Origin of the sequence: Pseudonocardia sp. (assembly GCF_050250275.1) — a bacterium.
GTDB lineage: Bacteria > Actinomycetota > Actinomycetes > Mycobacteriales > Pseudonocardiaceae > Pseudonocardia.
Genome location: NZ_JBFWOY010000024.1, coordinates 55,646 through 109,578, shown reverse-complemented (window position 1 = coordinate 109,578; position 53,933 = coordinate 55,646). Strand labels below are relative to the sequence as shown.

50 protein-coding genes, 1 tRNA gene and 1 pseudogene (1 of these 52 cut by a window edge) are annotated in these 53,933 nt (G+C 71.2%); 24 read left to right on the top strand and 28 right to left on the bottom strand.

All coding sequences use genetic code 11. The features are described from left to right. Positions 1-195: 195 nt before the first annotated feature. Both AB7F12_RS21445 and AB7F12_RS21440 read right to left on the bottom strand, forming a co-directional pair. Complete coding sequence (locus AB7F12_RS21445) at positions 196-804, bottom strand: hypothetical protein (protein ID WP_428500642.1); 609 nt, start codon at positions 802-804, stop codon at positions 196-198. Between the two features lie 251 nt (positions 805-1,055). Then, the gene (locus tag AB7F12_RS21440) at positions 1,056-1,589 is read right to left on the bottom strand and encodes a hypothetical protein (protein WP_428500641.1); all 534 of its coding nucleotides are present in this window, start codon (positions 1,587-1,589) and stop codon (positions 1,056-1,058) included. A gap of 246 nt (positions 1,590-1,835) precedes the next feature. Between AB7F12_RS21440 and AB7F12_RS21435 the strand changes: the two genes are divergently transcribed. Next, positions 1,836-2,723: a bifunctional DNA primase/polymerase gene (locus AB7F12_RS21435; protein ID WP_428500640.1), complete on the top strand. Its 888-nt coding sequence runs from the start codon at positions 1,836-1,838 to the stop codon at positions 2,721-2,723. 50 nt (positions 2,724-2,773) lie between these two features. Here the strand turns inward: AB7F12_RS21435 and AB7F12_RS21430 are convergent, their stop codons facing one another. After that, positions 2,774-3,271, bottom strand: a complete 498-nt coding sequence (locus tag AB7F12_RS21430; protein WP_428500639.1) for an XRE family transcriptional regulator — start codon at positions 3,269-3,271, stop codon at positions 2,774-2,776. A gap of 250 nt (positions 3,272-3,521) precedes the next feature. Continuing rightward, positions 3,522-3,719: a hypothetical protein gene (locus AB7F12_RS21425; RefSeq protein ID WP_428500638.1), complete on the bottom strand. Its 198-nt coding sequence runs from the start codon at positions 3,717-3,719 to the stop codon at positions 3,522-3,524. 73 nt (positions 3,720-3,792) lie between these two features. Here AB7F12_RS21425 and AB7F12_RS21420 point away from each other — a divergent pair, with 73 nt between their 5' ends. After that, on the top strand, positions 3,793-4,527 hold the full coding sequence (locus AB7F12_RS21420; RefSeq protein WP_428500637.1) for a DUF2786 domain-containing protein: 735 nt from the start codon (positions 3,793-3,795) through the stop codon (positions 4,525-4,527). Between the two features lie 5 nt (positions 4,528-4,532). After that, positions 4,533-5,048, top strand: a complete 516-nt coding sequence (locus AB7F12_RS21415; protein ID WP_428500636.1) for a hypothetical protein — start codon at positions 4,533-4,535, stop codon at positions 5,046-5,048. Between the two features lie 6 nt (positions 5,049-5,054). Here AB7F12_RS21415 and AB7F12_RS21410 read toward each other — a convergent pair whose 3' ends face one another. Together AB7F12_RS21410 and AB7F12_RS21405 are read right to left on the bottom strand one after the other, a co-directional pair. Continuing rightward, complete coding sequence (locus AB7F12_RS21410; protein WP_428500635.1) at positions 5,055-6,920, bottom strand: UvrD-helicase domain-containing protein; 1,866 nt, start codon at positions 6,918-6,920, stop codon at positions 5,055-5,057. 22 nt (positions 6,921-6,942) lie between these two features. Then, the gene (locus AB7F12_RS21405) at positions 6,943-8,877 is read right to left on the bottom strand and encodes an ATP-dependent nuclease (protein WP_428500634.1); all 1,935 of its coding nucleotides are present in this window, start codon (positions 8,875-8,877) and stop codon (positions 6,943-6,945) included. 1,356 nt (positions 8,878-10,233) lie between these two features. On the opposite strand from AB7F12_RS21405, the gene AB7F12_RS21400 reads away from it, so the two are divergent. Continuing rightward, positions 10,234-10,437 (top strand): helix-turn-helix domain-containing protein, encoded by a 204-nt coding sequence (locus AB7F12_RS21400; protein ID WP_428500633.1) that lies wholly within the window; start codon positions 10,234-10,236, stop codon positions 10,435-10,437. A 23-nt stretch (positions 10,438-10,460) separates the two neighbouring features. Here the strand turns inward: AB7F12_RS21400 and AB7F12_RS21395 are convergent, their stop codons facing one another. The 8 genes from AB7F12_RS21395 to AB7F12_RS21360 all read right to left on the bottom strand — a co-directional run bounded on the left by AB7F12_RS21395 (position 10,461) and on the right by AB7F12_RS21360 (position 19,079). Beyond that, positions 10,461-11,594, bottom strand: a complete 1,134-nt coding sequence (locus tag AB7F12_RS21395; protein ID WP_428500632.1) for a transglycosylase SLT domain-containing protein — start codon at positions 11,592-11,594, stop codon at positions 10,461-10,463. A 4-nt stretch (positions 11,595-11,598) separates the two neighbouring features. After that, positions 11,599-12,129, bottom strand: a complete 531-nt coding sequence (locus tag AB7F12_RS21390) for a DUF4913 domain-containing protein (protein WP_428500631.1) — start codon at positions 12,127-12,129, stop codon at positions 11,599-11,601. A 42-nt stretch (positions 12,130-12,171) separates the two neighbouring features. Next, on the bottom strand, positions 12,172-13,992 hold the full coding sequence (locus tag AB7F12_RS21385) for a type IV secretory system conjugative DNA transfer family protein (RefSeq protein WP_428500630.1): 1,821 nt from the start codon (positions 13,990-13,992) through the stop codon (positions 12,172-12,174). Between the two features lie 73 nt (positions 13,993-14,065). Continuing rightward, positions 14,066-15,496 (bottom strand): hypothetical protein, encoded by a 1,431-nt coding sequence (locus tag AB7F12_RS21380; RefSeq protein WP_428500629.1) that lies wholly within the window; start codon positions 15,494-15,496, stop codon positions 14,066-14,068. 11 nt (positions 15,497-15,507) lie between these two features. Continuing rightward, positions 15,508-17,001, bottom strand: coding sequence for an SCO6880 family protein (locus AB7F12_RS21375; protein ID WP_428500628.1), 1,494 nt, complete (start codon positions 16,999-17,001; stop codon positions 15,508-15,510). After that, a complete protein-coding gene (locus tag AB7F12_RS21370; protein WP_428500627.1) occupies positions 16,998-18,158 on the bottom strand; it encodes a hypothetical protein in 1,161 nt (386 codons plus the stop codon). The genes AB7F12_RS21375 and AB7F12_RS21370 overlap by 4 nt, the downstream gene beginning before the upstream one ends. A gap of 82 nt (positions 18,159-18,240) precedes the next feature. Continuing rightward, positions 18,241-18,510: a hypothetical protein gene (locus tag AB7F12_RS21365; protein ID WP_428500626.1), complete on the bottom strand. Its 270-nt coding sequence runs from the start codon at positions 18,508-18,510 to the stop codon at positions 18,241-18,243. Continuing rightward, on the bottom strand, positions 18,507-19,079 hold the full coding sequence (locus tag AB7F12_RS21360) for a hypothetical protein (RefSeq protein ID WP_428500625.1): 573 nt from the start codon (positions 19,077-19,079) through the stop codon (positions 18,507-18,509). The genes AB7F12_RS21365 and AB7F12_RS21360 overlap by 4 nt, the downstream gene beginning before the upstream one ends. Positions 19,080-19,167: 88 nt before the next feature. Here AB7F12_RS21360 and AB7F12_RS21355 point away from each other — a divergent pair, with 88 nt between their 5' ends. Together AB7F12_RS21355 and AB7F12_RS21350 are read left to right on the top strand one after the other, a co-directional pair. Further along, positions 19,168-19,539: a hypothetical protein gene (locus tag AB7F12_RS21355; RefSeq protein WP_428500624.1), complete on the top strand. Its 372-nt coding sequence runs from the start codon at positions 19,168-19,170 to the stop codon at positions 19,537-19,539. 420 nt (positions 19,540-19,959) lie between these two features. After that, positions 19,960-21,213, top strand: a complete 1,254-nt coding sequence (locus tag AB7F12_RS21350) for a trypsin-like peptidase domain-containing protein (RefSeq protein ID WP_428500623.1) — start codon at positions 19,960-19,962, stop codon at positions 21,211-21,213. A 122-nt stretch (positions 21,214-21,335) separates the two neighbouring features. Here AB7F12_RS21350 and AB7F12_RS21345 read toward each other — a convergent pair whose 3' ends face one another. Together AB7F12_RS21345 and AB7F12_RS21340 are read right to left on the bottom strand one after the other, a co-directional pair. Beyond that, a complete protein-coding gene (locus tag AB7F12_RS21345; protein ID WP_428500622.1) occupies positions 21,336-22,262 on the bottom strand; it encodes a hypothetical protein in 927 nt (308 codons plus the stop codon). A 94-nt stretch (positions 22,263-22,356) separates the two neighbouring features. Further along, the gene (locus tag AB7F12_RS21340; RefSeq protein ID WP_428500621.1) at positions 22,357-23,091 is read right to left on the bottom strand and encodes a hypothetical protein; all 735 of its coding nucleotides are present in this window, start codon (positions 23,089-23,091) and stop codon (positions 22,357-22,359) included. Between the two features lie 195 nt (positions 23,092-23,286). Between AB7F12_RS21340 and AB7F12_RS21335 the strand changes: the two genes are divergently transcribed. Both AB7F12_RS21335 and AB7F12_RS21330 read left to right on the top strand, forming a co-directional pair. Further along, a complete protein-coding gene (locus tag AB7F12_RS21335) occupies positions 23,287-23,730 on the top strand; it encodes a hypothetical protein (RefSeq protein ID WP_428500620.1) in 444 nt (147 codons plus the stop codon). A 408-nt stretch (positions 23,731-24,138) separates the two neighbouring features. Beyond that, positions 24,139-25,239, top strand: a pseudogene (locus AB7F12_RS21330) (recombinase family protein); the annotation flags it as partial. Between the two features lie 532 nt (positions 25,240-25,771). Here AB7F12_RS21330 and AB7F12_RS21325 read toward each other — a convergent pair. Then, positions 25,772-25,856, bottom strand: a tRNA-Leu gene (locus AB7F12_RS21325). A gap of 88 nt (positions 25,857-25,944) precedes the next feature. On the opposite strand from AB7F12_RS21325, the gene AB7F12_RS21320 reads away from it, so the two are divergent. From AB7F12_RS21320 to AB7F12_RS21310, 3 genes are read left to right on the top strand one after another with little or no spacing between them, the layout of a single operon-like run. Then, positions 25,945-27,261, top strand: coding sequence for a M20/M25/M40 family metallo-hydrolase (locus AB7F12_RS21320; RefSeq protein WP_428500618.1), 1,317 nt, complete (start codon positions 25,945-25,947; stop codon positions 27,259-27,261). A gap of 16 nt (positions 27,262-27,277) precedes the next feature. Next, positions 27,278-28,048: an SDR family NAD(P)-dependent oxidoreductase gene (locus AB7F12_RS21315; RefSeq protein ID WP_428516781.1), complete on the top strand. Its 771-nt coding sequence runs from the start codon at positions 27,278-27,280 to the stop codon at positions 28,046-28,048. Beyond that, positions 28,048-29,031 (top strand): NADPH:quinone oxidoreductase family protein, encoded by a 984-nt coding sequence (locus AB7F12_RS21310; protein WP_428497323.1) that lies wholly within the window; start codon positions 28,048-28,050, stop codon positions 29,029-29,031. Before AB7F12_RS21315 ends, AB7F12_RS21310 begins: the two co-directional genes overlap by 1 nt. 54 nt (positions 29,032-29,085) lie before the next feature. Here the strand turns inward: AB7F12_RS21310 and AB7F12_RS21305 are convergent, their stop codons facing one another. From AB7F12_RS21305 to AB7F12_RS21295, 3 genes are all read right to left on the bottom strand, one after another. Then, positions 29,086-30,552: a hypothetical protein gene (locus tag AB7F12_RS21305; protein WP_428497322.1), complete on the bottom strand. Its 1,467-nt coding sequence runs from the start codon at positions 30,550-30,552 to the stop codon at positions 29,086-29,088. A 91-nt stretch (positions 30,553-30,643) separates the two neighbouring features. Further along, positions 30,644-30,880, bottom strand: coding sequence for a DUF5703 family protein (locus AB7F12_RS21300; protein ID WP_428497321.1), 237 nt, complete (start codon positions 30,878-30,880; stop codon positions 30,644-30,646). A gap of 161 nt (positions 30,881-31,041) precedes the next feature. After that, a complete protein-coding gene (locus AB7F12_RS21295) occupies positions 31,042-31,986 on the bottom strand; it encodes an aldo/keto reductase (RefSeq protein WP_428497320.1) in 945 nt (314 codons plus the stop codon). Positions 31,987-32,067: 81 nt separating this feature from the next. On the opposite strand from AB7F12_RS21295, the gene AB7F12_RS21290 reads away from it, so the two are divergent. From AB7F12_RS21290 to AB7F12_RS21275, 4 genes are all read left to right on the top strand, one after another. Beyond that, positions 32,068-32,889: an undecaprenyl-diphosphate phosphatase gene (locus AB7F12_RS21290; protein ID WP_428497319.1), complete on the top strand. Its 822-nt coding sequence runs from the start codon at positions 32,068-32,070 to the stop codon at positions 32,887-32,889. A 28-nt stretch (positions 32,890-32,917) separates the two neighbouring features. Then, the gene (locus tag AB7F12_RS21285) at positions 32,918-33,613 is read left to right on the top strand and encodes a histidine phosphatase family protein (RefSeq protein WP_428497318.1); all 696 of its coding nucleotides are present in this window, start codon (positions 32,918-32,920) and stop codon (positions 33,611-33,613) included. Between the two features lie 70 nt (positions 33,614-33,683). After that, positions 33,684-34,253 (top strand): DUF3090 domain-containing protein, encoded by a 570-nt coding sequence (locus AB7F12_RS21280; protein WP_428497317.1) that lies wholly within the window; start codon positions 33,684-33,686, stop codon positions 34,251-34,253. A 9-nt stretch (positions 34,254-34,262) separates the two neighbouring features. Beyond that, positions 34,263-35,057, top strand: coding sequence for an SCO1664 family protein (locus AB7F12_RS21275; RefSeq protein WP_428497316.1), 795 nt, complete (start codon positions 34,263-34,265; stop codon positions 35,055-35,057). 1 nt (position 35,058) lies between these two features. On the opposite strand, the gene AB7F12_RS21270 is transcribed toward AB7F12_RS21275, so the two are convergent. Next, entirely contained in the window at positions 35,059-35,805 is a 747-nt protein-coding gene (locus AB7F12_RS21270; RefSeq protein ID WP_428497315.1) for a histidine phosphatase family protein, read from the bottom strand. A 114-nt stretch (positions 35,806-35,919) separates the two neighbouring features. Between AB7F12_RS21270 and gndA the strand changes: the two genes are divergently transcribed. After that, positions 35,920-37,353 carry an NADP-dependent phosphogluconate dehydrogenase gene (gene gndA / locus AB7F12_RS21265; RefSeq protein WP_428497314.1) on the top strand — a complete coding sequence of 478 codons (1,434 nt, stop codon included), beginning with the start codon at positions 35,920-35,922 and terminating at the stop codon, positions 37,351-37,353. A gap of 104 nt (positions 37,354-37,457) precedes the next feature. Here gndA and AB7F12_RS21260 read toward each other — a convergent pair whose 3' ends face one another. Then, the gene (locus AB7F12_RS21260; protein WP_428497313.1) at positions 37,458-38,669 is read right to left on the bottom strand and encodes an alpha/beta hydrolase; all 1,212 of its coding nucleotides are present in this window, start codon (positions 38,667-38,669) and stop codon (positions 37,458-37,460) included. A 12-nt stretch (positions 38,670-38,681) separates the two neighbouring features. After that, on the bottom strand, positions 38,682-40,388 hold the full coding sequence (locus tag AB7F12_RS21255) for an MFS transporter (RefSeq protein WP_428497312.1): 1,707 nt from the start codon (positions 40,386-40,388) through the stop codon (positions 38,682-38,684). Positions 40,389-40,523: 135 nt separating this feature from the next. Here AB7F12_RS21255 and AB7F12_RS21250 point away from each other — a divergent pair, with 135 nt between their 5' ends. The 5 genes from AB7F12_RS21250 to kynU all read left to right on the top strand — a co-directional run bounded on the left by AB7F12_RS21250 (position 40,524) and on the right by kynU (position 45,295). Beyond that, complete coding sequence (locus tag AB7F12_RS21250; protein ID WP_428497311.1) at positions 40,524-41,051, top strand: hypothetical protein; 528 nt, start codon at positions 40,524-40,526, stop codon at positions 41,049-41,051. Between the two features lie 142 nt (positions 41,052-41,193). After that, positions 41,194-41,967, top strand: coding sequence for a polysaccharide deacetylase family protein (locus AB7F12_RS21245; RefSeq protein ID WP_428497310.1), 774 nt, complete (start codon positions 41,194-41,196; stop codon positions 41,965-41,967). A 10-nt stretch (positions 41,968-41,977) separates the two neighbouring features. Then, complete coding sequence (locus tag AB7F12_RS21240) at positions 41,978-43,150, top strand: YncE family protein (RefSeq protein WP_428497309.1); 1,173 nt, start codon at positions 41,978-41,980, stop codon at positions 43,148-43,150. Positions 43,151-43,187: 37 nt separating this feature from the next. Further along, the gene (locus tag AB7F12_RS21235; RefSeq protein ID WP_428497308.1) at positions 43,188-44,033 is read left to right on the top strand and encodes a tryptophan 2,3-dioxygenase; all 846 of its coding nucleotides are present in this window, start codon (positions 43,188-43,190) and stop codon (positions 44,031-44,033) included. Between the two features lie 2 nt (positions 44,034-44,035). Further along, a complete protein-coding gene (gene kynU / locus AB7F12_RS21230) occupies positions 44,036-45,295 on the top strand; it encodes a kynureninase (protein ID WP_428497307.1) in 1,260 nt (419 codons plus the stop codon). Between the two features lie 2 nt (positions 45,296-45,297). Here the strand turns inward: kynU and AB7F12_RS21225 are convergent, their stop codons facing one another. The 3 genes from AB7F12_RS21225 to AB7F12_RS21215 are packed head-to-tail and all read right to left on the bottom strand — an operon-like array spanning position 45,298 to position 49,387. Beyond that, complete coding sequence (locus AB7F12_RS21225) at positions 45,298-47,007, bottom strand: glycerol-3-phosphate dehydrogenase/oxidase (RefSeq protein ID WP_428497306.1); 1,710 nt, start codon at positions 47,005-47,007, stop codon at positions 45,298-45,300. A gap of 32 nt (positions 47,008-47,039) precedes the next feature. After that, on the bottom strand, positions 47,040-48,557 hold the full coding sequence (gene glpK / locus AB7F12_RS21220; RefSeq protein ID WP_428497305.1) for a glycerol kinase GlpK: 1,518 nt from the start codon (positions 48,555-48,557) through the stop codon (positions 47,040-47,042). An 11-nt stretch (positions 48,558-48,568) separates the two neighbouring features. Next, complete coding sequence (locus AB7F12_RS21215; RefSeq protein WP_428497304.1) at positions 48,569-49,387, bottom strand: MIP/aquaporin family protein; 819 nt, start codon at positions 49,385-49,387, stop codon at positions 48,569-48,571. Between the two features lie 202 nt (positions 49,388-49,589). Here AB7F12_RS21215 and AB7F12_RS21210 point away from each other — a divergent pair, with 202 nt between their 5' ends. Further along, positions 49,590-50,351: an IclR family transcriptional regulator gene (locus tag AB7F12_RS21210; RefSeq protein WP_428497303.1), complete on the top strand. Its 762-nt coding sequence runs from the start codon at positions 49,590-49,592 to the stop codon at positions 50,349-50,351. A gap of 51 nt (positions 50,352-50,402) precedes the next feature. Beyond that, positions 50,403-51,908: a glycerol kinase GlpK gene (glpK, locus tag AB7F12_RS21205; RefSeq protein ID WP_428497302.1), complete on the top strand. Its 1,506-nt coding sequence runs from the start codon at positions 50,403-50,405 to the stop codon at positions 51,906-51,908. A gap of 4 nt (positions 51,909-51,912) precedes the next feature. Here the strand turns inward: glpK (AB7F12_RS21205) and AB7F12_RS21200 are convergent, their stop codons facing one another. Further along, on the bottom strand, positions 51,913-52,227 hold the full coding sequence (locus tag AB7F12_RS21200; protein ID WP_428497301.1) for a putative quinol monooxygenase: 315 nt from the start codon (positions 52,225-52,227) through the stop codon (positions 51,913-51,915). 128 nt (positions 52,228-52,355) lie between these two features. Next, positions 52,356-53,477 carry a PQQ-dependent sugar dehydrogenase gene (locus AB7F12_RS21195; RefSeq protein WP_428497300.1) on the bottom strand — a complete coding sequence of 374 codons (1,122 nt, stop codon included), beginning with the start codon at positions 53,475-53,477 and terminating at the stop codon, positions 52,356-52,358. Positions 53,478-53,577: 100 nt separating this feature from the next. On the opposite strand from AB7F12_RS21195, the gene AB7F12_RS21190 reads away from it, so the two are divergent. After that, on the top strand, positions 53,578-53,933 hold the 5' portion of the coding sequence (locus AB7F12_RS21190; RefSeq protein ID WP_428497299.1) for a DedA family protein. The gene runs 307 nt beyond the window's last position; only the first 356 of its 663 coding nucleotides appear in the window; the start codon lies at positions 53,578-53,580; its stop codon lies off the right edge, out of view.

The window sequence follows — 53,933 nt, the reverse complement described above, 5'->3', positions numbered from 1 at the left end:
TGCGAGGCTCCACTCGTCGATTGACTATTTGCCTCCGATTGAACGGGAAATGGTGTACGCTACGTCCATCGCCCAACAGGGTGCGGTGGCCTGACCCTCAGCCTCTCGCAGACCCAGGACGGTTCAAGGAGCGCCGGCGGCGCAACGGACGCGGTCTTGCGTCCGCGCGATCGACGGGGCGAGGCAGTGTTGCAGTCATGCGCCACCACCGCTGACCAGGACTTGAACCTCACCGACGGCCAGCGATGTCTCGGCCGACAAGCGCACGGCCTGCTGTCCGCCGACAGGGGCGCCGCCGCTCATCCCGGACCACGTCACCGTCCACACGCTGGTTGCGGTGACCGTCCATCGACCCGTTCCCTCGGTGCGTTCGGGAAGGGAGCGCTGCTCGTAGACGTAGCCGCAGTCGGGCGACTGTCCGTCCTGGCCCGTCCATGGCGTGCCTGGTCCCGAGCACCGAACTGTGTCCCCTGGCGGCCCCATCGACCATTCGACGGCGGAGAGAACGCCGGTCGCGGTGACGCTCGCCGTTCCGGCTGTTGCGGTGGCCGACACCGGGCCGGCCGAGGCGGCGCCGTCGTCGTCGATCCACAGCCAGATCGGAACCCCGACGAACCCGGTCTCTCCGGTCGACATGTGCGGGATCGGCGGGGCCAGAGTCAGCTGTTCGAACGCCTGCCGAGCCAGCACCTGCGCCAACACCGCCGGATCGAGCGCCTCGGGTTCGGCGCCGCGCAGAACGTCGAAGTAGTCGCCCGGCCCGGGTGCTTCACCAAGCACCCAGCCGTCGTCGCCAAGCGGCAACGAGGCGAGCGGCGGAGGCGGGGGCGGAACGGGGGCGGCGACTCTGTCGCCCGACGCTTCCTGTCGCGGTCGAGGCCGTGCAGGCCTTTCATCGCCGCGGCCCGAGTCGCGAGGGCCACCCGGACGGCCGGGGTCAACGGCCGCGACGACGCATCGGCCGATGCTGTCGATCACCACGCACCCTGACGGTCCAGGATTCGCGGACAGCGCCATCACGACTGCCGGCAGGGCGAGCGTGAGGCTCGCCGCGGTCAACACGGCTCGCCCAGCGCTGGCGCCGTCCGCTCGACGACCCAGTGGCCATCGACCTCGACCAGCTCGGCGCGGAACCGGTACCGCTGCACCCGGTTCGTCAGGTCGTCCAGAACCTCACCAGTCGTGTCCGAGATCAGGCGGGAGTCGCCGAGGTCGACGCAGTCGACGACTTCAATGCGCTCGTCCGTAACCCGCCCCACGACCGGAGCACGCGTCACCGCGCCCTCCGTGTGCGCCGGAACGCTGGCGTAGTTCACGACGTCGGCCTGGAGCGCCTGCCTCGCCTGCCCGGTGGCGACCTCATCGATCCGTGCTGCCCAGTCCCGCGACGCCGGTGCGGCGAGGGCCATATCGATGACCGTCCAGAACTCTTCGTACGCAGCCATTGCTAGCTGCTCCGGAGCGGTCCGCGAAGGCGGCTCCGGTCCGGTCGGTGCCGGTTGCGGCGCGTCGACCGGTTCCGACGAGCATCCCGCCGCCACGATGCCGACGAGCAGCAGCAACGCCGTCAATCGCTGTGGTGTGGTCACCTCGTTCCCCCTCTCGGACTGGCGTTGCCGATCGTGCAGCCATGCGTGGTCACGGCGTGGTTCCTGCGTGGTTGCGCGTGGTCAGCGGCTGTCGTTGCAGCGATCACAGGCGTACCACCGTGGTCATCGCGCCGGAGGCGAACGGACACACATAGCTCGAACGGAGCAACACCGAGCCACGGATCCATCGCGCTCCTGTCGCACCGTGCGGTTGCTCAGCCGGTCGTCGACTCGAGGAGGAGCGGCGTGGTTCACGACTCTTTGATGCGCGCCGCGCTGTACCTCGCGGCCCGCGGGATGCACATCTTTCCGCTGAACCCCGGCACGAAGGTGCCGGCCGTGCGCCGCGACTGGGAGGGGTGTGCCACCACGGACGCCGAGCAGATCGAGCGCTGGTGGGCGGGAAAGCCCAGAATAAACATCGGGATCGCGACGGGGCCGTCGCGTCTGCTCGTGGTCGACCTCGACGCGCCAAAGATGTCATCCGCCCAGCGGATCCCGCACGGCCGGCAGGTGCTCGCCGGCCTCGCCCGCGAGGCGGGGGAGGTGATTCCGCGCGACACGCTGACCGTTACGACCGCAGGCGGAGGTCAGCATCTCTACTTCCGCGTGCCTCCCGACCTCAGTCTCACCAACACCGTGGGTCGGCTCGGGCGGCACATCGACACCCGCGCACGAGGCGGATACGTGGTCGGCCCGGGATCGATCGTGCGCGGGCGGCGCTACCGGATGGCCTGTGCCGCCGAGCCCGCAACCGTGCCCGCGTGGATCGTGCGAGCGCTCCGGCCCACGTTGCCCCGCCTGCCGGCGCCCACGGTGAAGGCGCACCCCGCGTACGTGCGAGCCGCGCTCGATGGCGAAGCACGGCGTGTCGCCGACGCACCCGTGGGCCAGCGAAACGTGACGCTGTACGAGGCAGCGGCCAGGCTCGGACGATTCGTCCGCGAGGGCCGGCTCAGGGCCGACGACGTGCGATCGGTGCTCGGCGGCGCCGCCGCGAGGCATCTCGGCGTCGAGGGATTCGGCACCCACGAAGCCCGCCGGACGATCGAATCCGGGTTACGCCGAAGCCTCACGGTCACGAGCAGGCCACCAAGCAGCCCTGACCCTCTACACGTGCGAGATCACAGCTGACACCGGTCGAGCGGCGTCACGATGCCGGACGCGGCGAGCGAGGGCATGAGTCAGCCGCCGTCGTCGGCTGCTCGTCGGAGCAGACCGGCGATTCTCGGGAACTCGTCCTCAAGCCGCTCGGCGGCGGCCGCGAGCTGCATGGTGCTGGCGACGCCTCGGAGGAGCGAGGTTGGCGAACCGTCGCTCCAGCCGTCGCGGTTGCACGTGCAGAGTGGCCACGGCTGCTGGACCTGGGCTACGTCCGCGAGGATGGCGTCGACTTCGGACCGCTCGGTGAGCTCGCGTGCCATGTCGCGGCGCTGGTCGAGAATCATCAGACGTGTGTGTGCACGCATGTCGCCGATCTTGATTCGCCTCGCGGAGACCAGCTGGCTGAGCATGGGCCGACTGATCCCGATGGTGTCCGCGAGCCGAGCCTGGCTGATGCCGTAATCCTCGGTCAGCTGGTTGACGAGAGTGCGGAGCGTGGTGCCATAAAGGTCCCGCTGGCGCTCGCGGATCATGGCCCGTCGGGCGGCAGGGGTCGCGACGACCGAATCAGCTGCCATGCGGATATGGTTGCAGCCGCGCCCGGTTCTCGTCGCCGAATGGGACGATAACTCCTGGTCGACGCGGTGAGGGCACCGGCTACGCCGCGGTGACCACGCATGGCCCGCGCTCCAGACGTTCGCCCCTCGCGCTCCAACGCACTGTCCACGGTCATTCGGGTGATACGTGGGCTCGGCCGACAGAGTAGACGACCATCGCCAGATGCAATCGATCAAGGAAACGAGAGCTGCTGCCCCAATCGTTTCTGGGTCAGTTGTGCTGGTGCGACCGGGCGGCGACGAGGTCGCTCTGACGATCTCGCTCGGTCTCGCCGTGGTGCTGCTCGCGACGGCGGTCCTCAGCCTCGTCGCGCTTCACGATCTGGCCGGCGAGTCGCCGATTCGGGATGAGCGCATCCGTGACCACGCGGCAGCCACGGGATTGCTTGGCGGCGAGTGGCGTCGGCACGCCCGGGGGCCACGGCGTGATGCACCCGCCTCGGTAGGACCGGCGATACCTGCTGTGGGACGTGGAGGTCACGATGGATGTTGCGGAGCAGAAGCTCGAGGTGATCCGCAAACTGCTGGCGAAGGCCGAGCGGGCGGCGACGTCCGGGGAGGCGGACGCATACAACACGAAGGCCGCCGAGCTGATGGCTCGACACGGCGTCGATTCCGCAATGCTGGCGGCCGCCGGTGGAAACGTCGCGGACCGGATCGGGGAGCGGCGCATCGCGTTGACGGACCCGTACTCGACGGAGAAGGCCGGGCTGGCCGGGAGCATCGCCGGGGCCATGGGGTGCCGGGCCGTGCGTCACCTCGGGAGAGGACGGGGCCAGACCGCCGCGGTGACGGTCATGGGATTCGAGTCCGACCTGTCGAGGGTCGAACTCGTGTTCACGTCGCTGCTGTTGCAGGCGACCCGTGCGGTCGTGCGGCAGCGGCCGCCGGCGTGGACGGGCGAGTCGACCGCCGCGTTCCGCCGGACGTGGCTGATGGGGTTCACCGTAGAGGTATCGCGTCGTCTCGAAGCTGCGCAGAAGGGCGCCGTGGCGCAGCACGACGCTGCTGCGTCCGGGACGGCGTCTGCCGCGCTGGTCTTGGCGGATCGGCGGACGCTGGTCGAGCGCGCGTTCCAGGAGCGCTTTGCCAATCTGCGCGCCGGACGCTCGCGACGGTTGTCGGGCAGCGGGTACAGCGCGGGTGTGGAAGCGGGCCGGCGCGCCGACGTCGGGCAGCCGCGGATGAGCGGGGCTCGTCGGGCTCTCGACCGCTGAAGCTCTTGTCGCTCGCGCTGGTCGCCGTCTCGCTGCTGATGGTGACCGGCTGTACGAGTGATGGACGCGCCGTGGTGGCCGCGAGCGCTGGATGTCGCGGCGTCCTGGTCAAGCTCATCGAGCACGGCGGCGGCGTCGCGTTGGCCGTGAGCGCGCAGGAGTGCGTGGAACCGGATGGTGCCCGGGCGTCAGCCCAGCAGGCGATCGCCCGGCTCGCCGAGGCTGTCTGGCGCACCGCGTGGCCGAGGTTCGATTCCGTGCACGCGACGGTCTACCGGTACGCAGAGTTGCCCGGTCAGGAGCGCGCCTACGGTCAGGTGCTCACGAGAGCCGAACTCGAAAGGCGCTGGGGAGCGCGTCCGGCCGGATTCGACCGAGGAGTCGCTGATCTGTCCGGTGCCAGCCTGTTCCCCTGGGTGCTGCTGCCGGTCGCGATGCTGATCGGACTGAGCTTCGCGGTGTGGGCGGGAGTCGGGTTGGCGCGCTCTGGAACGATCTGGATCGTGTTCCGGAGGAGGTAGTTGCGCTCACAGCGCCTGCCGCTGTCTACGGATACCTGGCGTGAGCTGTGATGGAGCCAGCTCCTCGACGCCCGCAGAAATCAGCAAGTTATACAGATCCGACACCCGTTCCGTCGGGCCTCTAGTGTGGGCGTGACTGAAGAGCATCCGCTGCTTGGCCCGGGAGAGCGCGACGAACAAGGTCGACGCTCCCTCGCGATCGCCACGGCGATGACTCCACCACGTGTTGTCGTCCAGCCCGAGCAGGATGACGGTGTCGTACTCGAGCCCCTTGCTCTTGTGGATCGTCAGGAGCGACACGGCATCGTGTCCGGCGAACCGGTCGAACACGCCCGGCCATGTGGGCAGACAGCTGCACCTCCCGACGTGCTCGCGAAGAGCGTCGACGCTATTGTCGAGCAGCCACTGGTCGCGGTACGCGGGGTGCATCCTGCGGAAGGTAGCCGGGCCTCCCACGTAGTCCAATGCGTGGTCGACGAGCGCTCTGGCGTGCCGTTCGTCGGGGGGACGGCTCGCGACCTTCTTCCGCCATCGGTCGACGTGCGATCCGAGATCCTCGGAGATCTGTCGCCGTCCGGCGTCGTCGTCAGCCTCCTGGAGCCAGGCGAGGTGCTCGGTGACCGCCGCCCAGGCTGCGGGATCGCGCGCGCCGGCCATCAGCCGCAGCAGCGGGAGAACGACGCCGGTGAGGGGCGACGCGAGCAGGTCCTGGAGCGGTAATCCCGGGACCACGTACTTGCTGTCGTTCCGCACGCGAAGCCCCACCTCCGCGAACGCGTCTGAGATTTCTGCCTCGGCTTCTTCCGACTTCTGCCGAACGAGAAGTGCGTAGTCGCCCGGTGCTGTTCCTCGCTCGGCGATGTCGTCGCGGATCCACGCCGCGATCGCCTCGGCCTCGTGTCGTCGCCGACCGAATCTCCAGATCCACGCGTGGTCGCCGTTGACCGCCGTCGCGCTCGACGCATCCACCACAGGCGACCCGCTGTCCAGGCTTACGGCAATCACGTGCTGCAGCGCCACCAGATCCGCAGTGGACCGGCGGTTCAGACGGAGAGTGAAGGGGTGTGAGTCGAACGAGGAGGCGAACTGGTGGAAGGCGTCTGGCCGGGCACCGGCCCACCCCATGATGCGCTGCTTCTCGTCCCCCACGACCGTCACGACGACGTCCGAGCCACCGAATAGCGACTCGAGCAAATCGAACTGGGCGTAGGTAGTGTCCTGGAACTCGTCGACGAAAACGTACGGGAAGGTGGCTCGCACAGCTCGTGCGAGAGGGGCCGACGATCGCTGAACGAGCTCCGCCAACCTGTTGATCATGAAGAAGGTCAGCTGTCCGGACCGGACCGGGTCGTTGCTCGACCACCAGGCGGCGATCTCCTCGTCGTGCGGGCTCACGGGCCGGTCGGAGTCACTCAGGCGGTGCGGGCCCAGAACTTTCGACTCGAAGTCGGGTCCCGCTTCCTTCGTCACCTCTGATGCCGGTCGATGAGCTTGCAGCACCGCCTGTCCCCGCACGTTCGGCACCTTGATCAGTTCATAGTCACCGATGGGCCGGAGCTCGGGCGGCAAGCACAGCCGGAAGCGGTCGAGCAACGACTTCGCGAAGGCGTCAAAGGTCATGGAGACGAACCGGCGGCCGAGGACCGGGCCGACACGGGTACGCACCCGCCGTCCGAGGTTGTCGGCAGCGTCCCTCTTGAACGAGATGGCGAGGATCCGCTGCGGCGGCGCGCAGCGTCCGGTCATCAACAGGTAGGCCGCTCGCTGGGCGAGGAACTCGGTCTTCCCCGCCCCGGGCCCGGCCATGACGTGGGTGTTGCCAGGGTGGCGAACCGCGTCCAGGGCAGCGGGCTCCAGGTCGTCGATGCCCACCGGGGCCCACCCGTCGACCGGCTCAGGCATCGCCCACCTGCTCGAGGTTGCTCTTCACGTGATGCAGGAGGGCCTTGATCTCCTCCGGTGCGTCCGCGGCGAGTCGTTGGTCCGGTATGACGGCCAGCGCGCGGGCGTGGGTTGAGGGCTTGCCCCGTCCGAGGAACAGGTAGCGGTAGAAGTCGTAGTCGAGTCCCGCGACGGCCGCCCGCTCTTCGTACCCGCTGCCGAGCACGGTGTTCTGCGCATCGCCGCGCCCGCTGGGCCCGTGCTGTCCCGGCTCCAGTTGCCGGTATTCGTCGGGAAAGGCGGTAAGCATGCTCATGTCCAGGTCCAGCGGCTCGCAGAAGAAGATGCCGAACTGACGGAGGTGCTCCGTCCACGCGCTCAGCACCTTGTCGTGCTCGGGGGAGTCGGATCGGAGGCCGTCGAGTGATGCCGCCGACAACGGGCCCTCGGCATGCACGGCCTCCTCGTGTCGGCATGCGGTCAGCTCGCGGACCGCTGACCTGACGCGCTCGATGCCGGCTCCGTGGCGCCCGCGGTCGAGATCGAGCAGGGTGGCGTGCGGGATCCGGAGGTCGTTCAGCAGCCGCCACAGGTGGTGGACGTGCCGCCCGCCCAGCGGCACCACTGCGACGCTCGACCGGTCGACCGCGATACCCAGCGTGTCGCCGATCCTCGGCAGCACGGCCTGTTCGGAGCTACCCTCGCCGAGGATCACGAAGCTCGCGAAGTACATCTCGGGGTACCGCATCACGGCCTCCTGCACGTACTTGGCCTCCTCCTCGGGATCGGAGGGCAGCGTGATGGGATGGATGACCGACCGCCCCGCGTCGGACCGGAAGTAGCGGACCTGCTTGGGCTGGATCCGCGACATCACGCTCGCCGAGTGGCTGGAGATGACAGCCTGCACCCGGTGCCGTAATGCGAGGTCCTGCAGTTGCCCGACGATGCGGGCGAGGTAGAAGGGCGAGAGATTGTTCTCCGGCTCCTCGACCGCAACGACGGTGTGCACCGGCAGTTGCAGATCGGTGCTCTCGAACCGCTCGGGGGCAGCGGCGGCGACCTTCTCAACATCGATGGTGGCGGCGGTCAGGGCGAGGTAGAAGAGCGACCGCTGACCGTCGCTGAGGTCATCGACGTCCCGTTCGCGGCCTTCCTCGTCGGGTCGCAGGAAGAAGGACGCCCCCCGGATGAACTCCTCGAGCCGCACGTCGATCGCCCGGACTCCGAGGTGAGCATCGGTGTTGGCCGCGTGCACCTCCTTCCACCTGGAGTCCATCGCGGTCACGATCGATTCCAGCCCCTTCTCGGCCTCGAACACGTCGCCGAGCGCCTTCCCAGCCTTCTCGAGCGCGCCCTTCAGCTCGTCCGACCACTTGATCGCGTTCCACAGCCGGCCCTTCATGAGCGCGCCAACTTGGGACATGGCGTCGCGTACGGCGGGGACGTAGACGACCTGGAGATAGCTGCGCTCGTGCGGGGGGAGCGGGAACCGGTTGTCGTCCGACGGCTCGTCCTCGAACGAGGTGATCGCGTCGATGCGGGAGTCGATGAGGCCGTCGAGGCCGTTGTCCTGCCAGGTGGCCTCCAGCCGGATGCGACAGCGCAGGCCGCCGTGGGTGTCCGCGCAAACGTGCTGGAAGAAGGCAGGGACACCCGACTCGGGCGCTGTCTCCTCCTGGCTCAGCTCCGGGAACGACAGGTGCACCTCGATCGCGAGCCGGCGCTCGGCGGTCGGGTTCTCGCCTCGCCGCACGTGGAAGTCGCCGCGTTGGAGCCGCCGCTGCGTGGTCGTCGACCCGAACACCCGGAGCAGGGCCTGCATGGCCGCGGTCTTCCCGGATCCGTTCGCTCCAACGAGCGCTGTGAGGTCAGGGTCGAGGTCGATCTCGGTCCGCTCGTCGAAGCAGCGGAAGCCCTCGACCACGATTCGGTCGATCTGCACGGTCATTCAGCTCCTGTGTCGATCTGGCTCATGTTCATCTCGCGCCGCGTGACTGATCCGCTACAGGTGGGTGGTCGGCTGGGCAGTACCGTGCTGGTGAGGCAGTTCGCAGAACATCGCCCGGGCGAGCACGGTGCCCACGGCCTGGTCGCGCATCAGCAGGCAGACGTCCGGCCAGGCGCGCGCTTGTCTGGCTCCACCGGATCGGCGTGACCTCTGAAGGCGCGGATGTTGCTGCAGCACCCGCCGGCGGCTGGGACGATCACCCGGAGTACCCGGTCCGCTTGCTCACGCTGCCGCGAAACACACCGTCGGCGCTCGGAATGACCGCGTCACGTCGCCAGCAAGAGGAGCGCGGCGATCCCGCCGACGCGAACAGGGCACGACGGATCGACCTCACCGAGGTGCTTGCGGAGGGTGGCCCCCCGCGGAGGTGCCGCGCGCAGCCAGCTCGTCGTGGTGCGCGATCGCCTCGTACAACGCCTCGTCGCCAAGGCTGCGGCTCCCGCGTGGTCAGAGTTCTCCGACCGACTTGCGTCACCCGGGAGGCGGCGCGGACGGGCAGGGGCACCCAGCCGGGGACCCACCGAACCGGCGTTGAGCTGATCCCCGCTCTCTATCCGTGCGCCACGTGGGTGATCGTGAGGTACGTTCGGCACGTCAGGTCGATTAGGCGGGAAGAGCTGACCTGTTCCGGAGATGGTGAGGCAGGTTGAGGCCGGGAGATTCAGCCCGCCTACCGATTCATCTCCGCTCGGTGGACCGCCGTGTGCTGCTCGCGCGCAGAGGCGAGGTAGAGGCACGCGCAGACGCCGCACACCCGCACTCGGGCCACCCGCAGCGGCAGTACGACCAGCCGCAACACGCGGTGTCGCCCTCGACCTGGGTGGCCGTGTCCGACCCTGCTCACGAGTCGTTCGTCCGCTTCCGAGCGGTCAACGCCATTGTCGCCAATCGGTGCAGCGTGCACGGGTGGACGGCCGCCGGGTAGCCGGTGCCCGGGCGGGTGCAGCCCCGACACCGGCCGGTGCTGTCACTCGTGTGATCGGCCAGTAGCCGGGCGATCACGTCGGGCATCAGTGCCAGCACGTCCGCCAGGCGTTCGAACGCGGTGGGGCTATCGCTGGATATGGTCCCCATGGGTCCACTCCTCTGCAGTGGATCAAGGCCCCGGCCGGGTGTTCGCGCACCTGGTCGGGGCCGCCTCTGTGTTGGAGGCGTCTCTCACTGTAGAGCAAAGTGAGACAGTCGAGCGAGACCGGTATCTCGCGCTGTATCGGTAGGTTGAGCATCTTCGGCAGCAACAGTCAGTCCGGTCACAAGCGCAGGCTTGCGCTGGTTGGGCCACTTAGGTTGGCTGACGTGCCCGAACCCGCCGAGCTGCTGACCACCGCGCAGGCCGCGCGGTGGCTCGGCGTGAGCCGGCGGACCCTGGCGCGGTATGCCGAGCTCGGCTGGCTTGTCCCCGCGGTCACGCTGCCCAGTGGTCACCACCGGTGGGAGCTGGAGGAGCTCCGTCGTCAGATCCGCGAGCTGCCTCGACAACGCCCCGCCGACGACGAGTGAAGCGCATCCGGCGATCTCTTGAATCAGGTGCTTCCGACGCTGACATGAAGGTGATCGAAATGGCCTCCGGTGGCGCCGCGGACGTCGTAGACACCGCCACCCGTATAGGGGCGGCCCCAGCCGTCGTCGTCGGGAGTGTCAGGTGACCAGTAGCGGCCCTGCCATATCACGTACTTGATCTTGAGCGCGGCGGCGTGTGTGCGGAGCCACGTCGCGAGTCGCCACCCGTTCCGGAGTTCCGCGCCCTGGGCGAACTCTCCAGGAGCGCCAGGGAAGTAGTCGCACGCGCGGCCGCGGGAGTGGTCGCTGGCGGGATTCCAGGCGTGCTCGTCCCAGCAGCCGACGGCTCGGATCGGTGCGCCGGCTCCGGCGGTGCCGAACACCCGGGCGATCTCGTCGTGGACGTGGCGGGTGGCGGGGGTCAGGCAGCTGCCGCCGGTGGGGTCAGGGGCGGTGCAGGCCGCATCGGCTCCTCGGAAGGGCGTCGGTGCGGGGAGATCGTCAACGGTCACGGGGCCGCCGGTGGTGCTGTACTGCGCGACGAGATTGTGGACCCGGTCGAGGTAGCCGGCGACGAGGTCGGCGCAGCGACGGTCACAGCCGGCCTCGCCGGCGACGGGGATTCCGGTCGCGGAGCCGGTGAGGCGGCTGCATCCGGCGATGTGGCAGACCAGCATGCCGTCGAGCGCGGTCGTCGGTTTGCCGGTGTCCTGCAGGTGCGCGGCGGCGGTGCGCAGGTTGGCACAGACCCAGGGGATGGCTCGGCGCAGGTGTTCGTCGGGCTGGAGTACGTCGGCGTCAGCAGGGGGCGGGGTCGCCGCCCAGTCGTCGCCGCCCGCGTCGCGCCAGTTCGCCTCGTTGATTTGGTAAAGCCCGGCAGCGCCGCCGTTGCGGTCACGACTGAACGCCGCCGGATTCCAGCTGGACTCGGCGTCGATGTGGGCGATGACCCAGACGGGCGGGAGCTCGGGGCATTCGGCGGCGGTGACGGCGGTGATGGTGGCGAGGTGCTGGGCGGCGGTGGCGGGGATGGCTGCCCTGTTGAGCGTGCTCGTCGGCGCGGTCGTAGCAAGGCTGCCGAGAAGCGTGGCGATCAGTAGCAGGGGGGCAAGCAGGACGGCGACCAGGCCGCCACCGGCGATGAGGGCTGCACGCACGCCGTCACTCGGGTGCCCGCGTCGGCAAGGTTGAGAGCGGCGTGTGCCCGTTGAGAGCGCGGTAGCGCTCGTTGTGGGTGCAGTCGGCGAACGGGCCGAGCGGGCTCAGCAGTTCGCGCAGGCAGGGGTCGAGGTGGTCGCGGATCCAGATCGACATGGCCGCGCCGGGTTCGGGGGCGAGCTCGGTCCAGGCGCGCCGGAGCGCCTCGAGACGGAACACGGCTTCCGGGTGCTCCCACCACAGCGGGCACCAGACGAGTTCGCCCCGCAGGGGGCGGGCGATCATCGAGGTGATCGTGTCGTGCACCCAGACGATGAGGGCGTCGACGTCCAGTTCGGTGTTTTCATCCCCGTCGTCGGGGGGTGCCTCGTGGACGGACTCGAGTGCCGGGACTCCGTTGAGCAGTTCGTCGAGCAGGTCGGACTGATGGGTCCGCCAGGCCTCGAGGGCTTGGACGCGGGCGCACAGCTCGGCGATCAACTGCCGGTCGGTCGTCTGCCCGTGTCCCTGAGCGTCGGTCGTCTCGGACGTCATCTTCGAGCTCCTGTCGGGTGAGGTAGCGGGTCGTTGTCATCGCTAGTCGACCGGTTCGGGCCGGTTGATCGGGTTCTCCGGGCCGAGCGCGGCGGCAGCAGCTCGGCGGAGCTCGGCGAGTGCGGTCTCGGCGTAGTCGCCGATGTCGGTGTGGTCGCGCTCGCGATACCAGGGGTGCAGGCGCCCGAGCCCGACCCGGCGTCCGGTGGACAGCAGGACGGCGCGATCGCGCGGGATCGCGCGGAGGGCCGCCGTCGGCATGATCGGTTCGCGGGCCTGGGAGTACTGGCGTGAAGTCCGGGTGCGTTCGACGCTCGTCGAGTGGCGCTCGACGTAGTGGTCGCCGATGAGCCCGGAGAGCTTCTGCAGGAAGGCGTGGTCGTCGACTCCGGCGCCGACCAGCTTGATCGTGGCGGCCGACCACAGGGCCTGCATGCCCTGCTCGCCCCACACACCGACGCCCTGCTGGTAGCTCTGCAGCATGGTGAGGACCTGGATGCCGCGGGAGCCGTAATGGCTGTAGAGCTGGGGGAGGGCGCGGATCGGACAGATGTTCGCGGCCTCGTCGAGAACCGCGACGACCGGTGGCTCGAGGCGGCCGCCGGAGGCCTGGGCGAGGAGTTCGGCGATCTCCAGGATGCGGTCGACAAGGGCGGTGACAACGGGCGCCGCGGTACCAGCCCCTTCTTTCGAGAGCAGGTGCATGGTCGCGCGGCCCCGGCGGGCGCACGCGAGCAGATCCCAGACGTTCAGTTCGGCCGGTGGTTCCTGGGCGGGTGGTTCGCGCCAGGTATCGGGAGGCGTGATCCAACGCATCAACCGCTCAGAGGTCAGCGCCTTGGTGGCGGTACGAGCGGTCTGATAGATGCCCTTGGTGGTGACGTCCGCTCCCATCAGGGTTGCTTCGAGATCGGCTGCCTCGGTGAAGGCACCTGCCTCGTCCAGGGCCGTGATGGCGTCGCGGCGCCCCGGCTGCAGCCACGCGACGACGTCGCGCATGGTGCCGCCGCTCAGCGCGGCGGCGAGCAAGGTAGCGGTGAGGACCTGCTCCGCGGCGGCGTGGAAGAAGGGGTCTCGCCGATCGCCACCAATGGTGCCGACGAAGTGCCCGGCCAACCGAGCTGCAGCTTCGACGCGTTCGGCCGGGTCGGCGTCGGCGATGCTGCGCAATGGGTCCCACCACCAGGTCTGCTCGACGTGGGCGATGCGTTGCGGGTCGAACGTCCACACCGGACCTGCGCTGGCGCGCATACCGGTGGTGAGGGCCCACAGGTCGGCCTTGTTGGAGGTGGCGACGGCGAGTCCCGGCGCGGCGAGCACGGTCGGGACGGCGATGGCGCTGGTCTTGTTCGACCGGGGCCCCATGATGATCAGTGCGACGTCCTCCCAGGACATCCACACCTCGCGCCGGTCGATCGAGAGCAACCGCAACCCCTGGTCGCAGGCTCCGAGCTGACCGGCTCGCGGTCGGAGCTGCTGAGCTCTCCTGATGGCGGCTGGTCCGTTCAGATCGCCCAACTCGCGGGCGCGCAGGAGGGACCGACGCGGGTTGTCCGGCTTCCGGCGCCCGGAGAGCCACAGCCCTACGGCCGTCGCCATCCCCACCTCGGTGATCACGATCATGACGGCGATGCCGGTGAACAGCGGCGTGCTGGCTCCGGGGTCGAGGATCGCCGTGGAGCCGCCGCGGAGTAGGTCGACCAGCAGCGCGGGCTCGGCTGGTGGCGCGGTCCAGGTTCCGGTTCCGGCGAGCGCTGCGGCTCCGGCGGCGATCCACAGGTTACCGATCAGTAGCGCGGCAGCCGCGATCGCGCCGAGGAGCAGCAACGGTGCGGTCGCCTCGCGGAGCAGCCCGGGGTTCACCGAGCACTCCGTGCCACATCGCGGCCTGTGCAGTGTGAAGGTGACAGGCTGGCGGCCCTCCACCATCCGTTGCTCACGGTGCGTCCCGGTGGAAGGCGTGGTCGGTGTCGTGCAGCGCGACCTCGGTCGGGGTGAGCGTCAACGCGACCGGCAACCCGACGCGCTGCCCCGACTTGATCAGATACTTGCCGCGACCGGGGTGGACGCGGCCGGCGTGCCAGGTCGGTGGGGCCGCCCAGGAAGTGATCAGCGCGGCTTCGCCCTGGCTGAGGGACGTGATGTGGCGCAGCCCTTCGAGCTCCTTCTCCGCCATGCCTCCGAGTAGCAGTACGCCGTTGCGGGAGGCCATGCCGCGCGCCTTCGCCCGGTCGGCCTCGGTGGGGAGCGCTTCGAGGTCGTCGAGGGAGTGGGTGACCTGGAAGGAGACGACACCGCGGTGCCGACCGAGGCGGGTGATCCGGTCGGAGCGCTCCACCAGGCCGGGCGCGACGCGCAGCGCGCGCCACAGCTCGTCCTGCACCTGCACGACGTTGCGGCGCCGCTGTCCGTACGCGGCGGCGTCAGCCAGGGCGGCCGACCACGCCCAGGAGCACAGCATCGCGGCGGCTACGACGTGGTCGTCATCGTCGTCCAGTGCGCTGATGTCCAGGGACAAAGCGGGGGTGTCGGGGTCGAAACGGACGCTGCTGGGGCGGTCGAAGATGCCGCGAATCGCGCCTTCGCACAGCAGGCCGAGCGCATTGGTCAGGGACCGCGTGGTGCGGCGGTAATCGGCGTCGTCGGCACTCGCCGCGATCGCCATGAGCGGCGTTGCGGCGGACTGCAATGCCGACAGGACATCGGGGATCAGCGGCTCGCGGTCGCGCGCACCTTCGTCGACGGCATCTACTGCGAGGTCGAGAGCGGCACCGAGGAGCCGGCGTTCCGTGACGTCCGGTTCCTCGCGACCGACGATCGTGATCAGCGCCTCGAGCAGGGACAGCCGGCGGGCCCGCAAGGTCTCCAGCAGCCGGGTGCGCTCCGCCGCGGGCGCCGTGGTGAGCGCGGCGCGCAGGGGTCCGGCGTCGAGAGGATTGAGGGCGTGTAGGCCTCGCCCGAGGTGCCACACAGCCCCGCCGAGCGCCTGGACGAGCGGCGTGTACTCGCCCTTGACGTCGCCGGGGACGACAGCCCGCATGCCGAACCCGACCAGCCCGGCGAGCATGCGTTTGGTGATCGAGGACTTCCCGATTCCGGGCTGGCCCTGCACCCACACCCCGGTGTTGGACACCAGACCGGTGCGCAGCCAGTGCGCGGGGTTGAGCCCGATCGGTTCGGCGGTGTGCAGGTGCCGGCCGACGGGGACGCCGCGCACGTCGGACCCGGATGGCGTGGCGAAGGGAAACAGCCCGCACACCTGGCTGGTGGTGCCGGCGAACCGGTTCCCGGCTTCCACATGACCGGCCCGGCCGCCACCGGGAAGCGGCCATCCCCACGCTCGAGGAATGGGTTCGCTGTGATCCATCGTGACCTCCCTCAGCGGTTGCGGCGATGGGTGAGCAGGTCGGCGGGGTCGATCCCGATTCCGAGGCCGGCGGCGAAACCTGCTGCTTGAGCGCCCCGGAGCCGGCGCAGCCGCAGCTTCGACTGGCCGGCCCGCTGTTCGACGTCGGCGACGGCAGCGGGCAGGTCGTCGTCGTGCAGCACGGTGGTGGTGACGTAGAGGGTGAACCGGCCCACGCCGGCGCCTTGGGCTTCCTCGCGGGCGGACTGCAGTGCGCGCGCCCGGTCATCGCGCTCGCGCTGGGTCTCGTCGCGACGGGTGCGTTCGGCCCAGGCGCGGCGCACTTGCCCGGATGTCACCTCGTTCTCCACCTTCGCGGCGGCTTGCTCGGCGGGGTAGGGCTGGTAGAGCCAGGTGGTGCGCCGAGGGAACGGGCCCGGTGCGAGGAGCGGAGCGAGCACACCCGCATCGACCGCCTGGCGGGGTGCTTCGCGCAGCGCCCAGGTGACCGACAGACCGCCCTCGTGGCGGTAGTTGTCCCACCGTTCGCGGGCGGCGACCGGGCCGGCGTCGCGCCAGCCGAGAAGCGAGTCCGACTCGGTCAGTCGCGCGATGTCGGGGCGTAGCTGCGGGTCGAACGCCGTCCGGATGCGGCCGGTGAGCCAGCCGGTCGTGGCGCGGCCGAGGACGGCGACACCGCAGGCGGCCAAGTTGTTCTCGATCGCGGGCAGACGACGGCCGATGTCGACCGCGGCGGCGAGCAGATCCGCCGGGCGAGGGTGTGCTCGTGCCGGGTCGAGGCAGACCGCCACACGTGTATCGGCTTCCGCGCTGGTGGTCGGCGTCAGCTCGGCCAGCTCGTCGAGGATGCGTCGGGACAAGGCGGGTGCCGCCGGGTCGAGCGCCGCGGCGATGTGGTCGCGGACTGTCGTGCCGCCGGCCGGGGCAGTGTCGATGGTGACCGAGATGTGCTTCGTCAGCGGCAGGTAACCGAGGTCGGCCAGCAACGCGCCCCACGCCGCAATCCAGGCGTCGGCGCGGTCCGGATCGGCGAGGTCGAGGCCGATGGGGGAGCAGCGGAGGACCGCGGTGAGCGTGCCCGTGCGACGGTGCCACAGCAGAGCGTGCCGACCGCCGCGGCCGTCATCGACATCGAGAGGACGCAGTGGCGCCAGCACCCCGGGAAGGTCGGCACCGCGCGGGTGCTCGGTGAGGACGCCGCCGGACAGCTCCGTCCACCCGGCGGCCTGGGCGCGGTGGAAGCGCACGCGTCGGACGACGACGTCGGTCAGGCTGACCCCGCCGACCCGGACCACTGTCGCGGCAACCACGACGGCTGAGACACCCAACAGGGGGACCGTTGCGGCCGGGAACGCCGACACCGCGAGCAGTGGAGCCAGCACCGCGAGGAACAGGCCGATCGTCGCCGCCGTCGACAGTGACCCGACGCCCCAGCCGCGTTCGGCGCGCCAGTTCCCGTACAGCCGTGGTCCGCTGTCCGTGCTATGCGGCTCGGTGGTGCTCACCGCCGTTCACCGGCCTCGGGATTGTCGGTCATTCCGCGAGTTGTGGCGCGGATGGCGGCTGTACCGGCGACAGCGCCGGCCGCTGCCGCACCGCCTGCTGCAGCCCCTGCGGCTCCCGCGCGCGCCGCGCCCGATCCTGCCGATCCGCCCGTTGCGGTGGCCGGAGCAGCGCCAGCCGGGGGCGGGTAGCTGCCGAACGTTGTATAGGAACCAGGTCCGCCGGCCTCCATCGCGGCGGCACGGTCAATCGCGCCGCTCCCGTGACCCCGCGACATCACGACCGCGCCCACCGCGCCGAGGAACCCGGACCCGCCGCTACTTCCGCCGCCGATCTGAGTGCCGGACCAGGCGAAGAACTTCAGCAGCACCGGCATCGCGATCACGGCCAGCAGCAGCACCATGATCCCGGTCATCATCGTGCCGACGTCGCCGGCCTCGGTGGCGGCCGGGGAGGACAAGTAGGAGAACCCGATGTAGTAGATGAACGCTGCGGCAGGCTTGTAGGCGACCATCGCGATCAGCCACACGATCAGCTTGTCCAGCCAGCCGCGGGTGGAGCGCGTCAGTGAGCCGGACGCAGCCAGCGGGAGCATCGCGGCCAGTACCAGCAGCCCGGCCTGGCGCATCGCCATGAGCACCCACTGCACGAGCGAGAGCACCGCGGCGATCAGCGAGACCAGCAGCACCAGGAAGGTGCCGCCGCCGTTGACGAGGACGTCCTGCATCAGCAACGCGAAGTTGCTCGCGGCGCCGTCGAGCAGCTGGGTAGCGAGCGCGTCTCCGGCCTGAAGCGCGGTCTGCAGGACGACGAGGCCGAGTGCGGACACCACGGCGTAGCGGAGGAGCCCGGTGGCGACCATGACCAGGGGCTCGCCCTTGCGGGACAGGATGAGCCGAATCGCCTGCACCAGCACCGAGCCGACGAGGATGATCAGGATCAAGTGACGGGTGACGCCCTGAGCGGAGATCACGGCGGGATCGGTGGGGTCAATGCTGTCGGTCTCGACCCACCATGTGGAGGTGGTCACCACCAGATCGGCAGCACCGCGGGCGACCTCTGTGACGACTGCCTGGAACGCGGATCCGATGGCCTCCCCGGCTTGGCACTTGAGGTCGAATGCACCGCATCCCTGGGCTGGTTGTGTGAAGGCGGTCATGATGCCGCACCGACTGGGATCGAGGAGGCGATCGACGTAGCGCGCAGCGCGCCCTCAGGCGGGGTAGGCGTGAGGAGAGGCTTCATATCTGAAACGCCCCGACGAGCAGCGCGGCCACCGACGCAAGTGCAAGGCCGCCGATCACCCACGCGGATCCGACGAGGCCTTCATACGCAGTCGCGGATCGGTTCCGCCGTCCGATGATCAGCATCAGCGCGCAGATGAAGATCCCGAGCACACCGGAAACGATGACGCCCCACTTGAGCCAGCCGAGCAGCTCGCCGGCGAGCTCCCCCAGCCCGGGCGGTGCGATGGGATCGGGGTTCGGTACGTCGAGTATCTCAGTTTTCATCGGTTGCTCCCGAGGGTTGGAGGAGTAGAGGCCCGCCCGAGAATCGGGCGGGCCGGGGCGGGGGAGCGGCCGTCGATCAGGTCGCGCAAGTCCTGCGCGGCGCGCGCGTAGCGGCGCAGGCTGCGGGGCAGCTCGGTCCGCGGTACAGCCAGCAGGCCGCGAACCTCGTCCAACGGGACGGCGAGTTCGCGCCAGCGGCGTACGAACGGCAGTACAACCACCGCAGTGGCATGCGGCTCCAGCAATCGCAGCCGCGCGGTCATCGGGCGGCTCGGCCCAGACGCGTCCGCTGCGGTCACCGCGAGCACCGGCTTGCGGCCGCCTGCCGCGGCGACGAGCTGGGCAGCGCGTCCGGCGCGGACCAATGAGTCGCCGGTCGCCCGGCACACCAGGACGTCGACCGGTCGACCGACGAAGACCCCGCGATCGATGGCGCTGATCGCGGTGGCGACCGTGGTCGCACCGACCCCACCAGCAACCCCCGCGACCGATAACCGGCCTCGCCGCGACGCAGACGGTCGGCGTCGCGCCGCCCACGCCCGGGCTGCCTCTGCACCGCCCGTCGTCACCGCCCCACCTCCCTTCATCACGGATGGAAGCGTCCGAGCCAGGCGCTACCGATGCGTGGCTCCCGTGTGGTCAACCCGGGGTGGCGGGATGACCACGCAGCGCGGCACAGCCCAGCCACGCCCGGGGAGCACGGTCGGCGCCGGTCAAATCGAGGAGGCCTTCGTGACGATCCGCCGCGTGGTGATTCCCGGTCCGTCCGGCCATGAGGAGCGCCGGTGGCAGCCCGTGGAGAACCTGTGCTGCCCGGTCTGCCGGCGCCCGGTGCGAGCCGAGCCCCCGGGCTACTGGCGGGTCGCTGACGGTCCCCTTCCCAGCTGGTCGCACCGCGACGGCCGTGCGTTGTGCCGCATCCGCACCGACGATGGCACGCGCATCGTCGATCCCGTGCCCCGATCCACAGCAGCCTGCACCCATCGCATCGAGCGACGCGGCGGTGCGAGCGGACCGCAGCTCACCTGAGGTGTGGCAGCTCCGTCGCGCTCGAGCTTTTTGGACGAGCCTCAGGTGGGACGCGGACGTCGGCAGCGGACCCGCCTCCGGTGGACGACTCAGAGTGAGTGCCGGCCTCCCAATTCCACCAATCGCCCACGAGATGGGTGGCCATTGTGCCACTCTCCGTTGGTGTTCGAGCGGGACCCGCAGCTGGGCACGAATGGTGAGCCGCCCACCGCGGTCACCAGTTGACGCCCTTGGTTGACGAGGTGCACATGGCTGAATCACCTGGCTCAGGTTGGTCACCCGTGGCAAACCGCCACTCCACCTGGGCAGGGCCGTTCTCGACGAGGTAGGAGGGGACCAATGCGAGTTGTTCCGGCAGCGGCGTCGTCCACACGCTGGCTGCGAGTCGCGAGTATCGCCCTGATCACTATCTGCGTGGGAGTGAGCGTAACCGGCGCATCGGCGGCCGCCGTGCCACCGCCGGTGACGCCCTCACCCAACACCGGGCAGCCCGAGCCCGGGGCAGCGACTACTTCGGGCACAGCGCCGCCGTCGGCCACATCGGTACCCGGCCTTGCGGCGATCCAGCCCTCGCCGGCTGCGCTGAACACATTCATAGACTCGGCGCAGCTGGAGTCGCTCCAGCAGTCGATCGTCGGGCTCGTCACGATCTGGGAAGAACCCATCGACCCGTTCGCAATGGTCGCGGTCGCAGAGCCGCAGGATCCGGCGGCACCACCCGAGCTGCCGGTGATGTCGATCTGCACCGGCTGGTTCGACACCCCAACCACGATCGTCACGGCAGGGCACTGCGTCGATCCGAAGGAAGGCCGACTGGCCATGCACATGCAGGACGGTCCGGTCGACCCGGAGACCGGGTGGCCGCTTCCGCTGGATCCCGGACTTCCCGAACCGCAGCGCACCGTGTGGGCGTTCCAACCTCGGGAGCTTCCGGGCGCGGTCCTCACCTCGCCGATCATCGTGCGGGTGCACAGCTTCCGGACCGCTGAGGATGGCGATACCGCCAAACTCGAGGTGCATGGCCTGCCGCCGGCCAAGCCGCTCGCCATCGCGGCCAACGCACCCCAGCTCGGTGAGCCGGTGACGTCCATCGGCTTTCCGGGATTGAACATCAGCGAGACCGATGGCATCGACATCGCCGGTCTGCTGAGTGGCGGCAAGGCTCCGGCGGACGTCCTTCAGGACTCTCGGCTCCAGCCGGCGAGCACCAGCGGCACGATCATCGCCCGGCAGTTCCGGCAGGGCGTGGCGGTGCACCAGGTCAGTGCGGACTTCGACCAGGGCATGTCCGGCGGGCCTACCGTGAACTCCCGCGGAGAGGTCTACGGGATCAACAGCCAGATGACGGTCCCGTTCTTCGGGCAGAACTTCAACGTCATCACCGACACCGGAATGCTGCGCGAGTTCCTCGGACAGGATGTGCCGCCCGAGGCGACGCAACCGGAAGCGGCGCAGCCCGAGGCGGCCGCAGCGAGCGCGCCCGCCGCGCACGCGAGCCAGGTCGCCGCGGCGGTTGAGCGCGTCGATAGCCCGGGGCAGGGGTTGGCTGCTCGCTGGCCCTATCTCCTCTCGGGCCTTGGCGGAGTCGTCCTCGGCGGCGGCTTGGTCGGGTGGGTCCTCAAGCGCCCCACGCGCGCGACGACCAACGCGGGGGAGGCGGAGGCCGGCTCCTGATACCTCCACCCGACTGCATACACATCTCCGGCTGGCCAGGGACGACGTCAGGGTCCTTGGCCAGCCGGGCGTGGCACGGTCCCGCATGGTCGTCGTGTTCCCGCTCCATGGGAGGACGCGCGCTACTCGAACACGGCTCTCGCGCGGACCTGGACGTACAGCTCCACGTCGGGAAGCACTGGGCTAATACTGTCCCGAACCCGGTCGCACGCCTCCGGAAGCGATCCGGCACTCCGCCCCCAGTACGCAGCTTGCCGCGCCCCTGCCCTCCTGATCAGCTCGGTCAGATCGAGAGCGAGTGCGAGGTGCTGATCCTCGCGAATCTGCGAGCCGATGTGCGCGCCCTCGCGATCGAACCGAATCGATGCCAGCGGTGCCAGCAGCCCAGGGTCATTGTGGAGCAGCTTGCTCCACCTGCTGTTCTTACGCTGCGCTCGGCTCCCATGCACAGCCCTGACCAGCGTCCCCGGCGACAACGGGCGCGCCCCCTCCCCGGTTTCAAGCATAGGAGTGCCGTTGTCGTCAACACCCACGCTCAAGCCGGCGGTTTCGATGGTGTTCGTCCAGCGGCCCGGTGACGACCACAGCGCGAACCGCGCGGCCCGCTGAACCCGCTCGGCACGGCCCGGCTCGGGATCGAGTAGCCAGCCGACCAGCGCGGTGCCCTCGGCGATGGCGCGAGCAGGTGCGTATACGGCGGCGTGTGGCCACCGGTGCGCCTCGGGCCCACCATCCGGCACCTCGGGATCGGAACCATAGGCCCTCGTCAGAATGCCGATGTGCTGCCGAATTGCTTGACTGGCGAGCACGGCGGCGTTCTCGCCGAACGAGATGAGGACGTCACCAGGCTCACCCACGTCAGTCAGCTCGCGGCCGGCGTTCCACGGAGCGTCGTCGGCGCATTCCTGCACGGTCAGTGCGTCCCGCCAGCCCTGACCCAGTAGGCCGTACGACTCGACCAGCAGCCCGAGGACGGACTCGTGGACGTCAGCTGCCCCTGTTTCGCCAGCCACCTCCGGGCAGCGCACCTCGTCATCCTGGAGACTCACGCCGCACGCCGCCCAGCACGGCCCAACGGACGGAACCAGGACCCGCATTGAGGGCTCGCTGCGCGTGGGAGTGTCGGTAGAGCGTGCCACTCACTCACAGCACGGTGACCTTGCTCGCGAGCGCGAGCAGGCGCTTCGCCGAATCGGCGGAGACGTCGCCCAAGCCGAATTGGTAGCTCGCCACGTAGTTCGCGTCGAGGTCGGGGGCTGCGGCCTGCAGTTCGCGAAGCAGCTGTCCGGCGTCGCGTTTGCCGGGCCCATCGGACCAGCCGTTGTTCCCCACAAAGTGCAGATGATCGAGCAGCACCACTACGTCGTCGGCGGGTCGCGGGGTGATCTCGCCGGTCACGAGGTTCAGCGCGCCGCGCGCGGCCGCCCATCCGGCCAGCGGCACGTCCGGCCATTCGGTCGCGCACAGCGACGAGCCGCGCGCCAGGTGCTCGGCGTAGTCGAGATCGTCGAGCGACAGGCTGTGGGCCAGCACCGGCCCGGGCGCCTTGCGGCGAGGGGCGCTGCCACGTCGGCTCGTGCCCTCGTGATGCGCCGCGAACGCCTGGATCGGCTGCGGGTAGCCGTTGATCGGCTTCTTCGACACGATCAGCACCCCGCTCGTCCCCTGCGCGACGCACCCCCGCTCGACCCAGTCGACCGCGAGCGAGAGCAGTGCCGGGGTCTGGCCGTTGTCGTGATCGAAGGGCACCCACGCGGCCCTGTAGTCGACGCGCATGGGCGCCTCCCATTCGTGATCGATGACCACGAAGCGTGGCAGATGCCCCCGACAGCTTCCCGGCGTCACCGACTGGCGACTGCGGAAGGCGCCGTCCGTCACCGGACACACCAGCGCGGTCGGGCAGGCTGCCGATCAGCTCGCCATGGCCGCCGTACGCAGGTACTCGCGCGCAGACGTTCCCACCAGGAGGTCCTGCGGACCCGTGGTCTTCTGCGGCCACGGATCGACCACGAAGCAGCCGACCCGTCAACCGAACCTGCGACGACGGCGAACGGTCTAGTGCGGGAGGACAGCATGGCGTGGATTCACGACACCGGCTACGGGCCGGCCTACGTCCACACCGGGTACCCGCTACCGGTTCTGCTCGATGGCACTGAGACAGGCAGGCACACCGCCTCCGAGGTGATCGGCTGGCGCTCGGCCTGCACCTGTGGCTGGCGCGGCGTGCAGTTCTACCCGTTCGGAGATTCGCTCAGGGGCGTTGGCATGGCCCCTGAGAGCGTCGACGGCTCGGAGGTCGAACCATCCGCATTTGCGGAGTGGCAAGGCCACGTCCACCGACAGCTGCCCGAGCTCGCCGTCCACGATCTCGCCCGGCAGATGGCAGACGCGCAGAACAAGCTTCAGGGCGCCGTCCAGGCAGCGCGATTCACGGGCCTGTCTTGGTCGCGCATCGGCATTGCGGCCGGCATGACAGCCAACGACGCGCAGTGGCAGTGGGGGACCGCGAACTGCTGAGGACGGCTATGGGAGTCCTGGCCCGCGACCACGCACCCTGACCACGCCGCCTACCAGCGGCGCTGCTCGGGCGTGGCCGCCTTCGCGGCGACAGCGTGGCTCCGTGGGGACCACGTCTCCGTCGTCCACGCCGCTCACCGTCAGGCCTTACTCGACTACGAGGAGGCGTGGGTATGGGGCGAGCGTCGAGGGACTGCGACGTCTCGGCGGGCTGTCCACAGGTCTCGTCGGATTGCGAGGCCGCGGCTGAGCCGCCCGCTACGGTCACGTCGGCTTCTGCCCGCGACGGTGAGGTGATCCGGGTCGACGTTCCGGCTGGCTCTCCGGTACTGACACCCGGCGCGGCTCGAGCGCTCCTCGCGCTCCTGCGGAGGCTGCACCAGACGTGCGAGCGAGCGGGGTGAGGCGATGCCGGTGAGGTTCGCGTTCTACGGGCGGGTTTCGACCGAGGACAACCAGGATCCGGAGGCATCGCGGAACTGGCAGCTGAGCCGCGCCCGAGCGCTCATCGACAAGCAAGGCGTCATCACCGAGCAGTTCTTCGATGTTGGCCAGTCTCGCTCGATCCCTTGGAAGCGCAGACCTGAGGCAGCCCGGCTGCTCGCGGCGATCAAGAACGGGCCGGATTTCGAGGCCGTCGTCATCGGCGAGCCGCAGCGCGCGTTCTACGGCAACCAGTTCGGCCTCACCTTCCCCGTCCTGCAGCACTACGGCATCACGTTGTGGGTTCCGGAGGTAGGCGGTGCCATCGACCCGGACTCCGAGGCCCATGACTTGGTGATGTCCGTGTTCGCCGGTATGTCGAAGGGTGAGCGGAATCGGATCAAGATCCGCGTTCGCGCGGCGATGCGATCGCAGGCAGAGATCGAAGGTCGCTTCCTCGGTGGCCGGCCGCCGTACGGCTATCGGCTCAAGGACTGCGGGCCGCACCCCAATCCGGCGAAGGCGGCCGAGGGTCGACAGCTGCGGCAGCTCGAGCCCGATCCGGAGACGGCGCCGGTCGTCCGAAGGATCTTCGCGGAGTACATCTCCGGCGTGGGCTACTACGCGATTGCCGAGGGCCTGACTCGGGACGGGGTCAAGTCACCGTCTGCCCGAGATCCCGGACGCAACGCCCATCGTTGCGGCGTCGCGTGGGCGAAGTCGGCCGTGCGAGCGATCATCATCAACCCGCGCTACACGGGACGGCAGGTCTGGAACAAGCAGCGCAAGGACGAGGTCCTGCTCGATGTCGAGGACGTCGGCCTGGGCCACGTCACGAAGATGCGTTGGAACGACCCCGGGCTATGGGTGTGGTCGGCCGAGACCATGCACGAGCCGATCGTCGACGTCGCGACGTTCGAGCGAGCGCAGCAGATCTTCGCTGCGGCGGGTCGGGGCCGGGGTCGACAGCTGATCAGAGTCTCGCGGTCGTACGTGCTGCGCGGACTGGTGTTCTGCGGGGTGTGCGGGCGTCGGATGCAAGGACAGTGGAACCACGGTCACGCCCACTACCGGTGCCGGTTTCCCGACGAGTACGCGCTGGCCAACCGGGTGGCGCACCCGCGCAACGTCTACCTCCGTGAGCGGGATGTTCTGCCGCCGCTGGACGAGTGGCTGATGCTTGCGTTCGCCCCTCATCGGCTGACTGAGTCCATCGAGGCGATGTACGACGCGCAGCCCGCCGGCGACGTCGACGGGGCCCAGGCGTCCGCGGCTGGCGTCATCGCCGACTGTGATCGAAAGATCGCGCGGTACCGCGAAGCGTTGGATGCGGGGACGGATCCCGTCCTGGTCGCCGGGTGGATCGCGGAGGTCCAGGCTCGGCGGGCCGAGGCAGAGGCGCAGCAGTGCCGTCCTGAGCGAACGTCCGGGAGGCTGTCGCGTCAGCAGATCCGCGATCTCGCTGAGTCCGTCAGCGGGATCCGCGGCGTGCTTGCTCGGGCCGACCCGGCTGACAAGGCCGAGGTCTACAAGCAGCTCGGCCTGCGGCTCACGTATCGACCCGGGCCTCGGACCGTGAGGGCCGAGGCGTCCATCGACCACGTGGGGCAAGGGTTTGTGTCCGAGGGGGGACTTGAACCCCCACGCCCGTTAAAGGGCACTAGCACCTCAAGCTAGCGCGTCTGCCATTCCGCCACTCGGACTTGCTGCCGCGGTGACCGCGACGAGGCAAAGGATAGACCACCCACATCCGGCCCCCGTCACCGGACCGGCGATGGTAGGAAGATCGCCATGACCGGCCAGAACTCCGCTGTCGACGAGGTCGTCCAGCTCGCCTCGGAACTCATCCGGATCGACACCTCCAACACCGGTGATCCGGCGACGGTCGTCGGGGAACGCGAGGCCGCCGAGTACGTCGCGGCGAAGCTGACCGAGGTGGGCTACGACGTCGAGGTCCTCGACTCGGGCGCCCCCGGCCGCAGCAACGTCTTCTGCCGGCTGGAGGGTGCCGACCGGGAACGGGGCGCGCTCCTGGTCCACGGCCACCTCGACGTCGTGCCCGCCGACCCGAGCGAGTGGTCGGTGCACCCGTTCTCGGGCGCGGTGCAGGACGGCTACGTGTGGGGGCGCGGGGCCGTCGACATGAAGGACATGGTGGCGATGATGATCGCCGTCGCCCGCCGGTTCAAGCGCGAGGGCGTGGTGCCGCCACGCGACATCGTGTTCGCGTTCGTCGCCGACGAGGAGGCGGGCGGCAAGTACGGGGCCCAGTGGCTGGTGGAGAACCGCCCGGACCTGTTCGAGGGCTGCACCGAGGCGGTCGGCGAGGTGGGCGGGTTCTCGCTGACGCTGGGCGAGGACCAGCGGGTCTACCTGATCGAGACGGCCGAGAAGGGCATCGCCTGGATGCGCCTGCGCGCCAAGGGCAAGCCCGGCCACGGCTCGTTCCTGCACGACGACAACGCGGTCACCCGCATCGCGGAGGCCGTCGCGCGGCTGGGCAACCACACCTTCCCGCTCGTGCTCACCGACACCGTCCGCGCGTTCCTCGACGAGATGCGCGCGCTCACGGGCCTGGAGTTCCCCGAGGACGACCTGGAGGGGTCGCTGGCCAAGCTCGGGCCGCTGGCGCGCATCGTCGGCGCCACCATCCGCGACACGGCCAACCCGACGATGCTGTCGGCGGGTTACAAGGCGAACGTCATCCCGTCGACGGCCGAGGCGGTCGTCGACTGCCGGGTGCTGCCGGGGCGCCAGGAGGCGTTCCTGCAGGAGGTCGACGAGCTGCTGGGCCCGGACGTCACCCGCGAATGGGTCACCGAGCTGCCGCCGGTCGAGACGCCCTTCGAGGGCCCGCTCGTCGAGGCCATGGCGGCCGCGCTGCGGACGGAGGACCCCGGCTCCAAGGCCATCCCGTACATGCTCTCGGGGGGCACCGACGCGAAGTCGTTCTTCCGGCTCGGCATGCAGTGCTACGGGTTCGCGCCGCTGCGGCTGCCCCCGGACCTCGACTTCGCGTCACTGTTCCACGGCATCGACGAGCGCGTCCCGATCGACGCCCTCGAGTTCGGCACCCGCGTCCTGGACACGTTCCTGCAGAACAGCTGAGCCGGAGGAGATCGACGTGGATCTCGGAGGAAGGGTCGCGCTCGTCACCGGCGGCGCATCGGGCATCGGTGAGGCCGCGGCCCGGCTGCTCGCGGGCGCGGGAGCGCAGGTGGTCGTCGTCGACCGCGACGAGGTGGGGGCCCGCCGGGTCGCCGACGACGTCGGCGGGCGGGCGCACGCCGCCGACGTGTCGGCCCCCGCGGCGATGGCCGAGGCCGTCGCCGCGGCGGAGGACACGTTCGGCCGGCTCGACGTCGTGCTGCTCAACGTGGGCATGACGTCCGGGCAGGACGGCGTCACCGGCCTCGATGTGGACGGCTACCGCCGCATCGTGGGCGTCAACGTCGACCACGTGGTGTTCGGGGTGAACGCCGCCGTGCCCGCGCTGCGGCGCGCGGGCGGCGGGGTCGTCGTCGCCACGGCGTCGCTGGCGGGACTGACGCCGCACGCGGGCGATCCGCTGTACACGCTGACGAAGCACGCCGTCGTCGGGTACGTGCGGGCCGCGGCGCCCGCCCTGGCGGAGGAGGGGATCCGGCTGGCCGCCGTGTGCCCCGGCTACACCGACACCGCCCTGATCACGAACGCGCGGGGCGAGTTCGGCGACTTCCCCCTCCTGGGCGCCGGCGACGTCGCCGCGGCCGTCGCGACGATCATCGAGAACGGCGCGCCGGGCGAGTGCTGGTTCGTCCAGCCCGGCCGCGAGCCCGGGCCCTACGGGTTCCGTGGCGTCCCCGGCCCGGCGGGCGGACGCCGGGCCCCGTCAGTGAGTTGGGAGCAGCATTGATGCGCGGTTGGCAGGTCCACGAGAACGGTGACCCGGACGAGGTCCTCACCTGGCACGAGGACATCCCGGAACCGGTCCCCGGGCCCGGCGAGGTGGCGGTGCGCGTGCACGCCGCGGCCTGCAACTTCCCCGACATCCTGGCCTGTCAGGGCAAGTACCAGGAGAAGCCGCCGCTGCCGTTCACCCCGGGCATGGAGGTCGCGGGCGAGGTCGTCGCGGCGGGGGAGGGCGCGCGGTTCGCGGTGGGCGACCGCGTCGTCGGGCTGCCGGTCCTCGGCCACGGCGGCTACGCCGAGGTGGCGCTGCTCCCCGACGTCGCGACGTTCCGCTGGCCCGAGGGCATGACGCCCGCGCAGGCCGCCGGACTGCTGATCACCTACCAGACCGGCTGGTGCGCGCTGACGCACCGCGGGCAGCTGGCCGAGGGCGAGACGCTGCTCGTGCACGCGGCGGCCGGCGGCGTCGGTACCGCGGCGGTGCAGCTGGGCAAGGCGCTCGGCGCACGGGTCATCGGGACGGCGGGTGGCGCGGAGAAGTGCGCGGTCGCGAAGTCGGTGGGCTGCGACGACGTCGTCGACTACCGCGACGTCGACCTCGTCGCCGCCGTGAAGGACCTCACCGGCGGGCGCGGCGCGGACGTCATCTACGACCCCGTCGGCGGGGACGTCTTCGACGCGTCGCGACGGATCGCCGCGTTCGAGGGCCGCATCCTGGTCATCGGGTTCGCGGGCGGGCGGATCGCCGACGCCCCGACCAACCACGTCCTGATCAAGAACTACTCCGTCGTCGGGGTGCACTGGGGCTACTACCGGACGATGCGCCCCGAGCTGATCCAACCGTGGCAGGACGAGCTCGAGGAGCTGTGGCGCAAGCGGCTCATCGAACCCCTCGTCGGCGCGGAGCTGCCGTTGACCGAGGTCAAGGAGGCGCTGCGCCGGCTGGGGTCGCGCGGGACCGTCGGCAAGGTGGTCCTCGTCCCCTGAGCATCGACGACCCGGGGTCGTGGGTGCGACGGTCGTGCGTGGCGACCGTCGCGCTCACAGGCTCCGGCGGGGCCGGGGGACGACCACGGACTCGCGCAGCGGGGACGACGGGCGGCTGCGCTGCGCCGGGACCCCCGGCGCCCGGTGCAGCGGCAGCACCGAGCCGCGCATGTGCGCGGGGACGGCGACGCCGAAGTGGTCCAGGATCGTCGGGGCGATGTCGGTGAGCGGGACCCGGCCCTCGACGACACGGTGCGCGCCGGTGCGGAACCACAGGGCGCCGTCGCGGCTGTGCCGGCCGCTGCGGGTGGTGTGGATCGGGTAGAACAGCTCGTCGAACGCCCGGGAGGTGTCGCCGGCCCCGCCCGCGACGGTGGCCCCCTCGCGGCCGACGTCGCTGCGGCAGCCCACCTGCAGGCGGCGGCCGTCGAGGTCGGCGCTGAGCAGCCGGGTGCCGTCGACCGTCAGCGCCTGCAGCTTCCGGAGGGCGTCGCGGGCCGCGTCGTGGGAGACCGGCTCGACGACGAACTGCTCGGCCATCATCGGTCTCGCGACAGCCCCTCCGATGCCGGCGAACGCGAGGAGGGCGTCGAAGTCGCGGGGACGGAAGGTGCGCTTGGCCGACTCGGCCCACGGCTGCTGCGACAGCGCGGTCGCCAGCACGAGCAGGGAGTCGGGCTCGTCGGCCATGATGCGGCCGAGCAGCGCGTCCATCCGCCGGTAGCCGTACAGGACGGCGTCGGCATGGGCGCCGTCACCGACCTCGTCGAACAGCTCCGGCTCCATGTCCCGCCAGTAGTAGTGCTGGTAGTGGGCGGTGCTGTTGGAGAAGAACGTGGCGAACCGGACGCCGTGGCGCCGGTTCAGGGTGCGGAAGACGTCGTAGGACAGGTCGTCGAGCACCGAGGCCCGCCGCCACGCGACGCCACCGGTGCGGCGCTCGTCGACGAGCTGGCGGACCGCCGCGACGACGGTCGCGGGGCGCAGGCCGTTGCGCACCAGGAACGCGGCGAACCGGGCCAGCTGCCCCGCGCCGGGCAGGCCGTCGCGGGAGGACTCCTGCACCGCCCACGACACCGTCTCGTAGAACGGTTGCAGCGACCGCGGGAACGCCACACCGTCGATGTCCCAGGGGTCGGGGACGACGTAGCCGGGCTCGCCGGGGCGGCGGCGGTAGGCGGTGTTGATCGACCCGAAGACGCCGACCGGGACGCCGGCGGCCGCGAGCACGTCCCCCAGGAGCGGCTGCGTCAGCTTCTCGCGTCCCTCACCGAGGGCGAAGACGCCGTGCTCGGCGAACGGGATGCCGCTGTGCACCGTCGGCCACTGGATCCAGGGCTCGAGGTGCGGGGCGTCCTCACCCGCGTCGGTCGTGTACACGACCGAGGAGTCGCGGAACGCCCGGAAGTGCGGCAGCTGCCCGGCGGCGATGAAACGGTCGAGCAGCGCCGGGCTGAGCTCGTTGAACTCGACGAGCAGGGCCCGGGCACCGGGACGCGTGCCTGTGGTGGTGGTCGCCAACGTGATCCCCCCGAACACAGTCGGTCGACAGGATCATCGGTGCAGCACGGACGGGTATTACACGCGACGGGCGCCACCGGCGGGTGAACCGTCAGAACGTCGGTTCGGGAAGCATCGACAGGGAGCGCCTGCGTCGCAGCCACACCTTTCGCACGCCACCGGGGTAGAGGCGGACGCGGGAGAGCTCCCAGCCGCCCGACTCGGCCTGGATGGCCAGCCGTACCGCCGCCGTCAGCCGGGGAACGTCCCCGGGCAGGTGGACGGGGCGGTACTCCCAGTCCCCGTCGGCATCTCCTGCTTCCTGCGCAGCCGTGCCGGTCGACGCCACCGGCCCACCTCCTTGCCCTCGGACTGGCCGCCCGGTCGTGCTCATCCGCGCCGGGTACCTGCCCGGCGACGTCCCCACCGTGTGAACGAGAGATGACGTGCCGTTCACCATATGCGTCGACGCGCACCCGCGGCCAGCACCGGTTCACGATGCGACAACCGTCAGATCGGGACGCTGACGTCGTCGAGGGCGGCACGGATCTCCGCGGGCAGCTCCACCTTCTCGGTGGCCAGCGACGCCGCGAGCTGGGCGCCGTCGCGGGCCCCGACCACGGCCGACGCGACGCCGGGCCGGTCGCGCACCCAGGACAGGGCGACGGCCAGCGGGGAGGTGCCGAGCCCGTCCGCGGCGGTGAGGACCGACTGGACGATCCGCGCGGACCGCTCGTTGCGGCGGGCCTCGACGTAGGGCGCGAGGACCGCGGAGGCCGCCCGCGAGTCCGCCGGGGTGCCCTCGACGTACTTGCCGGTGAGCACGCCGCGACCCAGCGGCGCCCAGGCGACGAGCCCCAGGCCGTGGTGCTCGGCCGCGGGCACGAGCTCCCCCTCGACACCGCGCGTCAGCAGCGAGTACTCCACCTGCGCGGCGACCGGGACGACCATCCCGGACGTCGCGCGGGCCTTCTCGACGACCGTCGCCAGCTGCCAGCCCGACGGCCCGACGAGCCCGGCGTAGCGGGCCTTGCCCGACATCACCGCGACCTGGACCGCCGAGAGCGTCTCCTCCAGCGGCACGGCGGCGTCCCAGCCGGGCAGCTGCCACAGGTCGACGTGGTCGACGCGCAACCGGCGCAGCGTGGCGTCGAGCGAGTCGAGCAGGGCGCCGCGGGCGCCGCGGTCGCCCGACGCGCCGCCGGGCAGCCCGCCCCGCGCCGAGATCACGACGTCCTCGCGCGGCACCGAGTCCGCCATGACCGCGCCGAGGATCTCCTGGGCCGCGCCGTCGGCGTAGGCGTCACACGTCTCGACCAGGCTGCCGCCGGCGTCGACGAACGTGACGAGCTGGTCGGTGGCGGCCTCGAGGTCGGTGTCGTCCCCCCACGTCATCGTCCCGAGCCCGATCCGGGAAACCTGGAGGCCGCTGGTCCCGACCTGTCTGCACCGCACCGGATCAGCCTATTCGCAGCGCCCTCAGGCGCCCCCGGTACGGTGCCTCGCCGTGTCGTCCTACCGGTGTGGAGCAGGTTCGTGAGCTGGTTCGAGGTCGTCGTCCTGAGCGTCGTCCAGGGCCTGACGGAGTTCCTCCCGATCTCGTCGTCGGCGCACCTACGGATCGTGTCCGGGGCGTTCTTCGGCAACGACCCCGGCGCCGCGTTCACCGCCGTCTCCCAGCTGGGGACGGAGGCCGCCGTCCTGATCTACTTCGCGAAGGACATCTGGAACCTCGTGAAGACGTGGTTCCGTGGCTTCACCGACGCCGAGGTCCGGGCCACCAACGACTACCGGCTGGCCTGGCTGGTGATCATCGGCACCATCCCGATCAGCATCCTGGGCTTCCTGTTCAAGGACTCCATCGCGACGGTCGCCCGCAACCTGTGGATCGTCGCGACGACGCTGGTCGTCTTCGGCATCCTGCTGGGCCTCGCGGAGCGCTACGGCAAGCAGAACCGGCCGCTGGAGCATCTCACGGTGCGTGACGGCGTCATCCTCGGTTTCGCGCAGGCGATGGCGCTGATCCCCGGGGTCTCGCGGTCGGGCGGCACGATCACCGCAGGCCTGGCGCTGGGCCTCGACCGGCCGGCGGCGGTCCGGTACTCGTTCCTGCTGGCCATCCCCGCGGTCGTCGCGGCCGGGCTGTTCCAGATCGGCGACGTCACCGAGTCCGGCCTCACCAGCGGGCCGCAGATGGTCGTGGGCACGATCATCGCGTTCGTCGTCGGCTACGTGATCATCGCGTGGCTGCTCAAGTACGTGCAGAACAACACCGTCTACGTGTTCGTCGCCTACCGCATCGCGCTGGGCGTGGCGCTGTTCGCGGCACTGGCCATCGGCGCCGTCTCCGCCACCTAGGTCTCCCCGCACACGTAGGCTCGGTGCGGTGACGACCTTGATCCTGCTGCGCCACGGGCGCTCGACGGCCAACACCGCGGGCGTGCTCGCCGGCCGCAGCGCCGGCGTGGAGCTCGACGAGACCGGACGGGCGCAGGCGGAGAAGGTCGTCGAGCGGCTCGCCGGGATCCCGATCGCCGAGATCGTGACCTCGCCGATGACGCGGTGCCGCCAGACCGTCGAGCCCCTCACGATCGCCCGCGAGCTGGTGCCCACCGTCGAGGAGGAGCTCTCCGAGGTCGACTACGGCGAATGGACCGGCGGGTCGCTCAAGGCACTGGCGAAGGAACCGCTGTGGAAGGTCGTGCAGGCCCACCCGTCGGCGGCCGTGTTCCCCGGCGGTGAAGGCCTGGCCGGCATGCAGGCCAGGGCCGTGGCCGCGGTCCGCGCCCACGGCGCCCGCATCGCCGAGACCCACGGTCCGAGCGCAGTGTGGCTGGCCTGCAGCCACGGCGACGTCATCAAGTCGGTGCTGGCCGACGCCCTGGCGACCCACCTGGACAACTTCCAGCGGATCATGGTCGACACCTGCTCGGTCAGCGTCGTGCACTACACCGACACGCGGCCGTTCGTGGCCAGGGTCAACGACCTCGGGGGCGACCTCGCCGGAATCGTCCCCCCGAAACCGCGCCGCCGCAGGTCCACGAAGCGCAGTTCCGACGCGGTCGTCGGCGGCTCCACCTGAGCCCGCGAGGGTGACCCGTCACGTCACGGGTGTGCCCGCCGCGCGAGGGTGGCCTACTCTCGGAGGTGCCATGTCACGCGTCATCCACGTCTTCCGCCAGCCCGAACGATTCGTCGCGGGCACCGTCGGCGAGCCCGGCGACCGGTCGTTCTACCTCCAGGCCGCCGAACAGGCCCGCACCATCAGCGTGCTGCTGGAGAAGCAGCAGGTGTCCGTCCTGGCCGAGCGCATCGCCGCCCTGCTGCAGGAGGTCAACCGGCGCTTCGGCCAGGAGCTGCCCGCCCCGGCCGACGGCGACCCGGACACCGACCCGCTCGTCGTGCCGCTCGAGGAGGAGTTCCGCGTCGGCACGATGGGCCTGGGCTGGGACGCCGACACCCGCTCGATCGTCGTCGAGCTGCTCGCGGTGAGCGAGGAGGAGGTCGACGAGTCGGTCGTCCTCGACGACACCGAGGAAGGCCCCGACGCGCTGCGCGTGTTCCTCTCCCCGCCGCAGGCCAAGGCCTTCGCCGAGCGCGCGGAGCTGGTCGTCTCGGCAGGCCGTTCGCCGTGCCCGCTGTGCGCCGAACCGCTCGACCCCGCCGGCCACGTGTGCGTGCGGCTCAACGGGTTCCACCAGCGCTCCCCGATGACCGACTGACGCCCGCACGTGGACCTTCGCGACCCGGCGGTGCACGAGGTGCTCACCGCGGGCAAGATCGACGTCACCGGCCGCCTCGTCGACGCCTCGAACACGACGCTCTTCGGCACCGTCACCCTCGACGGCGTCGAGCTGGAGTGCGTCTACAAGCCGGTCCGGGGTGAACGCCCGCTGTGGGACTTCCCCGACGGCACCCTCGCCGGCCGTGAGGTCGCCAGCTTCCTGGTGTCCGAGGCGTCGGAGCTGCACGTCGTCCCCCCGACGATCCTGCGCGAGAACGGCCCCTTCGGCCCCGGGATGCTGCAGGTCTGGGTCGACACCGACGAACGCGAGCTGATCGACGTCTGCTCCCCGAAGAAGGTGCCCGAGGGCTGGAAACGGGTGCTGCGGGCCCGCGACGGAGCCGGTGACCCGGCGGTCCTCGTCCACGCCGACGACCCGCAGCTCGCCGCGATGGCGGCCTTCGACGTCGTCGCCAACAACGCCGACCGCAAGGGCGGGCACGTCCTCGCCGGTGTCGACGGCCGCGTCTACGGCGTCGACCACGGCCTCACCATGCACGTCGAGGACAAGCTGCGCACCGTCCTGTGGGGCTGGGTCGGCGACGACCTGCCCGCGACCGTCGTCGCCGGCCTGGAGAAGCTGCGCAGCGCACTCGACGGCGGCCTCGCCGACACCCTGAACGACCACATCACGCTCACCGAGGTCGCGGCGCTCACCTCACGTGTCGACGGGCTGCTCGCCGCCCCGCGCTACCCCCAGCCCTCGGGGTACGGCCCGGCCATCCCGTGGCCCGCCTTCTGAGTCAGCGCCCGTACCGGTCCAGCCACCCCCGGTCGATCCACGCGGGCAGCTGCGGGATGCGCGTCGTGATCGTGCGGTCCCGGTAGTCGACGCGTGCCGCGCCGTCGTCCACGCGGACCCGGATCGGCTCCAGGTTCTCCGGCTCGCCCAGGTCCTCGCCGAACGTCGTCGCCACGAAGGCGCGCATCGGCGCGGAGTGCGTGCAGACCAGGGCGAGCGCGGCGCCCTCCGACCGCAGGAGCGGCCCGAGCGCCTCGACCCCCAGCCACGTCCGCAGCACCGCCAGCTGCGGCGGCTCGAAGTAGAGCAGCGGGTTGTGCACCCAGAACTCGATCGGCCCGCCCGCCGCCGCGACGTCGCGGTAGTCGCTGTCGAAGCGGTCGTACTCACGGACCCAGTCGTCGTCGTGGCCCTCCGGCAGCGCCAGCCGCGCCGCCACCGCCACCGACGTGTCGACGACCTCCCCCTCCAGGGAGAACCGCAGGTTGTCGAAGTGCGGCTCCGCGTAGAGCGCACCGAGCTGCGACTCGTCGACACCCTCGGCCACCAGCGCGGCCCGCAACGTCACCGCCGTCGCCGTGGCCCGCGACGTCCGTGCGTGCGGCATCAGCACCCGGGCGCCCGGCGCGATCTCGGCCGCCAACGCCTTGCCCCGGGCCCGCGCCTGCTCCTCGCCGCGGGGCGTCAGGCCGTGGTCGCCGTCGTAACCGAGGGTCTCGCCGTGACGGAGCAGCACTACCTCGTACATGTCGATCGACGCTACCGGCGTCGCAGACGCCACACGGCGGTTCGTGCCGGGCTGCGGAACGGGCAGGATGATCGGCAGGACCGTGAACATCCGCGCAGCGAGAGGGAGTCGACCATGGCGGGACAGAGCCGGATCGGGGTCACCGGGCTGGCGGTGATGGGCGCGAACCTGGCCCGCAACATCGCGAGCCGCGGGGTGCCCGTCGCGGTGCACAACCGGACGGGGTCCAAGACCACCGAGTTCATGAACGAGTTCGGCGGCGAGGGCGACTTCACCGGCACCCAGTCGTTGCAGGAGTTCGTCGACGCGCTGGAGACGCCGCGCCGCATCATCGTCATGGTGAAGGCGGGCAAGCCCGTCGACGGCGTCATCGCCGACCTCACGCCCCTGCTCGACAAGGGCGACATCATCATCGACGCCGGCAACTCACACTTCCCCGACACCGTGCGCCGCACCGCCGAGTGCGAGGCCAACGGCATCCGGTTCATGGGCGTCGGCGTGTCCGGCGGCGAGGAGGGCGCCCTGCTCGGGCCGAGCATCATGCCCGGCGGCGACCCCGAGGCCTACGCCGAGGTGAAGGACGTCTTCGAGTCCATCGCCGCGGTCGTCGACGGCACCCCCTGCGTCGTCCACGTCGGACCCGGCGGCGCCGGGCACTACGTGAAGATGGTCCACAACGGCATCGAGTACGCCGACATGCAGCTCATCGTCGAGGCCTACGACCTGCTCACCCAGGTCGCCGGGCTCGACGCGCACGCCATCGGCAAGATCTTCGAGGAGTGGAACTCCGGCGACCTCGAGTCGTTCCTCATCGAGATCACCGGCAAGGTCCTGGCGAAGGTCGACGAGAAGACCGGCGGCCCGCTCGTCGACGTCATCGTCGACCAGGCCGGGCAGAAGGGCACCGGCACCTGGACCGCCATCGACGCCCTCGGCCTGGGCATCCCGCTCACCGGCATCACCGAGGCCGTCTTCGCCCGCGGGCTCTCGGCCCTGCGCGCCGAGCGCGCCGCCGCCGCGGCGACCCTCGCGGGCCCGACACCCGGCACGAAGGTCGACGACCGTCTCGTCGACGACATCCGGCAGGCGCTCTACGCCTCCAAGGTCGTCGCGTACGCGCAGGGTTTCGCCCAGATGCGGGCCGCGTCGGTGCAGAACGACTGGGACCTCAAGCTCGGTGAGATGGCCACCATCTGGCGCGGCGGCTGCATCATCCGGGCGCAGTTCCTCAACCGCATCCGCGAGGCCTACGACGAGCACCCCGACCTCGACAACCTGCTGATGGTCCCGTACTTCACCGAGGCCGTCGCGAACGCGCAGGACGCCTGGCGGCGGGTGGTCGTGACGGCGACGGAGCAGGGCGTCGCCATCCCGGCGTTCTCCTCGAGCCTGAGCTACTACGACGGCTACCGCCGCGAGCGCGGCCCCGCCAACCTGATCCAGGGCCTGCGCGACTTCTTCGGCGCCCACACCTACCAGCGCACCGACTCCGAGGGCGCCTTCCACACCCGCTGGGCCCAGGACGGCACGGAGGTCCGCACGGACTGAGGCCCTGCCGCCCTGGCCTCCCGACCTGCAGGAACGGCACTTTCCCGCAATCGGGCTGCGGGAAAGTGCCGTTCCTGCACAAGGCGGGGCAGCCCGGCGCCCGCTCACAGGGGTGGGTCGGGGACCGGGAGGGGTGGCGGCTCGACGGCGGCCGGGGGGAGTACCTGTGTGCCGTCGGGCGGGGTACTCGGGGCGACGGGGCCGGGGAGATGGCGGCCCAGCCAGTCGACGAGCGCCGGCAGCTGGGCACGGACCGCGACCTGGTTGTGCCCGCCCCCGGCGAAGGTGTGCGTCGACAGTGTCACCGGCGGGACCGCGGCGGCGCGCAGCCGCGCGAGCGCGGCCTGCTCGTCGGCCTCGTCGGCACCCGCGGTGGCGAGGATCGTCGTCGGGGCGGGGTGGTCGCGCAGATGGGCGACGACGTCGTTGGCCGCGAGCAGGTCGGGGCGGCCCGCGAAGAGGTCGCCGGTGACGATGTCGTCGGGGGCGCGGTCGTAGCCGGACTGGCTGATCGCGACGGAGTACAAGTCGGGGTGGCGCAGGGCCAGGTTCATCGCGCAGTACCCGCCCGACGACCACCCCGACAGTGCCCACGCCTCCCGCTCGGTGCGCACCCGTAGCGTGCGCTGGGCCCAGTCGTGCAGGTCGGTCGTCAGGTAGGTGTCGTCGGCCGCGCCGCGCTGGGCGTCGACGCATTCCTCGTCGTGGCCGAAGCGGGGCTCGCCGTTGATGTCGGGGACCAGCACGATCGCGGGCGGCATGCGGTGGTCGGCGATGGCGGCGTCGATCAGGTCGGTGACGCCGAAGAGCGCGACGACCTCGCGGGGCTCCCCGGGGAAGCCCGGCAGCCACTCGACGACGGGGTAGCGGACGGCCGCGTCGGCGGGGTCGGTGTAGCCGGCGGGCAGGTAGACGTCGGCGTCGCGGGTGACGGCGGAGCGCTCGCCGTGGAACACCATGTGCAGGACCGTGCCGTGGCCCTCGGCGCTGCGGGCGGTGATCACCGGCAGGGCCGCGGCGAGGTCGGTACCGTTCGGGCCGATGTCGGCGTGGGTGCCCTCGCCGGGGTTGCCGGAGGAGCCGAGGAGCGACCCGAGCGTCGGGTAGAAGGAGCCGAGATAATTGGCGCCCGCGGCCGCGGCGACGACGACCCCGGCGACGGCGGCGACCGCGGTGACGGCGCGCCACGTCTGGCGGCGGCGCCACGCGTCCCACCGCCACGGCACGAACGCGACCAGCAGCACGGCCACGACCGCCACGATTGCGACGAACCAGCCGTTGTCGAGACGGATCGTCGAGGCGTGGAGGCCGAACACCGCCGCAGCGTGTCAGACCTTCGCGGCGGCCTTCGGGGCCGGGTCGGGCTCGGTCCAGTGGTACGTGCCGCCGCGCAGCACCGACGCGACGGCGGCGACGAGGCAGGCCGCCGCGGCGAACCCGAGCGCGAGGGTGAGGCCGTGCGCGAAGGGGCCGGAGACGAGCTGCGGGAAGAACTCCCGTCCGGTGAGCGTGGACGCCTGGGCGGGCGTGACACCGGCGAGGACCTGCGGGCCGAGGAGGGTCTGGATCGGGTTGAAGCCCAGGAGCGCGGCGAACAGGGTGCCGACGGGCGGGAGCGCCGCGACCTGGGCTGCTGTCGCCGCGGGGACGCCCTGAGCGGTGAGGCCGGCGGCGAGCGTCGCCGGAAGCGACGAGGCGAGGCCCAGGATCAGCATCGAGAAGAAGATGCCGATCGACAGGACGGTCGCCGCGTTCTGGAACGTGGAGGTCATCCCGGCGCCGGCGCCGCGCTGGTCGGCGGGGAGGCTGTTCATGATCGCGGCCCGGTTGGGTGAGCTGAACAGGCCCATCGCGAGACCGTTGAGCAGCAGCACGGCGGCGAAGGCGAGGTAGGAGAAGTCGACGGGCAGCAGGTCGAGCAGCAGGAAGCTCGCCGCGGCCACGACCATCCCGGCGGTGGCGAAGGGCCGCGCGCCGAAGCGGTCGGAGAGGAACCCCGAGACGGGCCCGGCGACGAGGAACCCGACCGTCAGCGGCAGCATGTAGATGCCCGCCCACAGCGGTGTCCGTTCGAACGAGAAGCCGTGTTCGGGCAGCCAGATGCCCTGCAGCCAGATGATCAGGATGAACTGCAGGCCGCCGCGGCCCAGCGCTGCGAGCAGGCTCGCGACGTTGCCGGCGGTGAAGGCGCGGATACGGAAGAGCGAGAGCCGGAACATCGGGTCGGGCACCCGCGTCTCGATCCACGCGAACAGCGCGAGGACCGCGATCCCGCCGACGACGAGCGTCAGCACCAGCGGGCTCGTCCAGCCCATGGTGTGCCCCGCGTAGGGCTGGATGCCGTAGGTGATGCCGACGAGGATCGCGACGAGGCCGACGGCGAACGTGACGTTGCCCCACCAGTCGAGGCGCGCGCGGGCTCGGGTGCCGGTGGCGCGCAGCTTGAGGTAGGCCCAGATCGTCCCGAACACCCCGACGGGCACGGACACGAGGAACACCCAGTGCCAGTTCACGGGGCCGAGCACGCCGCCGACGACCAGTCCGACGAACGAGCCGCCGATGGCGGCGACCTGGTTGATGCCCAGGGCGAGGCCGCGCTGGTGGGCGGGGAAGGCGTCGGTGAGGATCGCCGTCGAGTTGGCCAGCAGCAGAGCCCCGCCGACCCCCTGGAGCACGCGCATGACGATCAGCCAGATCGCCGCGCCGTCACCGTGCATCCAGGTCGCCGCGAGCAGCACCGAGAACACGGTGAAGACCGCGAAGCCGAGGTTGTACATCGTCGTGCGGCCGAACATGTCGCCGAGGCGCCCGAAGCTGACGACGAGCACCGCCGTGACGACGAGGTAGCCCATGATCAGCCACAGCAGGTAGCTGATGTTCCCGGGCGCGAGCGGGTCGATGCCGATGCCGCGGAAGATGTCGGGCAGCGCGATGAGCAGGATCGACATGTTGATCGTGACGATCAGCACGCCCAGTGTCGTGTTGGAGAGGGCGACCCATTTGTACCGGTCGTCGCCCGACAGATTCTTTAGCATCAGCAACTAAAGTACGCCGGGTCGTACGGCCCCGCCCGCTCGTACTGCCCGCACCCGATGTGGGTGCCGACACCCCTCCCGACCTGCCTGTCCGCACCCTGCTCCGGCGCGCGCCGGATTCGTAGCGTTCCTCCCATGCGCACCGCACAGAAGACGCTCCTCGCCGTCCCCGCCTTGATCCTCGCCGCCTCGGCCGCCGCCTGCTCCACCCCGACCGCAGGCGCCTCCGCCCCGACCCCCGGTCCCGTGGCCGCACCGGCCGCCGTCGCCACCGCGACCATCGACGTCGTCACCGACGGCCGCATGGCGACCCGCGTGGGCAGCCACACCATCACCGCGGCGACCGCCGCCGACGTCAACCGATGTCACACCGACGCCGGCCGCGCCACCCTCTCCTTCGGCCCCGCCAACGCCCCGTCGGAGACGATCGAGGGCCTCTACGTCGAGGCGCCGGTGGGCGACGGTCCCGGCGAGGTCCGGATGACCTGGAACTCGACGGAGGCCGGCTCCGACTACGCCACCGGCTACACCGCCTCCGACGGCCGCTCCGGCAGGGCCACCGCGACCGCCACGGTCCGTGACGGCCGGCTGGAGATCACCTTCGACGCCACGACCTGGGACCAGGCGCACTACCGCGGCACCGCGTCCTGCGCCCTGAGCTGACCGCTCCCGGCCATGGCCGGGAGCGGCCACCGGGCGAACCGGGACGCACCGCACAGCAGGTGCCGAGCAACCGCCGAGGCCGCCGACCGGCTCGCCCGGGTAAAGGAATTCCCAGGTCAGGGGCCCCGCTACGCTCCGCCGCGTGACCTCCCAGGACGCGGCGCGGATGCCGCGGCGCAGGCTCCTGCGCCTCGGTCTCGCCGCCGCCGGACTCGCCGGGGCCGCGGCTGCGTGCGGCACGGCCCCGGCCCCGCCCGCGGCCACGGCTCCACGGCCGCCGCCGCCGCGCCCGACCCGGCCCGGCCTCGCGCCGGGCGCGCCGGCGCCCGAGGTGGAGCGGGGGAGCGGAGGCCGTCCGGAGGTGGCCCTGACCTTCCACGGCGCCGGCGACCCGGGGCTCGCGAAGCAGGTGCTCACCGCCCTGCACGACCGGGGGGCCGCGGTCACGGTGCTGGCCGTCGGGACCTGGCTGGCACAGTCGCCGGACTCGGCGCGCGTCGTCACCGACCTCGGGCACGAGCTGGGCAACCACACCTGGTCGCACGGCGACATCGACACGATGTCGGAGTCCGCGGCCCGCGCCGAGATCGAACGCTGCCGCGACCGCATCGCGGCGCTGACCGGCGGGCCGGGGGCGTTCTTCCGGCCCTCGCAGGCCCAGCACGCCACGAGCCGGGTCAAGGTCCTCGCGGCCGCCGCCGGCTATCCGACGGTGCTGTCCTACGACGTCGACTCCCGCGACTTCACCGACCCCGGCGCCGCCGCGATCCGCCGCAACGTCGCAGGCGCGACGGCGGGGGCGGTCGTGAGCATGCACCTGGGCCATCCCGGGACCCTGCAGGCGATCCCGGGTCTGCTCGACGACCTCGCGGCGCGCGGGCTGCGGCCCGTCACCGCGTCGCAGCTGTTCGCCTGAGAGGACGCCCGTGCCCCTTCCCGCCCCACGTGCCCGCGCCGCGGTGCTGGCGCTCGCCGCGGTCCTCGTCGTGGCCGGCTGCACCTCCGGAAGCGGCGCCCCCGGCGCCGGCACCGCCACGTCGACGGCCGGCGCAGCGCAGCCGGCGTCGTACCCGGGCATGGCGCCGGTCGCCGACCCCCACGACATCTACGCCGACGCGGGCGCGAACATGCTCTCCGACGTCGCGAAGAAGGCGAAGCCGCTGGTCTACGTCCCGCACACCCGGTCCGGTGACGTGTGGACGATCGACCCGGCGACGTTCCGGGTGGTCGGGAAGTACCGGCTGGGCGGGGAGCTGCAGCACGTCGTGCCGTCGTGGGACATGTCGACGCTCTACGCCTCCGACGACACCACCGACAAGGTCACGCCGTTCGACCCGGTCACGGGGCTGCCGGGGAAGAACATCCCGGTCACCGACCCCTACAACATGTACTTCACCCCCGACGGGCGCTCGGCGATCTCGGTGGCGGAGGCCCGTCGCAAGCTGGTGTTCTACGACCCGCACACGTGGGCGGTCCAGGGGGAGCTGCCGACGCCGCAGTGCGCGGGCATCGACCACGCCGACTACACCCCCGACGGCCGCACCGCGGTGTTCACCTGTGAGTTCGACGGCCGCGTCGCCGTGGTCGACCTGCTCGACCGGAAGGTGCTGCGCACCGTCGACATGCCGGTGCGGCACATGCGGATGGGCCCGCAGGACATCAAGACCGCACCCGACGGCTCGGTGTTCTACGTCGCCGACAGCCAGGAGGGCGGCGTCTGGGTGATCGACGGCGCCGCGACGACGGTGGTCCGCGAGATCCCGACGGGGCCGGGCGCGCACGGGCTCTACCTCTCGCGCGACGCGAAGCGGCTGTTCGTCACCAACCGGCTCGACGGCAGTGTCAGCGTCCTCGACGCCTACACCGGCGCGGTCCTGACGAGGTGGGCGATCCCGGGCGGCAGCCCCGACATGGGGAACGTGACCGCCGACGGTTCCCAGCTGTGGCTGTCGGGCCGCTACACCCACGAGGTCTACGTGCTGTCGACGACCGACGGGAGGCTGCTGGCCCGCATCCCGGTGGGCGACGGCCCGCACGGGCTGTGCGTGTGGCCGCAGCCGGGCCGCTGGTCGCTCGGGCACACGGGCATCACCCGCTGACCCCCCGACCCACCGACGACCGGTGCAGACTGCGCGTGTGACGACCAACGAGCGCACGGTCGAGGAGGGCCTGCACCGCGGGCTCGACGTCGACAGGACCTACGCCGGCTACCTGCGCCTCGACGAGCTGCTCGGCGCCCAGCGCCCGCAGAGCAGCCCCGAGCACCACGACGAGCTGCTGTTCATCGTCCAGCACCAGACGTCGGAGCTGTGGTTGAAGCTGGTCATCCACGAGCTCCGGTACGCCGCCGCGATGATGGACGCCGACGACCTCGGACCGGCGCTGAAGGCGCTCGCGCGGGTGAAGGCGGTGCAGCGGCAGCTGTTCGAGCAGTGGGGTGTCCTGGAGACGCTGACCCCGACCGAGTACCTGCAGTTCCGGTCGGCGCTGGGCACGGCGTCGGGCTTCCAGTCCGAGCAGTACCGGACCGTGGAGTTCCTGCTGGGCAACAAGAACGCCGCTGCGATCGAGGTGTTCGCCGACGACTCCGACGCCTCCCGCCGGCTGCACGAGGTCCTCGCCGCACCGAGCCTCTACGACCACTTCCTGCGCCACCTCGCCCGCGCCGGCTACCCGGTCCCGCGCGAGGTGCTCGACCGTGACCGCACGAAGGCGCACGTGTTCGCGCCGGAGCTGGTCGAGGTGTTCCGGCTCGTCTACACCGACCCCGGCCGCGACTGGGGCGCCTACGAGACGTGCGAGGCGCTCGTCGACGTCGAGGAGAGCTTCCAGCTCTGGCGGTTCCGGCACCTCAAGACGGTCGAGCGGATCATCGGGTCGAAGCGGGGCACCGGCGGGTCGAGCGGGACCGCGTTCCTGAAGGCGGCGCTGGAGCTGACGTTCTTCCCCGAGATCCTGGCCGTGCGGACGGAACTGGAGTGATCATGGCGCCCACCCTCGCCGACGCCGAGAAGCTCGACGCCGCCGACCCGCTCGCGCCGTTCCGGGACCGCTTCGTCGTCCCCGACGACCCGGGTCTCGTCGCCTACCTCGACGGGAACTCGCTCGGCCGGCCCCCGAAGGCGACGGGTGAGCGGCTCGCCGCGCTCGTCGCGCACGACTGGGGGTCCCGGCTGATCCGGTCCTGGTCGGAGGGCTGGATGGAGCTGCCGTTCGAGGTCGGTGACCGGCTCGGCGCCGCGGCCCTGGGCGCCGCGGCCGGGCAGACGGTCGTCGCCGACTCGACGACGGTGTGCCTGTACAAGCTCATGCGTGCCGCGGCGGCGATGCGTCCGGGACGGACCGAGGTCGTCGCCGACCGCGGCAACTTCCCGACCGACCGCTACGTCGTCGAGGCGGTCGCCGCGGAGTGCGGGCTGACGGTCCGCTGGATCTCACCCGACCCGGCGGGCGGGGTGACCCTCGCCGACGTCGGCGACAACCTCGACGAGAGGACCGCCTTCGTCACCCTCTCCCACGTCGACTACAGGTCGGCCTGGATCGCCGATCTCGACGCCGTCACCGCTGCCGCCCACGACGCGGGCGCGCTCGTGGTCTGGGACCTCTGCCACAGCGTCGGCTCGGTGCCGCTGGAGCTCGACGCCGCGGGGGTCGACCTCGCCGCCGGCTGCACGTACAAGTTCCTCAACGCCGGACCGGGCGCGCCCGCGTTCCTCTACGTCGCCGCGGCGCTGCAGGAGTCGTTCGCGCAGCCGATCACCGGCTGGATGGGCAACGCCGACCCGTTCGCGATGACATCGGACCACACCCCGGCGCCGGGGATGCGCCGCGCGCTGTCGGGGACGCCGCCGATCACCGGCCTCATCGGTGTCGACGAGGGCGTGAAGCTCGTCGCCGAGGCCGGCATGCACCGCATCCGCGCGAAGGCCGTCACGCTCACGGAGCTGACCGTCGCGCTCGTCGACGAGCTGGGCCACGGCGTCGGCCTCGGCTCCCCGCGCGACCCCGCCCGCCGCGGCGGCCACGTCACCGTGACCCACGCGGACGCGAAGGCGCTCTCCGACGAGCTGATCGCGGCGGGTGTGGTCATCGACCACCGCCCGCCCGACGGCATCCGGATCGGTCTGTCGCCGCTGACGACGTCCTACGCGGAGCTGCACCGGGCCATGACGGTGGTCCGCGACGTCGTGAGCGGCGGTGGTCGCCACAGCGACCACCGCCACCCACCGTTCCCCCGGGGCTAGCTTCAGGCCAGCGGGACGATCTCCGGCGCGCCCATGCGGGCGGCGTCGGCGGTCTCGTCGTCGGGCATCTTCTGGGACTCCCGCTCGGCTTCGACCCGCTTGCGGTAGTGCTCGATCTCGCGTTCCACCTGCTCGTCGCTCCAGCCGAGGACCGGTGCCATCAGCCGGGCGGCCTCGTCGACGGACCCGACCCCCCGGTCGAACGTCTCGATCGAGATCCGGGTGCGCCGGGCCAGTGCGTCCTCGATGTGGCGGGCACCCTCGTAGGCGGCGGCGTAGACGATCTCCGCCCGCAGGTAGTCGGGCGCGCCCGCGAGGGGTTCGCCCAGCGAGGGATCGTCGTCGACCAGCGCGAGCACCTCGTCGATCATCGAGCCGTAACGGCTCAGCAGGTGCTCGATCCGGGCGACGTGGACCCCGTGCTTCGCCGCGAGCCGGTGCCGGGCGTTGAGCAGGGCCTTGAAACCCTCCGCGCCCAACAACGGCACCTTCTCCGTCACCGAGTCCGGGACCTTGGCGTCGAGGCCGTGGACCGCGGCGTCGACGGCGTCCTTGGCCATGACGCGGTAGGTCGTGTACTTGCCGCCGGCGACGACGACCAGCCCCGGCACCGGGTGCGCGACGGCGTGCTCGCGCGAGAGCTTCGACGTCGACTCCGACTCGCCCGACAGCAGCGGTCGCAGCCCGGCGTAGACCCCCTCGACGTCGGCGTGCGTGAGCGGCTGCTCCAGCACGGCGTTGACGTGGTCGAGCAGGTAGTCGATGTCGGCGGCGCTCGCGGCCGGGTGGGCCTTGTCCAGCGACCAGTCGGTGTCGGTCGTCCCGATGATCCAGTGCCGGAACCACGGGATCACGAACAGCACCGACTTCTCGGTGCGCAGGATCAGCCCGGAGTCGCCCTGGATGCGGTCACGCGGGACGACCAGGTGGATGCCCTTGCTGGCGCGGACCTTGAACTGGCCGCGCTCGCCGACCAGGCCCTGGGTGTCGTCGGTCCACACACCGGTGGCGTTGACGACCTGCTTCGCCCTGACCTTGATCGTCTCACCCGACTCCAGGTCGTGCACCTCGGCGCCGGTGACCCGCTCGCCCTCGCGCAGCAGCCCGACCACGCGCGCCCGCGACGCCACGTGCGCCCCGTAGGCCGCGGCCGTGCGGGCGACGAACATCGTGTGCCGTGCGTCGTCGACCTGCGCGTCGTAGTACTGCAGGGCGCCGGTCAGGGCGTCCTTGCGCAGCGACGGCATGATCCGCTTCGCGCCCGACCGCGTCAGGTGCCTGTGGTGGGGCACCCCGCGGGCCCGGCCCGAGAGCAGGCCGAGCGTGTCGTAGAGCGCGACGCCGGCGCCCGCGTAGAACCGCTCCCACACCTTGTGTCGCAGGGGGTAGATGAACGGGACGGGACGCACCAGGTGCGGTGCGATCGTCTGGATCAGCAGCCCGCGTTCCTGCAGCGCCTCGGCGACGAGCCGGAAGTCCAGCATCTCCAGGTACCGCAGGCCGCCGTGGATGAGCTTGCTGGAACGGCTCGACGTCCCGGACGCGAAGTCCCGGGCCTCGACGAGCCCGACGGTCAGCCCGCGGGTGGTGGCGTCGAGGGCACTGCCCGCGCCCACGACGCCACCACCGATCACGAGCACGTCGAGCTCGGTCCCCGCCATCGCGGCCAGGGCGTCCGCCCGGGCCCGGGGGGAGAGCGCGACCGATCTCATGAATGTCCTTCCCTAGAGGTGCATACCCGCCGTCAGTCGACGTCCACCCAGTTCAACGTCCGTTCGACGGCCTTCTTCCACTTGCCGTAGCCCTCGGTGCGCTGCTCGTCGTTCCACTCCGGTGACCAGTGTCGAGCCTCGTTCCAGTTCTGTCGCAGCTCGTCGGTGTTCTTCCAGAACCCGACCGCCAGACCCGCCGCGTACGCCGCCCCCAGCGCCGTCGTCTCGGCGACGACAGGCCTGCTGACGTCGACGCCGAGCACGTCGGACTGGATCTGCATGCACAGCTCGTTCATGGTGACGCCGCCGTCGACCTTGAGCACCTCCAGGTGTACCCCGGAGTCCTTCTCCATGGCCTCGATGACGTCGCGACTCTGGTAGCAGATGGCCTCGAGCGTGGCCCGCGCCAGGTGCGCGTTGGTGTTGTACCGGGACAGCCCCACGATGGCGCCGCGGGCGTCGGACCGCCAGTACGGCGCGAACAGACCACTGAACGCGGGGACGAAGTACACCCCACCGTTGTCGTCGACCTGCCGGGCCAGCGCCTCCGACTGTGCCGCCCCGGAGATGATGCCCAGCTGGTCGCGCAGCCACTGCACGGCCGAACCGGTCACCGCGATGGAACCCTCCAGCGCGTAGACGACGTCCTCGTCGTTGAACTTGTAGCAGACCGTCGACAGCAGACCGGCCTTCGACCGGATCAGCTCGGTACCGGTGTTGAGCAGCATGAAGTTGCCGGTGCCGTAGGTGTTCTTCGCCTCGCCGGGGGAGAAGCACACCTGGCCGACGGTGGCGGCCTGCTGGTCGCCCAGGTCGCCGGTGATCAGCACCTCGCCGCCCAGCGGCCCGTTCACCCGGGTGCTGCCGTAGCCGGCCGTGAACGAGCTGGGCCTGATCTCGGGCAGCATCTGCCGCGGGATGTCGAAGAACCCGAGCAGCTCGTCGTCCCAGTCGAGCGTCTCCAGGTTCATCAGCATCGTGCGGCTGGCGTTGGTGACGTCGGTGACGTGCACGCCGCCGTCGCGGCCGCCGGTGAGGTTCCAGATCAGCCACGTGTCGGTGTTGCCGAAGATCGCGTCACCGCGCTCGGCCGCCGCACGCACCCCGTCGACGTTCTCCAGGATCCACTGGATCTTGCCGCCGGAGAAGTACGTCGCGGGCGGCAGGCCCGCCTTCCGCCGGATGGTGTCGCCCTTGCCGTCACGCTCCAGCGCCGACGCGATCCGGTCGGTGCGGGTGTCCTGCCAGACGATCGCGTTGTAGAACGGGCGGCCGGTGTTCTTGTCCCAGACGACCGCCGTCTCGCGCTGGTTGGTGATGCCCAGCGCGACGAGGTCCGACGACGACAGGCCCGTCTTGTTCAGCGCGCTCTGCAGGACCGCGGACGTGCGCTCCCAGATCTCGACGGGGTTGTGCTCCACCCAGCCGGCCTGCGGCAGGATCTGCTCGTGCTCCAGCTGGTGGCGGCCCACCTCGTTGCCGGAGCGGTCGAAGATCATGAACCTCGTGCTGGTCGTGCCCTGGTCGATGGCGCCGACGTAGTCAGCCATGGATCGTCCTCTCAGGAGTTGGCGCGCGGCTCGGACACGGGCGGGGTCGGCAGGAGCTCGTCGTCCTTGGGCAGGAAACGGTCGATGAGCAAGATGAACAGACCGCCACCGACCAGGCCGCCGATGATCGGCGCCACGATGGGTAGCCAGAAGTAGAGATCACCGTGCTGGTCCTGCATGGCCGTCGAGTACCCGGTGATCAGCGACGCGAGCCGCGGGCCGAAGTCACGGGCGGGGTTGATCGCGTATCCGGCGTTCGTGCCCCAGGCCATGCCGATCGCGACGACCAGCAGGCCGACGACGACCGGGCCGAGGTTCGCCAGCGGCGGGTTGTTGACCGCCGTCGTCAGGGCGAAGATCACGAACACGAGGATCGCGGTGCCGACGATCTGGTCGAGGAACGCCGTCGGGATGCCGATGCCGTCCGCGCCGTTGCCGGGCAGCGTCGAGAAGATGAGCTGCGACTTGATGGTGTGTCCGGGGTCGACCTTGGCGATCGCGTCGGCGTAGACCACCCGCACGATCAACGCGGCCACGAACGCGCCCAGGAACTGCGCCACGCAGTAGGGCAGCACCTTGCGCCATTCGAACCCCTTGAACGCGGCCAGCGCGATCGTGACCGCGGGGTTGAGGTGGGCGCCGGACAGCCGTGCGGCCACGTAGACGCCGAGGGTGACGCCCAGGCCCCAGGCCCAGGCGATCGAGTCGTGGTCGCCGAGGCTGCCGTCGGGTGTGGTGACGACCTGCGCCACCACGCCGACGCCGAACAAGATGAGGATCATCGTCCCGGCGAACTCGGCGCTGAGCTCGCCGAGCAATGTCTTCCGCATAGCGGTGCCCTCCTTCGAGGATTGCCGTGTCGGCGCCGGGAGCGTCGCCCCCACCCTCCTGTCCGGGCCCCTGCTGCCGGTCTCGTTCCCGCGCGCGGGAACGGACGCTAGGAACCTCCTGTGACGGGAGCAACCTGAGGTGTTCGTCAATGTCGAATCGGCATTGCCGAAACCGTCACATGTCGGGCGTTAGGCTCGGGGCGTGCCCGGGACGATCCAGTCGATCGAGCGCGCGGCCGCGGCGCTGCGGCTGCTCGCCAACACCGGCCGCCCGCTCGCCCTCGCCGAGCTCGCCGCCGCCCTCGACCTGCCCCGGCCCACCGCCCACGGCATCCTGCGCACCCTGCGCGAGGTCGGCTTCGTCGCCCAGGACCCCACCAGCTCCCTGTACTCCGTCGGCGCCGGCCTCGGCAGCCTCTCCACCCCCGGCTGGGACCGCCACGACCTGCGCTCCCGCTCCATGAACTGGGCCGATGCGCTCGCCGGCGGCACCGGCTGCGCCGTGTTCGTCGGGGTGCCCGACGGGCGCGTCGTCAGCCTCGTGCACCACGTCTTCCGCCCCGACGGCTCCCCGCAGCGGCTGCGCACGAACGAGACCGTGCCCATGCACGCCACCGCGCTGGGCAAGTGCCTCCTCGCGTTCGCACCCCTGGTCACGCCGGCCGCCCGTGACCTCGACCTGCACCGCTACACCGGCCGCACCGCCACCACCCCGGCGGCGCTGGAGAGCCAGCTCGTCCTCGCTCGGCGCCGCGGCTGCGCGACGGGCTTCGCCGAGTACACCCCCGGCGTCGGCGGAGCCGCGGTGGCGCTGCGCGGGGCCGGCGGTCTCGCCGTCGGGACGCTGGGCATCAGCGGGCCGGTGGAGCACCTGTTCGGGTCGGGCGGCGTCGTCCGGCCGCGCCTCGTCGACCAGCTCACCGCCGCCGCGCGCGAGATCTCCGCGACGCTGGGGCACTCGTGAGGTGGGCGCCGTTCCTGCAATCGCAGGCACGCGTCCGGGCGGAGGCACCCGATGAGTGAGCGGGTGGTCGCGGCGATCGACCAGGGCACCACGTCGACGCGGTGCCTGCTGTTCAACCGGGCCGGCCGGATGCTGGCCGTGGCGCAGCGCGAGCACCGGCAGCACTACCCGCGGCCCGGCCGCGTCGAGCACGACGTCGAGGAGATCTGGCGCAACGTCGCCTCGATCGTGCCGGCGGCGCTGCGCCGGGCCGGGCTGGGGCCGGAGAACATCGCCGCCCTCGGGATCGCCAACCAGCGCGAGACCACCGTGATCTGGAACCGGCACACCGGCCTGCCGCTGGCGCGCGCGATCACCTGGCAGGACACCCGCACCGACGGCATCGTCGCCCGGCTCACGGCCGAGGGTCACGAGGAACTGTTCTCGTCGGTGTGCGGGCTCGCCCCGGCGACGTACTTCGCCGGTCCGCGGCTGCGGTGGCTGCTCGACAACGTCCCCGGCGCGCGGGCGGGCGCCGAACGGGGCGACGTCCTGTTCGGGACGATGGAGACCTGGCTGATCTGGCGGCTGACGGGCGGCCCGGACGGCGGCGTGCACGTCACCGACGGCACCAACGCCAGCCGCACGATGATGATGGACATCCGCACCCGCGAGTGGTCGCCGAAGCTGCTGGAGGCCCTCGACGTGCCGGAGCGGATGCTGCCGCGCATCCGGTCCAACTCCGAGATCTACGGCACGTGCACCGCGGTGCTGCCGGGCGTCCCGGTCGCGGGGGCGCTGGGCGACCAGCAGGCCGCGCTCGTCGGCCAGACCTGCTTCGCGCCGGGCGAGGCCAAGTGCACCTACGGCACGGGCGCGTTCCTGCTGATGAACACGGGGACGCGGATCGCGGAGTCGACGCACGGCCTGATCCCGACGATGGGTTACGTCCTGGGCGACGAGCCTGCCGTGTACGCACTCGAGGGGTCCATCGCGATGACGGGCTCACTGGTGCAGTGGTTCCGCGACTCGCTCGGCCTGATCGAGACGGCCCCGCAGATCGAGACGCTCGCGCTCACGGTTCCCGACAACGGCGGCTGCTACATCGTCCCGGCCTTCTCGGGCCTGTACGCGCCGCGCTGGCATCCCGACGCGCGCGGCGTCATGGTCGGCCTCACCTCCTACATCGACAAGGGACACCTGGCGCGCGCGGTGCTGGAGGCGACGGGCTGGCAGACGCGCGAGGTCGTCGACGCCATGAACGCCGACTCGGGTCTGCCGGTGACCCGGTTGAAGGTCGACGGCGGGATGACCGCCAACCATCTGCTCATGCAGTTCCTCGCCGACGTGCTCGACGTGCCGGTGGAACGCCCGCTCGGGTCGGAAGCGGTGTCGCTGGGCGCCGCCTACGCGGCGGGGCTGGCCGTCGGTCACTGGTCGAACCTGGAGACGCTGCGCGCCAACTGGCACCGGGCCGCGGCGTGGGAACCGGGGATGGACCCGGCGTTGCGCCGCCGCGAGCACGCCAACTGGGGACGCGCGGTCGACCGCAGCTACGACTGGGTCGAGCCCTCCTGAGCCGTCAGGACAGGCCCGGCCCGCCGACGGGGGAGAGCTCGATGAACTCGGGCGGGCCCGCGAGCAGGCCCAGTACCGACCCGAGACCGGCCTCGCCGAGATCGCGGTTGAGCGCTGCGTCCGACGCGGCCTCGTCGCTCCAGACCTCGGTGATCCAGACGGCGTCGTCGTCGTCGGGTGTCCGGTTGACGACGTAGAGCTCGCAGCCCGGCGCGTCGCGCATGCCTTCGGCGACGCGCAGCAGCCCGTCGGCGAGCGCCTGGCCCTGCCCCTCGACGGCGACCATCCGCACGTACCGCCCGACCCTCTCGCCGCTCATGGCGCCGACCGTACGGGTGCCGGACTCCGCGCCCCGGAGGCACCCCCGGGCGCGGCGGCCTGCACATCGGGGGACGCCGCGCCCCGGGCGACGCCCGAGGGGCACCCGCGCCCGGCGCGGGCGGCGGGTCAGAGGGGCACGACCAGGATCCGGTCGTCGTCGGGGGCGGGGGAGCCGCGGCCGTCGCGGTTGCTCGTCGTCACCCACAGCGCGGAGCCGTCGGGCGTGGCGACGACACCGCGCAGCCGGCCGAACTCCCCGGTGTAGAGGGCCTCGGGGGTGCCGGTGCGGCCGTCGGCGGTCAGCGGGATGCGCCAGAGCCGCTCGCCGCGCAGCGCCGCCGCCCACAACGACCCGCCGGCGTAGGCCAGCCCGCTGGGGGATGCGGCGGAGGTCGACCAGGTGACGAGCGGGTCGGTGAGGCCCTCCCGACCGGCGATGCCCTCGACGGTGGGCCAGCCGTAGTCGGCGCCCGGCGTCAGCAGGTTGACCTCGTCGAAGGTGTTCTGGCCGAACTCGGTGGCGTAGAGCCGGTCGCCGGGGCCGAAGGCGAGACCCTGGACGTTGCGGTGGCCGTAGGTGAACACGGCGGTGCCGAAGGGGTTGCCGGGCGCGGGGGCGCCGTCGGGGGTGACGCGCAGGACCTTGCCGCCGAGGTCGTCGCGGTTCTGCGAGGCGTCGGTGCGGCTGGAGTCGCCCGTCGCGACGTAGAGCATGCCGTCGGGGCCGAAGACGAGGCCGCCGCCGTTGTGGATGGACGCGGCGCCGATGCCGGAGACGATCACCTGCTGGGCGGCGCCGTCGACGGTGCCGTCGGTGCCGACCTGCAGCCGTACGACCCGGTTGTCCTGGGTGGACGTGTAGTAGACGTAGACGGCGCGGTCCGTCGCGAACCGCGGCGACACGGCGATGCCGAGCAGGCCGCCCTCCCCGCGGGCGGAGACCCCGGCGACGGTGCCGACGGGTGTCGCCGCCCCCTGCGGGGTGACGCGCACGATCCGGCCGTCCCGTTCGGTGACGAGCGCGTCGCCGTCGGGCAGGAACGCGATCCCCCACGGCACCTCGAGGCCGGTGAGCAGGACGCGGGGGGCGCCGGGGGTGCGTTGCGGGGCGAGTTCGGAGGTCGCCGCGGGCGTCGGGACCTGGGCGGTGGCGTCGGCGGGGCCGGGCGCGGTGCTGCCGCAGGACGCCAGGGCGAGGAGGACGACGAGGGCGGCGGCGATGCCGGTGCCCCGGGCTGCGATGCGCACGGAATTCACGCTAACCGCCCGTGAGAGGACACGGCCGGGGTGATCCGCCGATCGGGTGGGCCGGCGGGGGGGCAGACTGGCCCGGGGAAGGGGGACGACCATGTGGCTCGACCACCTGCTGCAGACGATCCCGCCGCTCACGGTGTACCTGCTGGTCGGGCTCGTGGTGGGGATCGAGAGCCTCGGCATCCCGCTGCCCGGCGAGATCGTGCTGGTCAGCGCGGCGTTGCTGTCGTCGCGGCACGAGCTGGCGGTCTCGCCGGTGTGGATCGCGGTGGCGGGCAGCGCGGGAGCGATCATCGGTGACTCGATCGGGTACGCCGTCGGCCGCCGGTACGGGATGAGCCTGTTCGACCGGCTCGGTCGCCGGTTCCCGGCTCATTTCGGCCCCGGCCACGTGCAGGTGGCCGAGCGGTTCTTCCGCCGCTGGGGGATGTGGGCGGTGTTCTTCGGCCG

Excerpts from the sequence above, each read along its gene's own strand:
- AB7F12_RS21370 (WP_428500627.1), bottom strand. The coding sequence starts at position 18,158 with ATGACCGCCTTCACACAACCAGCCCAGGGATGCGGTGCATTCGACCTC.
- gndA (WP_428497314.1), top strand. The coding sequence starts at position 35,920 with ATGGCGGGACAGAGCCGGATCGGGGTCACCGGGCTGGCGGTGATGGGC.
- AB7F12_RS21215 (WP_428497304.1), bottom strand. The coding sequence starts at position 49,387 with ATGCGGAAGACATTGCTCGGCGAGCTCAGCGCCGAGTTCGCCGGGACG.
- AB7F12_RS21355 (WP_428500624.1), top strand. The coding sequence starts at position 19,168 with ATGACCACGCAGCGCGGCACAGCCCAGCCACGCCCGGGGAGCACGGTC.
- AB7F12_RS21380 (WP_428500629.1), bottom strand. The coding sequence starts at position 15,496 with ATGGATCACAGCGAACCCATTCCTCGAGCGTGGGGATGGCCGCTTCCC.
- AB7F12_RS21390 (WP_428500631.1), bottom strand. The coding sequence starts at position 12,129 with ATGACGTCCGAGACGACCGACGCTCAGGGACACGGGCAGACGACCGAC.
- glpK (WP_428497305.1), bottom strand. The coding sequence starts at position 48,557 with ATGGCTGACTACGTCGGCGCCATCGACCAGGGCACGACCAGCACGAGG.
- glpK (WP_428497302.1), top strand. The coding sequence starts at position 50,403 with ATGAGTGAGCGGGTGGTCGCGGCGATCGACCAGGGCACCACGTCGACG.
- kynU (WP_428497307.1), top strand. The coding sequence starts at position 44,036 with ATGGCGCCCACCCTCGCCGACGCCGAGAAGCTCGACGCCGCCGACCCG.
- AB7F12_RS21430 (WP_428500639.1), bottom strand. The coding sequence starts at position 3,271 with ATGGCAGCTGATTCGGTCGTCGCGACCCCTGCCGCCCGACGGGCCATG.
- AB7F12_RS21310 (WP_428497323.1), top strand. The coding sequence starts at position 28,048 with ATGCGCGGTTGGCAGGTCCACGAGAACGGTGACCCGGACGAGGTCCTC.
- AB7F12_RS21270 (WP_428497315.1), bottom strand. The coding sequence starts at position 35,805 with ATGTACGAGGTAGTGCTGCTCCGTCACGGCGAGACCCTCGGTTACGAC.
- AB7F12_RS21335 (WP_428500620.1), top strand. The coding sequence starts at position 23,287 with ATGGCGTGGATTCACGACACCGGCTACGGGCCGGCCTACGTCCACACC.
- AB7F12_RS21250 (WP_428497311.1), top strand. The coding sequence starts at position 40,524 with ATGCGCACCGCACAGAAGACGCTCCTCGCCGTCCCCGCCTTGATCCTC.
- AB7F12_RS21320 (WP_428500618.1), top strand. The coding sequence starts at position 25,945 with ATGACCGGCCAGAACTCCGCTGTCGACGAGGTCGTCCAGCTCGCCTCG.
- AB7F12_RS21255 (WP_428497312.1), bottom strand. The coding sequence starts at position 40,388 with ATGCTAAAGAATCTGTCGGGCGACGACCGGTACAAATGGGTCGCCCTC.
- AB7F12_RS21280 (WP_428497317.1), top strand. The coding sequence starts at position 33,684 with ATGTCACGCGTCATCCACGTCTTCCGCCAGCCCGAACGATTCGTCGCG.
- AB7F12_RS21200 (WP_428497301.1), bottom strand. The coding sequence starts at position 52,227 with ATGAGCGGCGAGAGGGTCGGGCGGTACGTGCGGATGGTCGCCGTCGAG.
- AB7F12_RS21365 (WP_428500626.1), bottom strand. The coding sequence starts at position 18,510 with ATGAAAACTGAGATACTCGACGTACCGAACCCCGATCCCATCGCACCG.
- AB7F12_RS21420 (WP_428500637.1), top strand. The coding sequence starts at position 3,793 with ATGGATGTTGCGGAGCAGAAGCTCGAGGTGATCCGCAAACTGCTGGCG.
- AB7F12_RS21225 (WP_428497306.1), bottom strand. The coding sequence starts at position 47,007 with ATGAGATCGGTCGCGCTCTCCCCCCGGGCCCGGGCGGACGCCCTGGCC.
- AB7F12_RS21405 (WP_428500634.1), bottom strand. The coding sequence starts at position 8,877 with ATGACCGTGCAGATCGACCGAATCGTGGTCGAGGGCTTCCGCTGCTTC.